Annotated in this window: 41 protein-coding genes and 1 pseudogene (1 of these 42 running past the window's edge); 27 read left to right on the forward strand and 15 right to left on the reverse strand. The window is 62.7% G+C overall.

Features of this window, described 5'->3' with window-relative positions:
• Nucleotides 1-109: 109 nt before the first annotated feature.
• The 4 genes from AWB74_RS20515 to AWB74_RS20530 form a co-directional block, all read right to left on the reverse strand.
• Nucleotides 110-1,429, reverse strand: a complete 1,320-nt coding sequence (locus AWB74_RS20515; RefSeq protein WP_061148579.1) for an NAD(P)/FAD-dependent oxidoreductase — start codon at nt 1,427-1,429, stop codon at nt 110-112.
• Between the two features lie 142 nt (nt 1,430-1,571).
• Nucleotides 1,572-4,619, reverse strand: coding sequence for a D-2-hydroxyglutarate dehydrogenase YdiJ (ydiJ, locus tag AWB74_RS20520; RefSeq protein WP_061148580.1), 3,048 nt, complete (start codon nt 4,617-4,619; stop codon nt 1,572-1,574).
• Nucleotides 4,620-4,667: 48 nt separating this feature from the next.
• Nucleotides 4,668-5,801: a branched-chain amino acid ABC transporter substrate-binding protein gene (locus AWB74_RS20525; RefSeq protein WP_061148581.1), complete on the reverse strand. Its 1,134-nt coding sequence runs from the start codon at nt 5,799-5,801 to the stop codon at nt 4,668-4,670.
• Nucleotides 5,802-6,033: 232 nt separating this feature from the next.
• Nucleotides 6,034-6,939 carry a LysR family transcriptional regulator gene (locus AWB74_RS20530; RefSeq protein ID WP_061148582.1) on the reverse strand — a complete coding sequence of 302 codons (906 nt, stop codon included), beginning with the start codon at nt 6,937-6,939 and terminating at the stop codon, nt 6,034-6,036.
• Nucleotides 6,940-7,084: 145 nt separating this feature from the next.
• On the opposite strand from AWB74_RS20530, the gene AWB74_RS20535 reads away from it, so the two are divergent.
• The 7 genes from AWB74_RS20535 (at nt 7,085) to AWB74_RS20565 (ending at nt 15,544) form a co-directional block, all read left to right on the forward strand.
• Entirely contained in the window at nt 7,085-8,473 is a 1,389-nt protein-coding gene (locus AWB74_RS20535; protein ID WP_061148583.1) for a M20 family metallopeptidase, read from the forward strand.
• A 28-nt stretch (nt 8,474-8,501) separates the two neighbouring features.
• Nucleotides 8,502-9,803, forward strand: coding sequence for an MFS transporter (locus tag AWB74_RS20540; RefSeq protein WP_061148584.1), 1,302 nt, complete (start codon nt 8,502-8,504; stop codon nt 9,801-9,803).
• A gap of 3 nt (nt 9,804-9,806) precedes the next feature.
• Nucleotides 9,807-10,940 (forward strand): aminotransferase class V-fold PLP-dependent enzyme, encoded by a 1,134-nt coding sequence (locus AWB74_RS20545; RefSeq protein ID WP_061148585.1) that lies wholly within the window; start codon nt 9,807-9,809, stop codon nt 10,938-10,940.
• A gap of 129 nt (nt 10,941-11,069) precedes the next feature.
• Nucleotides 11,070-12,185, forward strand: a complete 1,116-nt coding sequence (locus tag AWB74_RS20550) for a cupin domain-containing protein (protein WP_061148586.1) — start codon at nt 11,070-11,072, stop codon at nt 12,183-12,185.
• Between the two features lie 9 nt (nt 12,186-12,194).
• The gene (locus AWB74_RS20555; protein ID WP_061148587.1) at nt 12,195-12,917 is read left to right on the forward strand and encodes an SDR family NAD(P)-dependent oxidoreductase; all 723 of its coding nucleotides are present in this window, start codon (nt 12,195-12,197) and stop codon (nt 12,915-12,917) included.
• Between the two features lie 4 nt (nt 12,918-12,921).
• A complete protein-coding gene (locus AWB74_RS20560) occupies nt 12,922-14,157 on the forward strand; it encodes a dienelactone hydrolase family protein (RefSeq protein ID WP_061148588.1) in 1,236 nt (411 codons plus the stop codon).
• A gap of 205 nt (nt 14,158-14,362) precedes the next feature.
• Nucleotides 14,363-15,544 (forward strand): porin, encoded by a 1,182-nt coding sequence (locus tag AWB74_RS20565; RefSeq protein WP_061148668.1) that lies wholly within the window; start codon nt 14,363-14,365, stop codon nt 15,542-15,544.
• Between the two features lie 20 nt (nt 15,545-15,564).
• Here the strand turns inward: AWB74_RS20565 and AWB74_RS20570 are convergent, their stop codons facing one another.
• Nucleotides 15,565-16,299, reverse strand: a complete 735-nt coding sequence (locus tag AWB74_RS20570) for a GntR family transcriptional regulator (RefSeq protein ID WP_061148589.1) — start codon at nt 16,297-16,299, stop codon at nt 15,565-15,567.
• Nucleotides 16,300-16,437: 138 nt separating this feature from the next.
• On the opposite strand from AWB74_RS20570, the gene pcaB reads away from it, so the two are divergent.
• Genes pcaB through AWB74_RS20585 form a run of 3 tightly spaced genes read left to right on the forward strand, consistent with a single transcriptional unit; the run spans nt 16,438 to nt 20,700 of the window.
• Nucleotides 16,438-17,808, forward strand: coding sequence for a 3-carboxy-cis,cis-muconate cycloisomerase (gene pcaB, locus AWB74_RS20575; RefSeq protein ID WP_061148590.1), 1,371 nt, complete (start codon nt 16,438-16,440; stop codon nt 17,806-17,808).
• Between the two features lie 28 nt (nt 17,809-17,836).
• Entirely contained in the window at nt 17,837-19,252 is a 1,416-nt protein-coding gene (locus AWB74_RS20580) for a cation:dicarboxylate symporter family transporter (RefSeq protein WP_061148669.1), read from the forward strand.
• A gap of 50 nt (nt 19,253-19,302) precedes the next feature.
• Nucleotides 19,303-20,700 (forward strand): class II fumarate hydratase, encoded by a 1,398-nt coding sequence (locus AWB74_RS20585; RefSeq protein ID WP_061148591.1) that lies wholly within the window; start codon nt 19,303-19,305, stop codon nt 20,698-20,700.
• Between the two features lie 65 nt (nt 20,701-20,765).
• Here AWB74_RS20585 and AWB74_RS20590 read toward each other — a convergent pair whose 3' ends face one another.
• Both AWB74_RS20590 and AWB74_RS20595 read right to left on the reverse strand, forming a co-directional pair.
• Complete coding sequence (locus AWB74_RS20590; protein WP_061148592.1) at nt 20,766-22,973, reverse strand: TonB-dependent receptor; 2,208 nt, start codon at nt 22,971-22,973, stop codon at nt 20,766-20,768.
• A 259-nt stretch (nt 22,974-23,232) separates the two neighbouring features.
• Nucleotides 23,233-24,456 (reverse strand): PepSY-associated TM helix domain-containing protein, encoded by a 1,224-nt coding sequence (locus AWB74_RS20595; RefSeq protein WP_061148593.1) that lies wholly within the window; start codon nt 24,454-24,456, stop codon nt 23,233-23,235.
• Between the two features lie 308 nt (nt 24,457-24,764).
• Here AWB74_RS20595 and AWB74_RS20600 point away from each other — a divergent pair, with 308 nt between their 5' ends.
• Complete coding sequence (locus AWB74_RS20600) at nt 24,765-25,688, forward strand: sterol desaturase family protein (RefSeq protein ID WP_200822005.1); 924 nt, start codon at nt 24,765-24,767, stop codon at nt 25,686-25,688.
• Between the two features lie 51 nt (nt 25,689-25,739).
• Here AWB74_RS20600 and AWB74_RS20605 read toward each other — a convergent pair whose 3' ends face one another.
• Nucleotides 25,740-27,317: an MFS transporter gene (locus AWB74_RS20605; protein WP_061148671.1), complete on the reverse strand. Its 1,578-nt coding sequence runs from the start codon at nt 27,315-27,317 to the stop codon at nt 25,740-25,742.
• Nucleotides 27,318-27,471: 154 nt separating this feature from the next.
• Here AWB74_RS20605 and AWB74_RS20610 point away from each other — a divergent pair, with 154 nt between their 5' ends.
• From AWB74_RS20610 to AWB74_RS20620, 3 genes are all read left to right on the forward strand, one after another.
• Nucleotides 27,472-27,966: a hypothetical protein gene (locus AWB74_RS20610; protein WP_061148594.1), complete on the forward strand. Its 495-nt coding sequence runs from the start codon at nt 27,472-27,474 to the stop codon at nt 27,964-27,966.
• A 31-nt stretch (nt 27,967-27,997) separates the two neighbouring features.
• Nucleotides 27,998-28,624 (forward strand): superoxide dismutase, encoded by a 627-nt coding sequence (locus tag AWB74_RS20615; protein ID WP_061148595.1) that lies wholly within the window; start codon nt 27,998-28,000, stop codon nt 28,622-28,624.
• Between the two features lie 73 nt (nt 28,625-28,697).
• Entirely contained in the window at nt 28,698-29,405 is a 708-nt protein-coding gene (locus AWB74_RS20620) for a hypothetical protein (protein ID WP_061148596.1), read from the forward strand.
• A 70-nt stretch (nt 29,406-29,475) separates the two neighbouring features.
• Here AWB74_RS20620 and AWB74_RS20625 read toward each other — a convergent pair whose 3' ends face one another.
• On the reverse strand, nt 29,476-30,255 hold the full coding sequence (locus AWB74_RS20625) for an SDR family NAD(P)-dependent oxidoreductase (protein ID WP_061148672.1): 780 nt from the start codon (nt 30,253-30,255) through the stop codon (nt 29,476-29,478).
• A gap of 101 nt (nt 30,256-30,356) precedes the next feature.
• Between AWB74_RS20625 and gcvA the strand changes: the two genes are divergently transcribed.
• The gene (gene gcvA / locus AWB74_RS20630) at nt 30,357-31,277 is read left to right on the forward strand and encodes a transcriptional regulator GcvA (RefSeq protein WP_061148597.1); all 921 of its coding nucleotides are present in this window, start codon (nt 30,357-30,359) and stop codon (nt 31,275-31,277) included.
• A gap of 10 nt (nt 31,278-31,287) precedes the next feature.
• On the opposite strand, the gene AWB74_RS20635 is transcribed toward gcvA, so the two are convergent.
• Both AWB74_RS20635 and AWB74_RS20640 read right to left on the reverse strand, forming a co-directional pair.
• Entirely contained in the window at nt 31,288-32,466 is a 1,179-nt protein-coding gene (locus AWB74_RS20635; protein ID WP_061148598.1) for a porin, read from the reverse strand.
• A gap of 128 nt (nt 32,467-32,594) precedes the next feature.
• Entirely contained in the window at nt 32,595-33,104 is a 510-nt protein-coding gene (locus AWB74_RS20640; RefSeq protein ID WP_235024637.1) for a hypothetical protein, read from the reverse strand.
• Nucleotides 33,105-33,278: 174 nt separating this feature from the next.
• On the opposite strand from AWB74_RS20640, the gene AWB74_RS20645 reads away from it, so the two are divergent.
• The gene (locus AWB74_RS20645; RefSeq protein WP_061148599.1) at nt 33,279-35,675 is read left to right on the forward strand and encodes a phosphoketolase family protein; all 2,397 of its coding nucleotides are present in this window, start codon (nt 33,279-33,281) and stop codon (nt 35,673-35,675) included.
• Here AWB74_RS20645 and AWB74_RS20650 read toward each other — a convergent pair whose 3' ends face one another.
• Both AWB74_RS20650 and AWB74_RS20655 read right to left on the reverse strand, forming a co-directional pair.
• Nucleotides 35,676-37,979 (reverse strand): mechanosensitive ion channel family protein, encoded by a 2,304-nt coding sequence (locus AWB74_RS20650; protein ID WP_061148600.1) that lies wholly within the window; start codon nt 37,977-37,979, stop codon nt 35,676-35,678.
• A gap of 156 nt (nt 37,980-38,135) precedes the next feature.
• Nucleotides 38,136-38,759, reverse strand: coding sequence for a TetR/AcrR family transcriptional regulator (locus tag AWB74_RS20655; RefSeq protein WP_061148601.1), 624 nt, complete (start codon nt 38,757-38,759; stop codon nt 38,136-38,138).
• Between the two features lie 263 nt (nt 38,760-39,022).
• On the opposite strand from AWB74_RS20655, the gene AWB74_RS20660 reads away from it, so the two are divergent.
• The 7 genes from AWB74_RS20660 to AWB74_RS20690 all read left to right on the forward strand — a co-directional run bounded on the left by AWB74_RS20660 (nt 39,023) and on the right by AWB74_RS20690 (nt 54,568).
• Complete coding sequence (locus tag AWB74_RS20660) at nt 39,023-40,144, forward strand: efflux RND transporter periplasmic adaptor subunit (protein WP_061148674.1); 1,122 nt, start codon at nt 39,023-39,025, stop codon at nt 40,142-40,144.
• Nucleotides 40,141-43,281 (forward strand): efflux RND transporter permease subunit, encoded by a 3,141-nt coding sequence (locus tag AWB74_RS20665; protein WP_061148602.1) that lies wholly within the window; start codon nt 40,141-40,143, stop codon nt 43,279-43,281. Before AWB74_RS20660 ends, AWB74_RS20665 begins: the two co-directional genes overlap by 4 nt.
• Complete coding sequence (locus AWB74_RS20670; RefSeq protein WP_061148603.1) at nt 43,278-44,744, forward strand: efflux transporter outer membrane subunit; 1,467 nt, start codon at nt 43,278-43,280, stop codon at nt 44,742-44,744. The genes AWB74_RS20665 and AWB74_RS20670 overlap by 4 nt, the downstream gene beginning before the upstream one ends.
• A gap of 89 nt (nt 44,745-44,833) precedes the next feature.
• A complete protein-coding gene (locus AWB74_RS20675) occupies nt 44,834-46,393 on the forward strand; it encodes a methyl-accepting chemotaxis protein (RefSeq protein WP_061148604.1) in 1,560 nt (519 codons plus the stop codon).
• A gap of 169 nt (nt 46,394-46,562) precedes the next feature.
• Nucleotides 46,563-49,382: a type VI secretion system Vgr family protein gene (locus tag AWB74_RS20680; RefSeq protein ID WP_087039120.1), complete on the forward strand. Its 2,820-nt coding sequence runs from the start codon at nt 46,563-46,565 to the stop codon at nt 49,380-49,382.
• 33 nt (nt 49,383-49,415) lie between these two features.
• Nucleotides 49,416-54,296 (forward strand): RHS repeat-associated core domain-containing protein, encoded by a 4,881-nt coding sequence (locus AWB74_RS20685; protein ID WP_061148605.1) that lies wholly within the window; start codon nt 49,416-49,418, stop codon nt 54,294-54,296.
• On the forward strand, nt 54,293-54,568 hold the full coding sequence (locus AWB74_RS20690; protein WP_143749286.1) for an immunity 53 family protein: 276 nt from the start codon (nt 54,293-54,295) through the stop codon (nt 54,566-54,568). Before AWB74_RS20685 ends, AWB74_RS20690 begins: the two co-directional genes overlap by 4 nt.
• Nucleotides 54,569-54,601: 33 nt before the next feature.
• Here AWB74_RS20690 and AWB74_RS48615 read toward each other — a convergent pair whose 3' ends face one another.
• Nucleotides 54,602-54,775: a SymE family type I addiction module toxin gene (locus AWB74_RS48615; RefSeq protein WP_235024643.1), complete on the reverse strand. Its 174-nt coding sequence runs from the start codon at nt 54,773-54,775 to the stop codon at nt 54,602-54,604.
• A gap of 55 nt (nt 54,776-54,830) precedes the next feature.
• On the opposite strand from AWB74_RS48615, the pseudogene AWB74_RS48620 reads away from it, so the two are divergent.
• The 3 genes and pseudogenes from AWB74_RS48620 to AWB74_RS20715 form a co-directional block, all read left to right on the forward strand.
• Nucleotides 54,831-55,001: pseudogene (locus tag AWB74_RS48620) on the forward strand (RHS repeat-associated core domain-containing protein); the annotation flags it as partial.
• Nucleotides 55,002-55,304: 303 nt separating this feature from the next.
• Nucleotides 55,305-55,628 (forward strand): hypothetical protein, encoded by a 324-nt coding sequence (locus tag AWB74_RS20710; RefSeq protein WP_061148606.1) that lies wholly within the window; start codon nt 55,305-55,307, stop codon nt 55,626-55,628.
• Between the two features lie 111 nt (nt 55,629-55,739).
• Nucleotides 55,740-55,931 carry a PAAR domain-containing protein gene (locus AWB74_RS20715; RefSeq protein WP_407642453.1) on the forward strand — a complete coding sequence of 64 codons (192 nt, stop codon included), beginning with the start codon at nt 55,740-55,742 and terminating at the stop codon, nt 55,929-55,931.
• A gap of 90 nt (nt 55,932-56,021) precedes the next feature.
• Here AWB74_RS20715 and AWB74_RS20720 read toward each other — a convergent pair whose 3' ends face one another.
• The gene (locus AWB74_RS20720) at nt 56,022-57,326 is read right to left on the reverse strand and encodes a chloride channel protein (protein WP_061148676.1); all 1,305 of its coding nucleotides are present in this window, start codon (nt 57,324-57,326) and stop codon (nt 56,022-56,024) included.
• A gap of 205 nt (nt 57,327-57,531) precedes the next feature.
• Here AWB74_RS20720 and AWB74_RS20725 point away from each other — a divergent pair, with 205 nt between their 5' ends.
• A protein-coding gene (locus AWB74_RS20725) for an amidohydrolase family protein (RefSeq protein WP_235024638.1) crosses the window boundary here: on the forward strand, nt 57,532-57,671 show its start. Its footprint extends 1,393 nt past the window's final position; only the first 140 of its 1,533 coding nucleotides appear in the window; its start codon is at nt 57,532-57,534; the stop codon falls past the right edge of the window.

Consider the following 57,671-nt stretch of genomic DNA (forward strand, 5'->3'; position numbering starts at 1 on the left):
TTCGTGAGCTGCCTTCTATAACGTCCGCAGCTACGTGAGCGATGACCGCCGAGCTCTATTAATCAGCGTTTCCCTAGCTTAATCATGACGATCCTCGTGCGACGAATTATCAGCTCTCTTTGCCTGCACGGCACTGGCCCCACATCAGATTCAAATTCGCGCCAACAGACAGAAACGGTTGGGGCGGATTCAGATTGGGGCCCGGAGAGGACAGTAAGAACTCTATGAGTTCGTTGCGCTGACCGGCCAGCCAGTCCGCCAGCAACGTGCCTGTAATCGTGCCGCGTGTAATGCCTAAGCCCCCGCAACAGAGAGCCCCGTAAACATTGGGAGCCAACTGACCGAAATGCGCCCTGTGATTACGCGACAGACACATCGCTCCTCCCCATGTGTACTCCAGCTCGACGTTCGGCAACATGGGAAAGCGCCGGTCGAAGGACTCGCGATGACGGTGCGCGACTCGATTCAGGAAGCCTTCATTGCTACGGCCACCTGGATTGAAACTGAAGCTGTTGCGTATAAGAAGACGGTTGTCCGGCGTCCGCCGCAACGTGCTTCCAAACGGATCGGCAGGAATGATGCCCCAGGCAGGCATGCCTCCGAGCCTGGCTTGTTCTTCCTCGGTCAATACCCTTGTCATGCTGGCATAAGTGAATACGGGAAGTAGCCGCGCCTTCAGGAAACCGAAACTCGATGCGAAAGCGTTATTGGTCAGCAGCAGTTTGTCTGCAACGATCTCGCCATGCTCATGCTTCAACGTGATTCTGCTACCGTAATCTACCGAGGAAACCGGCGTATATTCGTGCAGCGTGACGTTTTCCGGCAGACTGTCCGCCAAGCCTTTGACCAACGATGCCGGCTGCAAAAGGATCGTACCTGGCGTGAATAGCCCTTTTTTATAGTAGGACGTGCCAATGCGCGCAGGAAGGTCCGCTTCGGAGATAACTTCACTCTCCTCGCCAAGGGTTTCCAGTCCTCGACGGTAAGCATTCAGAACGGCAATACCGCGCGGCTCGACGGCGGCCTGGTACTTGCCAACGGGACGCAAGTCGCAGTCGATGTTGTGCTCGGCAACCAGCTTCCTGATGATCTCCTGTGCTGCCTTGTTGAGCTTGAGGTTCATCTTCGCCGTGGCGAGATCCCCAATATAATCGGGCGCACCGATATCATGCGGCAAGTCGATCGCAAATCCAGAGTTTCTTCCGGATGAACCATAACCCACCTCCTGCGCTTCCAGAAGGATGACTTGCTCATCGGGATAGTGCAGCGCAATCCGCCGCGCTGCCGCCAGCCCTGTCAGGCCTGCGCCGACTACTACCCAGCGGGCCGATGTCTTTCCTGAATGCGGTGCTGTGACTTGCCGTTTCCGGCTCAGGTGGAACCAGCCACAGGCTTTGTCGTCAGCAGGTAAATGTTCTACGCGTCTCATATTGAACACCGAATTTATCGAAAGTATCGGTTCTCGGAAGCACGGCCGCCTATAAGGAATGAGGCATTTGCTGTGATGTTGCTGCCATTAAGGGTATGCCCTTAAAGCGTCACGCGCCGCAATGGCGCGGCTCGCCCGATCGTTATTGCGACGCCCGGACGTGATCGAGTAAAGCCTGTAATGGATGGCGCAGTTGCCGCGCCGACAAGCGCTTGACCTGACTGCGGCAGGAGTAGCCTGTCGCCAGGGCTTCGCCGTGATCGTCCGACGCGGCTATATAGGCCGCCCACGATTGAGCGTAGATCGTCCGGGACGTCTCGACATTTCGAGCCTCGTGACCATAGGTGCCGGACATGCCGCAGCATCCGGTGTCCTGAACCAGCAAGCGCAGGCCACGACGCGCGAAGAGTTGCGCCCATTGCCTGGAGCTGTCGGGAGCATTGGTTCGCTCGGTACAGTGCGGTAGAAACCGATAAGTCAAAGACGAGCCATCGCCACTGGCTTCCGGAAGGGCCTTCAACAGCCATTCCTGCGGCAACGCGACCTGTGGCGCTTCGGCAAGCCCTGGCACCTTCAAATATTCCTGTCGATACGTCAACGTCATGGCGGGATCGAGCCCGACGAGAGGAATGCCGGATCGTGCGAGTGCGCTTAGTTGAGTCGCGTTGCGAATCGCCGCCTTGGCAAAAGCCTCGAGAAAGCCCTGCACGTGCAGAGGCTTGCCGTTCGGATTGAGCGGTGCCAGCCATACCCGAAAGCCCAGGCGTGCCGCGAGCTCGATCAGTGTGGCCAGATGCTCCGTATCGAAGAAGCGGGTAAAGGTGTCCTGAACGATGATGACACTGCGTTCGCGCTGCGCCTGGCCCAACGCAGCCAGCGCTTGCGGCTCCGCTGGCCGGACCTGCCATTTCCGCAAAACAGCCGCCAGATCGTATCGACTCAAAAGCGGGCTGTCGACCATGCCGACGCGTCGCTCGAGCAATGAGCGAACCATTGCTGTACGCATCAAGCCGTTGTAAAACCCGGGCAGACGCGCCATCAACGGCATGGTGAATTCGAGCGAGCCAATCAGGTAGTCGCGCACCGGTCGCAGATAACGGCGGTGATACAGCTCGAGGAATCGTGAGCGGAACTCCGGAACGTTGACCTTGACCGGGCATTGTCCCGCACATGATTTGCAGGCGAGGCAACCGGCCATCGCATCGTAGACCTCGTGCGAGAAGTCGGATTCGCGGCGGTGCGCGGCCCGGCTGTTACGCCAACGGCCAGCGAGACTCGTCAGAAATGGCTGCCGCGTACGCGCTACTGCAACGACATCGACGCCCGCCTGACCTTGCAGGCGCAGCCATTCCCGCATGAGCGACGCGCGCCCTTTCGGCGAATGCACCCGCTCGCGCGTAGCCTTCCACGACGGACACATCGCGTCGTCGGGATCGAAGTTATAACAGGCACCATTGCCATTGCAGTGCATGGCCGTGCCATAGCTTTGCCAGACACGCTCATCGATCTGCCGATCAAATTCTCCGCGCGTGGGGACTTCGTCGATCTTCAGCAATCGCATCGTAGTGGCCGCCGGTGTGGCGATCTTGCCCGGATTGAACTGATTGCGCGGATCGAATGCCGCCTTCAACTGTTGAAGCGAACCATACAGCTCGCCAAAAAAGCGAGGCGCATATTCAGAGCGCACGCCTTTGCCGTGCTCTCCCCACAACAAGCCGCCATGACGCTGCGTGAGTTCCGCCACGCCATCTGAAATGGGCCGCACCAGAGCCGCCTGCCGCGGATCCTTCATGTCCAGCGCGGGACGCACGTGGAGCACTCCGGCATCGACATGGCCGAACATTCCATACTGCAAGTTATGCCCATCGAGCAGCGCGCGAAATTCCGCAATATACGCGGCGAGATTTTCCGGAGGAACGGCAGTGTCTTCGACAAAAGGCTGCGGGCGAGCCTCGCCCTGCACGTTGCCGAGCAAGCCCACTGCACGCTTGCGCATCGTATAGACGCGCGTGATGGCGTCCTCGCCCACGGCCAGCGTGTGTCCCAGCCGTTCTACGCTCGTGTCGGTCCGCAGATGATCGATGAATGCGTGGACTCGGGCATCGACTTCATGCGCGTCGTCGCCGCTGAACTCGATCAGGTTGATGCCGAGCGTCGGCCGCTCGTCCTCTTGCGGGAAGTACTCGGCCACGCTGGTCCAGACAAAGTCCTGCATGGCGAGAAGCAGCACCTTCGAGTCCACCGTCTCTATCGACAATGGCCGATGCGCCATCAGCGCTTGCGCGTCGCGAAGGGCATCCATGAAGCCGGCGTAGCGCACGTTGACCAGCACCGAATACTTCGGAATGGGCAATACATTGAGCCTTGCTTCCACGACGAAGCCGAGCGACCCTTCCGCCCCGCATAACACGCTGTTGAGATTGAAGCGTCCGTCGGGCTCGCGCAAATGCGGCAGGTCATAACCCGTCAGACAACGATTGAGCTTCGGAAACTTCGCTTCGATGAGTTCCGCTTTGTCCTCGCTGATGCGCTGCGCCGTGCGATAGACCTTACCGACACGATCCTGCCGTGCACACATACGCTCCAACTCATCGACTTCGAGTGCCTCGCTGTGCAGACTCTCGCCACCGAGCAAGACGAAATCCAGCGCGAGAACGTGGTCACGGGTTTTACCGTAGGTACAACTTCCCTGACCGCTGGCGTCGGTGTTGATCATGCCGCCGATGGTGGCCCGGTTCGAAGTCGATAGCTCGGGCGCAAAGAACAGTCCATGCGGCTCCAGGGCCGCGTTGAGCTGATCCTTGACGACGCCCGCCTGCACCCTGACCCACCGTTCTTCCGCATTGATCTCGAGAATCCGGTTCATGTTTCGCGAGAGATCCACGACCAGACCCGTGGTCAGCGACTGCCCGTTGGTGCCGGTGCCCCCGCCACGCGGCGCCACCACTATGTCGCGGTATGCCGGCTCGTCCAGTAGTCTTGCCAGAAGCCGAACATCGTCGGCATGCGCCGGATGGATCACCGCTTGCGGCAAACGCTGGTAAATCGAGTTGTCCGTTGCCAGTACGGTTCGGTTCGCATAGTCCGCGCTGATCTCTCCTTCAAAACCCTGTGATCGGATTGCAGCAAGAAATTCGCGATAACGGGGTTCGAGAGGATCTGCGGGACGGGGCAAAGGAGCAATCGACATAGCATGCAATGTGGATGAATCGTGGATGGAGTCGGCAGCGGACGCGCCCTATTCGCCGATCGTCGTCACCGGAACCCACTTGTTAGCCTTGACCTGATAGAGCGTCGAGGTGGGATTCTTGAGATCGCCGTTACTGTCGAATGAAATCTCTCCGGTAATACCCTTGTATTGCGTTGCGCGCAGCGAGGACATGAGCGTTTCCGGCTTCGATGAGTTCGCCTGCTTCATCGCGTTGATCGCGACCCAGGCGCAGTCGTATGCGAACGGCGAGTACGTCAGGGGCTCTGCGCCGAACCGCTTCTTGAACTTCTCGGCGAATGCACGGCCCTCGGGAAGCGATTCCACTGGACGGCCATACTCCCACGCCATCGCACCTTCCGCCGCCGTGCCCGCGATCTGAATGAAGATGGAATCCGCGATACCGCCGCTGCCGACGAACTGCGTTCGCATGCCGAGTTGCTTCATGCGCTTCGTGATGAGCGCGGCCTGATTGTCGCCGCCGCCATAGAAAAGCAGATCGGCATTCGCGCCCTTGATATTGGTGAGCTGAGCATTGAACTCGACGGCCTTGTCGTTCGTGAATTCGGACGCGACGATCTGGCCGCCCGCTGCCTGTACGGCCTTCTTGAACTCATCGACCGCTCCCTGGCCGAAAGCCGTTCGATCGTCCATGACCGCGATACGCTTCGCTTTGGTCACCGTCACCGCATATTTCCCTGCGTTGCCCGAATTCTGCGCATCGGTTGCGATGATGCGGAAGACGTTCTTTCCGCCCAGACGCGTGATGGCGGGATTGGTGGCTGCCGGATCGATCAGCGGGATGCCGGCTTTTGCGAATATGGGCGCCGCCGGCAGCGCCACGCCGGAGTTGTAGTAACCGACGACCGCGATGACGCCATCATCGACGAGCTTTTGAGCGACCTGCACGCCGATGCGCGGGTCCGACTGGTCATCGACCGAGGCCAGTTCGAAACGCGCCTCGCGTCCGCCGAGCTTGATGTGTTGTGCGTTCGCTTCGTCCAGCGCGAGCCTTACACCGTTTTCGAGATCCTTCCCGTTCGAGGCATTGATGCCAGTGAGCGGTGCGGACACGCCGATCTTGATGGTCTCTTGAGCGATCGCAGACTGCGAGCCCGCGGCAAGGGCAAAAACACAAAGGATTGATGGCAGGATCTTTTTCATGATTGGGCGATGGTTCAGTCGGGGAAATAACTTAGACATACTGATATTCACTATTCGAGCAGGATCGAAGCCTGCCTGCCATCACCCGATTCGCGACTGGGTGATCACCTTTTGGGTGTAGAGAGTATCGAATCCCGAAGCCGCTTCCGCATATAACGAATGGGGCAATTGGTGTGACGTTGCTGCCACTCAGGGTATGTCCTAGAGCGACCAGGAGTCAGTTGGCAGCCCGTCAAGCCTGCTTCAGGTCGCCGATGATCCACTCGAGACACGACGATGCAAGGTCGTCCAGGCTGCGTCCCGCAAGCGTCAGCACCTGAAGACGGCGCTGCGTAAGGAGCGGGTTATCGAACGGAATCGCCTTCATGCGGTCCACGCCCAGCCGCTTCGCGACGGACACATATCCCGACGGCATGATCGCCTCCGGCACCGCCAGCGCGAACCGGTACAGCGCCGCGACGTAACGGCTCGTCATCATCGGTACGATTTCGAGGTTCTCGACATTGCACGCGATGTCGAAGAGCTGGCGGTTGGTCGTGCCCTTGTCCTGCAGCACCACGGGATAGTCGGTCAGATCCTTAAGCGCGACCTTCGTTTTGCTAGCAAGCGGATGCGTCTCGTGCATCAGCGCCATGACCGGCGCGCGCTGCGTGTACTGCACGGTGACGCCGGGCTCCGGCCTGAAGCTGAACGCGAGCGCGAGCGACGCTTCGCCCGACAGCAGCAACTGGCTCGCCCGTTCCGACGACACGACTTCGAGCTGAATCACGATATCCGGATGCGCGCGGCAGAACGCGCCCAGCGACACGGGCAGAAAGTCGAACGCGAAGCCTTCGGTGCATGCGATGGTCAGCGTGCGCGCGCGCCGCCGCTCGTCGCCCTGAATTTCGTCGAAGACGGCTTGCGCGTCGGATAGCGTGCGTTGCGCGTGGCGCAGCAACAGACGCCCGGCATGCGAAAGCACCATGCCGCGCGCGTGGCGCTCGAAGAGCGGCACACCGATGTCGCCTTCGAGCTTGGCGATATGCCGGCTCAGTGCGGACACGGTCAGCCCGAGCTTTTCGGTCGCAGACGTCAGCGAACCGGCCTGAGCGACGACCGAGAAATAGTAAAGCGACGGCTCCAGCAGCTTGCGCATGGCGATCACGATGAGGTGGACGAGCGTAGACCCGAGTGTGACGCAAGGTTTGAGGAAAACGCAAATGTACCTTGTTTGATTGCGAATACACGGATGCTCGCGCAGCGCTAATCTGGTGTCACTCGCCTTAATTCTTCTCCACGACATGTCCCGACAAAGCGCTCTCGCTCTCGCCCAATCGCACTTCGACAGCGGCGAATTCCTCGCCACCTTGAGCCGGCGCGTCGCGCTCGCCACCGAAAGCCAGCGCGCCGACGCGGCGCCCGTGCTGCGCCGCTATCTCAGCGAAGAGATCGAAGCCGCGCTGTCATCGCTCGGATTCACCTGCGAGATAGTGGAAAACCCTGTGGCGGGCATGCCGCCGTTTCTCGTCGGCGAGCGTATCGAATCGTCGTCGCGTCCCACGGTGCTGCTGTACGGCCACGGCGACGTGATCGACGGCGACGCCGTCAACTGGACGCAGGAGCGTTCGCCCTGGCGCGTGAGCGTCGAAGGCGAGCGCTGGTACGGACGCGGCATCGCCGATAACAAGGCGCAGCATTCCATCAATCTCGCCGCGCTTGCGGCCGTATTCGCGGAGCGCGGAGAACTCGGCTTCAACGCGAAGATCGTCTTCGAGATGGGCGAGGAAGTCGGCTCGCCCGGACTCGATGCCGTCTGCGCGATGCTGCGCGAACGCCTCGCGGCGGATCTGCTGATCGCATCGGACGGGCCGCGTCAGCGCGCGACCTCGCCCACGGTGTTTCTCGGCTCGCGCGGCGCATTGCACTTCCGGCTGCGTATCGCCAATGCGTTCGGCGCGCGTCACTCGGGCAACTGGGGCGGCGTGCTCGCCAATCCCGCGACCGTGCTCGCCAATGCGATCGCGAGTCTGGTCGACGGTCACGGCCGCATTCGCATCAACGGCCTGCTGCCGCCGCCGATTCCGCCGCAGGTGCGCGAACGCGTCGCCGGTCTGGAAATCGGCATGGACCAAGGCGATCCGCCGTTGTCATCGAACTGGGGCGAGCCCGGTCTCACGTCCGCCGAGCGCGTCTTCGCATGGAACACGCTCGAAGTGCTCGCGATGCAGTCGGGCAACGTCGCCAACGCGGTGAGCGCGATCCCGGCCGCGGCGGAGGCCGTGTGCCAGTTGCGCTTCGTCGTCGGCACCGAATGGAAGCGCGCGAAGGCGCTCATCGAAGCGCATCTCGCGCGCGAAGGCTTCGAGGGCATCGACGTGACTATCGAGGCATCGGGCGGCGCAACGCGGCTCGATCCGAACGATCCGTGGGTCGCATTCATGGAGCGTTCGATCGAGGCATCGACGGGCAAGCGCGTGACCCTGCTGCCGAATCTCGGCGGCACGATTCCCAACGAATGCTTCGCCGACACGCTCGGCCTGCCGACGATCTGGATTCCGCACTCTTACCCCGGCTGCCGTCAGCATGCACCCGACGAACACGTGCTCGCGCCGGTCATGTGCGAGGCTTTGCAACTGATGACCGGCGTGTTCTGGGATCTCGGCGACGCCGACGCGCCGCACGCTCGCTAACCCCCTCCCTTGAATGGAACCCCACGACATGGATTCGACTGTCATCGAGGAAAGCCCGCCTCAGGCCGGCGCGAAACCCCTGCGGCGCCTGATCGTCGCGACGAGCATCGGCAATGCGCTCGAATGGTTCGACTTCGCCGCGTACGGTTTTTTCGCCGTCACGCTGTCGAAGCTGTTTTTTCCTGCGCACGACGAGACCGTTTCCCTGCTGATGACCTTCGGCACCTTCGGTCTTTCGTACGTGTTCCGCCCGCTCGGCGCGCTCATGCTCGGGCGCTATGCGGACCGTCGCGGGCGCAAGGCGGCGCTGCTCATGGCGCTCGGGCTGACGACCATCGGCACGCTCATCTGCGCGGTCATTCCGACGTATGCGCAGATCGGGCTCGCCGCGCCCATCGGCCTGATGACGGCGCGCATTCTCATCTCGTTCTCGACGGGCGGCGAATTCGGCAGCGGCACCGCACTGATGATCGAGCAGAAGAGCAAGCGCAAGGCGTTCCTCGCGAGCTGGCAGTTTTCGAGTCAGGGCATGAGCACCGTGCTCGCGTCGTGCGCGGGGCTCGTGCTCAGCACGCAGTTGTCGCCGGAGCAGATCGAATCATGGGGATGGCGCGCGCCCTTCATCTTCGGCCTGCTGGTCGCGCCAGTGGGACTGTATATCCGCAAGCATATCGACGATACGCTGCCCGCTCATACGCACGACAAGCACGACACCACGCGCAATGCGCCCGTGCGCGAACTGCTCGCGCACAGCAAAGGCCGCATTCCGCTGGCCGCGGGCATCATGGCCGTATCGACCGCGGCGAGCTATCTGATGATCCTCTACATGCCGACGTACGCGGTGAAGCAGTTGCATCTGCCGGCATCGACGGGCTTCGCCGCGACGGTCGTCACCGGCACGATCCTGATGCTCTTCACGCCGCTGATGGGCCATCTCGCCGATCACTACGGACGCAGCCGCATGATGGTCGTCTCCGCGCTCGTCACGCTGCTCACGATCTATCCGTGCTTCGCGTGGCTGCTGGCGAGTCCGTCCCTGACCGTGCTGATGGCGATCATGGTGCTCGCGGGCGCATTGAAGGCGATCTACTTCGGGCCGCTCGCCGCCGTGCTGTCGTCGCTCTTTCCGACCCACATCCGCAGCACGGGTCTCGGCTTCAGCTACAACATCGGCGTGATGGTCTTCGGCGGCTTCACGCCGTGGCTCGTCACCGCGATGATCGGCGCGACGCACGATCCGCTTTCTCCCGCGTTCTATCTGATGGCGTGCGCCGTGCTGAGCCTCGGCTGCATCGCGCTCTATCACTTCAAGCTCGTCAAGCACATCTGAGACATGACTACTCATCACGACGATTTCAGCGGCTGGCTGATGTATCACTCCGTCGGCGTGTATCCGGGACATCGTGAAGCGATGACCGACGCGCTCGCCCGCTTCGCATCGACATGGTGCGCGCCCGACGACACGCGCTGGGACGAAGCGCTCGCCGCGCGCGGCCGTCTGCTCACGGACTGGGCGACGATGATCGGCGCACGCGAAGCCGATGTCTTCGGCGCGCAAAACGTGACCGATGCCTTCGCGCGCTTTCTCGACGGTCTCGCCGACGACGTGCTGCGCGATCGCACCGTGCTCGTCGCCGCAGATTGCTTTCCGAGCCTGCATTTCCTGCTGTCGGGTCTCGCCGCACGCCGCGGCTTCACGCTGCGCACCGTGCCCGTGCGCGATGGCGAGGACTATGTGCGCGACGAGGACTTCATCGAGGCATGGACCGGAGATGTGGCGCTTGCGCTCGTCACGTGGATATCGTCGCTGACGTCGAAGCGCGTGAAGCTCTCCGTGATGTGCGAGCAGGCGCGCCGCCGCGGCAGCCTCGCCGCGCTCGACGTGACGCAAGGCATCGGCATTTTGCCGTTCGATCTGAACGACACGCCGTTCGACTTCGTGTGCGGTTCGACGCTCAAATGGCTGTGCGGCGCGCCGGGCACGGGCCTCGGCTATATCGCGCCGCATGTGCTCGCGCGCGGCGTCGAGCCTGCGGTGCGCGGCTGGTTCAGCCAGGAGAATCCGTTCAACTGGAACATCGATACATTCTCGTACGCATCCGATGCGCGCCGCTTCGACACGGGCACGCCTTCGGTATTGCCCTTCGTCGCATCGCAGCCGGGCATGTCGTGGATGCGCGCGCAACCGGCGGGCAGCGTGCGTGCGCACAATCTCGAGCTCTGCCACGAACTCATCGCGATGCTCGACGACAAGCGTTATCGCCTGCTCTCTCCCCGTGCCGATGACGAACGCGGCGCGAGCATCATGGCCGAAGCGCCTGCGCATCTCGATGCCGCGAGCATCGTCGTGCAACTGAAGGAAGCGGGCCTCTTCGTCGATTCGCGCAGCCGCACGTTGCGCTTTTCGCCAGGCGTCTGCACGACGCGCGCCGGACTCGCGAGGCTCGCGCAATGTCTGCCACGATGAAGCGCTCTCGCTCGGGTGTGTTGTCGAGCGCGCCGCGACGTATCGGCATCGCTTGTGTGCTGACGGGGCCGCCGTCTTGCGCGTCAATCACGCGCCGCCGCTGCCCTTTCATCACTTATGCGAGTTTCCATGAACACATCTTCCATGACGTCTGATGCGCCTATCGCAGGCGTGCAAGGCTTTATCGTGCCGATGCATTGCACCGATCTTCCCGCCACGATGCAGTTCTTCATCGCGCGGCTCGGCTTCCGGCTCGATGCGATCTTTCCCGCCGATGGCCCGCGCACAGCGATCCTTTCGCGCGACGGCTTTCGTTTGAAGCTCGGCCTCGATGTGCGCGATGGCATCGATACGCTGAGCGTGCTGTGCGACGATCCCGCGCAATTGCCAGGTGAAACTCGCGAGCTGATCGCACCGAATGGCGTCGTCGTGCGACTCATGCACGCGAATCCGCCGATGATCCTGCCGCCGACGCGCCAGCAACTCGTGCTCTCGCACGCAGGCGACGACGCACACTGGAGTATCGGACGCGCGGGCATGCGTTATCGCGATCTGCTGCCCGAGCGGCACGGCGGCGCGTTCATCGCATCGCATATCCGCATTCTCGAAGGCGGACCCGTGCCGGATTACGTGCACTTCCACAAGATCCGCTTTCAGACGATCTTCTGCCGCAAGGGCTGGGTGCGTCTCGCGTATGAAGGACAAGGCGAGCCGTTCATTCTCGAAGCGGGCGATTGCGTATTGCAGCCGCCCGAGATCCGGCATCGCGTGCTGGAAAGCTCGGCGGGCGCGGAAGTGATCGAGCTCGGCAGTCCCGCCGAACACATTACGATGGCCGATCACGAGATGACCTTGCCGAACGGTGTCTACGATCCCGAACATGATTTCAACGGCCAGCGCTTCGTGCGGCATGTCGCGAAAAGTGCATCGTGGAAGCCGTGGAAATCGCCGGGATTCGTCGTCGCGGATACGGGCATCGGCGCGGCCACCGATGGGCTCGCGGGCGTGCGCGTCGTGCGTCCGCAAGGCGATGGACAGGAAGCCTCGCGCATGCACGACACCGAGTTCTGCTTTTTCTTCGTGCTTGCGGGCAGTCTCGATGTCGCGCAGGGCGAGCAGCACTGGCGCCTCGCGGCCGACGACAGCATCGCGATTCCGGGCAAGCTGCCGTACACATTCACGCGATGCAGCGCCGATCTCGAACTGCTCGAAGTGACCTTGCCCGCCGATTTCTCACTCGCCTGAAGAACGCTCATGATCGATCGCAATACCGTCGCCTTCGTATCGGGCGCGAACCGCGGGCTGGGCGCGCAGTTCGTCGCGCGTCTGCTTGCGCGCGGCGCGGGCAAGGTCTATGCCGCGTCGCGCACCGGTCGTGTCGATATCGCCGATGAACGCGTGATTCCCGTCACGCTCGATATCACCGACGATGACAGCGCCGCGCATGCCGCGCGCCTCGCCTCCGATACCACGCTGCTCATCAACAACGCGGGCGTGAACCATCAGTCCGCGTTTCTCGCGCCGCACGCGCAGGACCATGCGCGCGCTGAGATGGACGTGAACTACTTCGGCACCTTGCGCATGGCCCGCGCGTTCGCGCCCGCGCTGATACGAACGCAGGGCGCAATGCTCAACGTGCTGTCGATACTCGCGCGCGTGAGCCTGCCCGCGATGGGCTCGCTGTGCGCATCGAAGGCGGCGGCGCTGCGTCTCACGGAAGCGCTGTGTGCGGAGTTCGCGCCGCATGGCGTGCGCGTGTTCGCCGCGCTTCCCGGTGCGATCGATACCGACATGAGCCGCGATTTCGCCGGGCCCAAGCTCGATGCCGCCGCAACCGCCGATGCCACGCTCGATGCGCTTGCCGGCGACTCCCATGAAATCTATATCGGCGCGATGGCGCAGCAACTCGCACAAGGACTCTCACTGCAGCGCGCGGAGACGCAGGCGCAACTTCTATTCTCATCAGGAGACGCATAACAACATGGGTTCCTATATCGACATAGACAGTCACGACGGCAAGCGCTTTCGCGCGTATCACGCCGCGCCCGCGCAAGGTTCGGGGCCGGGCATCGTGCTGCTTCAGGAGATTTTCGGCATCAACGGCTATATGCGCGCAATGGCCGATCGCTTCGCCGAGGAAGGCTATGTCGTGCTCGTGCCCGATCTCTTCTGGCGCATGAAGCCGGGCGTCGAACTGGGTTACGGCGAAGCGGATTTCAATGAGGCGCTTGGGCTTAACGAAGCACTCGATATCGACCTCGCGGTGGGCGATATCGGCGCTACGCTCGATGCGTTGCGCACGCTGCCGATGCAGGCGGGCAAGGTTGGCGCGATCGGCTATTGTCTCGGCGGCAAGCTCGCGGTGCTCGCCGCCGCGCGGCTCGATCTCGATTGCGCGGTGAGCTATTACGGCGTCGGGCTCGATGCGTATATCGGCGAAATTCCGTCGATCCGCTGCCCGATGCTCTTCCACTTCGCGGGTGACGATGCCTTCTGTCCGCCCGCGACGCGCGAACATTTGCTTGCCGCATTCACCGCCAATCCGAAGCTCGAAGCACACGTATATCCCGGATGCGATCACGCGTTCGCGACGCCCGAGCGCCCGCACTACGACAAGCCCGCCGCGACGATGGCCTACTCGCGCACGGTCTCACTGCTGCGCCGCACGCTCGGACCGATCCACGATCTCAACGCGCTGTGGGAGCGTCACTGCTACTACGAGTTCGCGACGCGCGACGTCGACGCCGTCATGCCGACGATGATCGCCGAGCCCTATGTGAACCATGTTCCGACGATGACCGGCGGTGTCGGCCACGATGAACTGAAGCGTTTCTATCGGCATCACTTCGTCAATGCGAATCCCGACGACACGCGCCTCATACCCGTTTCGCGGACGATCGGCGCTGACCGCATCGTCGATGAATTCGTGTTCTGCGCGACGCATGATCGCGAGATTGACTGGCTGCTGCCGGGGCTCGCGCCCACAGGAAAGTATTTCGAAGTGCCGATGCTCGCCGTCGTGTGCTTTCGCGGCGACAAGCTCTATAACGAGCATATCTACTGGGATCAGGCTTCGGTGCTCGTGCAGATAGGCGTGCTCGATCCGGCCGGCTTGCCCGTCGCCGGTATTCAGACCGCGAAGAAATTGATCGACGAAACGCTGCCGAGCAACACGCTGATGCGCAACTGGGCGACGAGCGCCGGCAAACCGATCTGAACTGCGCTCCGTGATTCATGCAGCGTGACGACCCTATTCGGGCGTCGCGCATTTTTTTTCGCGCGTGAAAGAGCGTTGCGAATCTCGCAAACCCTGCTTGATTGATTGCGAATACTCGATCGATGGCGAGCCGGTAATGTTGCATCAGGAGCCGCCGATGCGAGCGCTCCTCACGCGACGAATCCTCATATCCAATTATTTCGCCATGCAAACTAATATCAAAACCCTATCGGCGGCTGTTCTGCTCGCTGTCTGCGGCGCGGCTCACGCCGAAGTCAGCTCCGTCACGCTGTACGGGCTCATCGATTACGGCGTGAACTACCAGAGCAACAGCGGCGGCGGTCGCGTGATCGGCGGCGCGAGCGGCATCATGCAAGGCTCGCGCTGGGGCTTCAAGGGCGTCGAGGACCTGGGCGGCGGGCTATCGGCTATCTTTCAGCTGGAGAACGGTTTCGATCTCGGCAAAGGCACCGCGTTGCAGGGCGGCACGCTGTTCGGGCGGCAGGCGTATGTCGGCTTGTCGAGCAACACGTACGGCGCGCTCACGCTCGGGCGTCAATACGATTCGCTCGTGACCTTCGTCGAATCGCGCATGAATTCGGCGAATTACGGTGGCGGCACGACCGCGCATCCGGGCGATCTCGACAATCTCAACAACAGCAAGCGCGTGAACAACTCGGTGAAGTATGCGAGCCCGAACTTCGGCGGCTTCACCGTGGGCGGTGTGTATGGTTTCGGCGGACAGGCGGGCGATTTCACCCGCAACCAGATATGGTCTGTCGGCGCGGGTTACGACTACGGCAGCTTCTCGGCAGGCGCGGCGTACATGAACGTGCGCAACCCGAACCAGTCGTTTTTCACGAGCACGCCGACCAACGTCGCGGGCGCAAATCTCAACAACATGACCGCAAGCCCGGTCTATAGCGGCTATGCGTCGGCGCACTCGTATCAGGCGATAGCGGCAGCCGGACGCTATGCGCTCGGTCCGGCGACGTTCGGCCTCGTCTACAGCAACGTGCAGTTCAAGGATCTCGGCGATACGTCGTCCGGTTCCAATCCGCTCGGACTCACGGGCACGGCGAAATTCAATACCGGCGAATTCAATCTCACGTACTTCTGGACGCCTGCACTGGCGAGCGAATTCGTCTATAGCTATACGCACGGCTCCGGCGTGGGCACGATAGGCTCATCGAGCTATAACACGCTCTCGTTGTCGCTCGATTACTACCTTTCGAAGCGCACGGACGTCTATGTGATCGGCAGCACGCAGTTTGCGAGCGGGACCGATTCGACCGGGCGCGCGGCGCGCGCGACGCTCAACGCGCTGACAGCGTCATCGACAGATCGGCAGACCTTCGTTCAGTTGGGCATGCGTCACAAGTTCTGACGCTGGCTCGGTGAAAGGCCTCAAGGATTCGAGCGCTTGAGCCGCATCGCGACTGAGAATCTATCGGCGGGATGGATGCTGACCGACGTCTCGAAGCTCTTGCCCGCCGAGTCCAGATAACGCCGGACGATCTCGAGCGCCGCCGTTCCCTGTTCTACGCGCAAGCGCTTCGCCATCTCTTCCGACACCAGCACCGCGTGGATGCCCTGCTGGATCTCCGCGATGCTGTGCCCATATCGCTCCTCGATCAACGCGCTGATCAGCCTGTCGGGCTGCTCGCGCGCAATCTCCGCCACGTCGGCATAGTCGGGCGCGATGTACACATCCGTCCATCCGACCGGCGCGCGCCCTATTCCGCCCTCGACGCGCAGGCTCGAAATACGCAGAAACCGCGCCCCTTCGGCACATTGCAGCGTCCTCGCCAGATCGCGGTCCGCGACGACCACCTCCGTCGATTGCACGAGCCGCAAATGCTCGGAGCCGAATTGGGCGAGATCGTCGACGGAGGCGAGCGTCGGCCGAAATTCATTTCTCGGGCGCGACGACTCGACGCGCGTTCCCGCATTTTTTCGACGCGAAACCAGACCTAACTGCTGCAACTCATGCAGCGCCGCGCGCACGGTATGTCGGCTCGTGCGGTAGTGATCGCGCAACTCCAGCTCGGTTGGCAGGATCGTCCCGACGGGATAGCGCCCGGAAGCGATCGCTTCGGTGAGTTCGCGCGCGATGTCCGCGAAGTGAGGTCGGTTCGTCATCTCGTCTGTGGATGGGTTGTTTTTGTCGCTAGGGTAAATCATAGCTTGCCTCCTCATGTCCGGACATATTATTCTGCATATGTCCGGACTTATCTGAACAACTTCAGTTGCGTCCGCCACCCAATTCTCGAGGTCGCAATGTCAAATGTCGCCGTTCCGATGGCCAGCACCGTCGTCGATTCCATTCTGTTTCGCGACGCCTTCGGCACCGCCAAAATGCGCGCGCTGTTTTCCGATCACGCGCTGATCCAACGCTATATCGACGTCGAGGTTGCCCTGGCGAAAGCGGAAGCGCGCGTCGGTGTGATTCCCACCGATGCAGCCGAAGTGATCGCGCGTGAGTCGACGATCGAACGCATCGACTTCGATCACATGCGCGAAGAAACCGATATCGTCGGCTATCCGATCCTGCCGCTCGTGCATCAACTGGTCGAGATGTGCGGGGATGCGGGCCGCTACGTCCATTGGGGCGCGACGACGCAGGACATCATGGACACGGCGGTCGCGCTGCAAGTGCGCGACGCATTCGATTCGATCGATGGCGATATCCGCGAACTGCGCGCGATTCTCGCGGATCTGGCGAAGAAGCATCGCGATACGCCGATGGCCGGCCGTACGCACTTGCAGCAAGCCTTGCCGGTGACGTTCGGCTACAAGGTCGCGATCTGGCTCGCGATGTTCGATCGTCATCAGGAACGCCTCGCGCAGATGCGCGAACGTGTGGCCGTCGTCGAATTCGCGGGCGCAGCGGGCACGCTTGCATCGCTGGGCGACAAGGGCTTCGCGGTGCAGAAGGCGCTCGCCGAAGAACTGAAGCTCGGCGTGCCCGCAACGACATGGCACGTCGCCCGCGACGGCTTCGCCGAAGCTGTGAACCTGCTCGCGCTGATCACGGGCTCGCTCGGCAAGATCGCGCTCGACATCATGATCATGGCATCCACCGAGTTCGCGGAGGTCTACGAGCCATTCGTGAAAGGACGCGGCGCGAGCAGCACCATGCCGCAGAAGCGCAATCCCATTTCCAGCGAACTGATGCTCGCGGCGGCGAAGGCCGTGCGTCAGCACGCGGGCCTGATGATCGACGCGATGGTTCAGGACTTCGAGCGCGCCACCGGCCCGTGGCATGCCGAGTGGATCGCAATTCCCGAGAGCTTCATCCTCACCGCGGGCGCGCTGCATCAGGCGAAGTTCGCGCTCGGCGGCCTCATCGTCGATGAAGCGCGCATGAAGCATAACCTCGGCATCAGCAAGGGTTTGATCGTCGCGGAAGCGGTGATGATGAGCATGGCGCCCTACACCGGACGTCAGCAGGCGCATGACATCGTGTACGACGCATGCCGCACGGTGAACGAGCACGGCGGCACGCTCGCGGAAGCGCTCGCTGCCCTGCCGGAAGTCACGCAGCACTTCGACCGCTCCGCCATCGACCGCATGACCGATCCCGCGAACTATCTCGGTCTCGCACCGCAGATGGTGGACCGGGCCATCGCGCTGTCGAGCGAAATCTGAACATACGGGAATCATGGAGGAGCATGCGATGCATAACGAACACGCATCACACGACGATGCAACCGTCGCAGTGACCAAGAAGCTGCCGTGGTACCGCAAGCTCGGCATGCAGGTGCTGCTGGCGCTCGTCATCGGCATCGTGGTCGGCTTGTTGTTCCCGAAGTTCGGCGCGCAACTCAAGGTGCTCGGCGATATCTTTCTCGCGCTCATCAAGGCAGGCGTCGCGCCGCTCGTGTTTCTCACGATCGTGCATGGCATCGCGTCGGCGGGCGATGTGAAGAGCGCGGGGCGCGTCGGCTGGCGCTCGATCGTCTACTTCGAAGTCGTCTCGACGATCGCGCTCGCATTCGGCCTGCTCGCGGGCAATCTGCTGCAGACGGGCAAAGCGATGACGTCGGTGACGGTCGGCGCCGTGCCCGCGATGGCGACCAAAGCCGCACCGCAGGGCTTCACCGAGTTCGTCATGCATATCGTGCCGGACAACTTCATCGGGGCGTTTGCTAAGGGTGAGCTGCTGCAAGTCGTCGTGCTCGCGGTGATGGTCGGCATCGGCATTCTCGCGATTCCGGAGGGCCGCCGCGTGCGCATCAACGAAGGGCTCGATCTCATCTCCGAGGTGCTGTTTTCGTTCATCAATCTCGTGATGAAACTCGCGCCCCTCGGCACGCTCGGCGCGATCGCCTTCTCGGTGGGAAGCAACGGCACGGCCGTGCTGATCGCGCTCGCGCAGCTCGTGTTGAGCTTCTATGCGGTGATCGTGCTGTTCATCGTCGTGGTGATGGGCGTGATCGCGAAGCTCGCAGGTTTCAGCCTGTGGCGCTTTCTGCGCTATATCAAGGACGAAATCTTCATCGTGCTCGGCACGGCTTCATCCGAAAGCGCCCTGCCGCGCCTTCTGATCAAGCTCGAACGGCTCGGCTGCGCGAAGCAGACCGTTGGTCTCGTGTTGCCGACCGGCTATGCGTTCAATCTCGACGGTACGTCGATCTTCATGTCGATGGGCGTGATGTTCATCGCTCATGCGTATGGCGTGCCCATCACGCTGGATCATCAGATCGGCATATTGTTGCTGATGCTGCTGACGTCGAAGGGCGCTGCTACGGTATCGGGCGGCTCGTTCGTCGTATTTGCGGCAACGGTGACGTCGACCGGCATTCTCCCCGTCGAAGGCCTTGCGTTGATCTTCGGCGTGTACCGCTTCATGTCGATGGCGATCGCCACTTGCAATACCATTGGCAATAGCCTCGCGACGGTCGTGATCGCCAAGTGGTCGCGCACCTTCGATGAGACCATCGCGGAGCGGCATCTTTATCCCGAGCGCTACCCCGACACCGCACGGGCCGACGAGAACCTCGCCGACGGCAATCTGCTGCCTGAAGATATGAACGATGCCAATCCGCATCCGCACGGCATTCCGCTCAAAGGCGCCCAAAACACGCCTTGATTCGAATGTCAGGTCGCACTCCAATCAATCTTTGAGGCGGGTTACGCGCTATGAGCACACCATCGCGAATCGAGCATGACGCATTCGGTCCCGTCGAGATTCCGTCGGATCGATACTGGGGCGCACAGACGCAGCGCGCGCTCGGTCTCTTCGAAATCGGTGAAGAGCGCTTCCCGACTGTCCTGATACGCGCATTCGGCTTGCAGAAGCTCGCCGCCGCACGCGCCAACGCGCAGTGCGGCGAGCTGGCGCCGGAGCTTGCCACGGCGATCGAGAAGGCCGCGATCGAGCTGCACGAGGGACGATGGGACGACCACTTTCCTCTGACGATCTGGCAGACGGGGTCCGGTACGCAGACCAACATGAACGCCAACGAGGTCATTGCGAACCGCGCGAACGAGTTGCTCGGACAGCCGCTCGGGACGAAGACGCCGGTGCATCCCAACGATCACGTCAACCGGTCGCAATCGTCAAACGACAGCTTTCCCACGGTGATGCACGTGGCAGCCGCAATCGAGGTGAACGGACGTTTGCGGCCGGCGCTCGATGAACTCCGCGCAGCGCTTGCGGAGCGCAGCCAAGCCTTCGCCGATATCGTGAAAGTCGCCCGCACGCATCTGATGGACGCCGTGCCGATGACGATGGGGCAAACGTTCGGCACCTTCGAGCGTCAACTGTCGAATGCGCTGGCCCGCATCGACGATGCGTTGCCCCGGCTCCTGATCCTGCCTCAAGGCGGCACCGCTGCCGGCACGGGACTGAACGCTCCGAAAGGCTTCGACGCATTCTTCTGTGCGACGCTCGCGGAGGCTAGCGGCTTATCGTTCGTCCCAAGCCCCCATAAGTTCGAAGGCATGGCGGCACACGACGCCCTGGTGGAACTGTCGGGCGCATTGAACACGATCGCGACCTCGCTGCTGAAAATCGCGAACGACATACGGCTGCTTGCGTCCGGTCCTCGCTGCGGGCTCGGCGAATTGCTGATTCCCGAAGACGGACTGACTTCTTCGATCATGCCGGGCAAACGCAACCCGACGATTGCCGAAGTTCTCGTGCAGGCGTGTTTCCAGGTCATCGGCAATCACCAGACAATCACCATCGCCAACGCATCCGGCAACTTCGAGCTGAACGTCGCGAAACCCGTGCTCGTCTACAACCTGCTGCAGTCGTTGCGCGTTCTCGCCGATTCCGCCAGCGTCTTTGCGAAGCGCTGTGTCTGCGGCATCGATGTGGATCGCGAACAACTCGCGACGAACGTCGATCGCTCACTGCTCGCTATCACCGCCCTCAATCCGATACTCGGCTACGACCGCGTCGCGCAGATCACGGCAAAGGCGTTGCGCGATCGTGTCACGCCACGCGCGGCAGCGATTGCGCTCGGGTTTCTCGACGGCGATGAATACGACCGGCTGGTCGACCCCGCCGTACTCGCCGCGGGTAAAACCTGAAAGCAAAAACGCCGCGCGCTCCTGTGAACGCGCGGCGCTTGTTTTGTGCCAGTGGCGAGGACCGCTCAGAAATCCGTCGTCATCGACAACAGCAGCGTGCGCGGCGCGCCCTGCGTCAGATAACCGCCGATCGTCGACGACCAGTACGACTTGTTCGCCACGTTCAGCACGCTCGCGCGGAACGTCGTCGGCTTGCCGAACAGCACGGTCGCATAGCGCGCGCCGAGGTCGAAGCGGTCCCATGCGGGAATCGCGAGCGTGTTGGTCACGTTCAGATACTGCGAGCCCGTGTGGATCCAGCGCGCGGTCAGCGTGAGGCCGGTGAGCACCGGCACGTCGTATTCTGCGTTGACGTTGAACATCATCGTCGGCACGCCGATGGGCTTGTTGCCGTCGGTCGCGCCGCTGCCGGTGTCTTCCTGCGTCGCGTGCAGGTAGGTCGCACCCGCGATCAGGCGTACGCCCTTCATCGGCTCGCCGTAAATCGACGCCTCCAGCCCGCGATGCTTCTGCGTCCCGTCCGCGACGAAGACGTTCGCACTGTTCACGAACGTGAGCGGCCGCTCGATCTGGAACGCCGCGAACGACGCGCCGTACTGGCCGTTGTCGTACTTCGCGCCGACTTCCCATTGCTTCGACTTCGCCGGCGGCAGTTGATCGCCGAAGTTCACCGCGGTATTGGGCGCGGCATCGCCGATCGTCAGCGCTTCGCTGCGGTTCGCGAACAGCGCGACGTTTTGCGTCGGCCGGACGACGAGACCGAACACCGGCGTCGTGATCGAATCGTTGTAGTTGCGCGTCTGTGCGCCGGTGTACGCGTAAGTGTTCGACAGCAACTCCTGATGGCGCGCGCCAATGGTGAACAGCACGCGGTCGTTCAGGAAGCCGAGCGTGTCGGACACGGCGATGCTGCGCATCAGATTCAATGCCGTCGTCTGCGGGTCGGCCAGATTGCCGCCCGTCAGGATCGTCGGCGGATACGGCACTTGCGGCGTGTCGTAGAGGCTCGTCGGGAACGAACTGCTGAACGTGAACGCCGACATCGAATCGACCCGCACGATCGATGCGCCTGCCGTCACGAAATGCGACACCGGCCCGGTGTTGAAGTGGCCGCGCACGCCCGCTTCCGCCGACGTGCCGTCTTCCTTGTGCGGCACGCCCAGGCGCGTCGCGGTGGTCGAGCCGTTCGCCTGAATGCTCGGCGACGAGTATTCGCCCTGCTCGTCGGTATGACGTATGCCGCCCGTCACGTAGGCCGTCCAGCCGGGCAGGAAATCGTACTCGGCGCGCAGGATGCCGACCGTGTCCTCGATCGAGCTGAAGCTCCACGTCTGCGCGTAGTTGTACGTGGCCGCCGGCGGACCGGGGATGAAGTTCGCGAAGTCGTTGACGGTCGGGCGGCCGCCGTTGATGCGCTGGCGCTGATACAGGAAATCGCCGTAGAGACGCAGCTTGTCGCCGCGCCAGTCGAGCGAAACGGCCGTCGTGTTGTCGCGGCGGTGTTCGCCGTCGATGCTCGTTTCGCCGTCGTGATTCGCCTGATTCACGCGGATGCCGAACTGCCCTTCGCTGCCGAAGCGCCGGCCGATATCGATATGCGCGCCGATCTCGCCCGATGCCGTGCCGTCGAGCGTCACGCGCGTGAGCGGCTTGTCGTCGGCGCGCTTCAGTTGCAGGTTGATGCCGCCGCCCACCGCCGAGCCATTCGGCGACGCGCCGTTCAGGAACGCATTCGCGCCCTTGAACACGTCGACGCGCGCGAGCGCATCCGTCGCGACGAGCTGGCGCGGCGTGATGCCGTACAGCCCGTTCAGCGAAATATCGTCACCTTGCAGCTCGAAGCCGCGAATCACGTACGTTTCCGAGAAATTGCCGAAACCATACGCAGTACGAACGGACGGATCGTTGGCCAGCACATCGGCGATGGTGCGCGCCTGCTGATCTTCGATCAGCTTCGACGTGTAGGTCGTCATGCTGAACGGCACGTCGAGCATGTTCTGCTGGCCGAGCACGCCGAAATCCGCGCCGCGGGCGACCTGCCCGCCCGCGAACGTCGGCGCGAGATCACCGGGAAGCGGTTCCTTCGATGCCTGAACCTTGACGGCCGGCAACGCGCTGTCCTGCGGCGCGGTGGCGTTGCTATCGGCGGTGTCGGCCGATTGCGCGTGCGCCGACAGGGAAAAGACCATCGCGACAGCGGCGACGATGACGGCGCGATGAGACAGCGCCCGGACAGGCGCAGCCTGCGGGAAAGACGAACGTAAAGCGGACATGGATGCGGAAACTACGATGTTGGTCGATCTTCCGTCCCGGGGCGCGAATGGAATCCGGGCGGCATTGTTCTGAGTCGCGTCACCGTGCGCAAGGAGCGACGTGGTGACGGGCAAGACTGAGTTATGCGCGGATTATAGGTGAATAAGAGTCGTTATCATTCAAGAATCGAAAGAATTTGCACGAACGCAACATCCCACCCGCGTCGGGCGTTCTTGTCGAGCTTTATTCGAGCATGGGCGCGGCTTTCGACTGATTCGCTCAGGATGTGAGCGAGCCTCCGCAGGCCGCGCGGGCGCTCGCAGCCGCCGCAGAATGACGACGCGCCGCGCGCTTTCTGAACCAGATGATGAGACCGGTGGCGCTCAATACCGCGACGGCGATGCCCACCGCGCTCACGAGAATCCGCCCGCCCAGGCCGACGATGCGCCCCGAATGCAGCGGAAATTGCGCCTGCATGAAGATGTCGCCGGCCGAGCCGCGGCCTGGAATGTTCGAGCCCGCGAGCGCGCCCGTCTGGCCGTTGTAGTAGAGCCAGGCGTTGCCGAGACCCATGTCGCCGTGATCGTTGCCGGGCGCGAAGAAGCCGACGCCGTAGGCCTTGAACATCGGCGCGTAGTAGAGCGCGCCCATCGGCTCGGTGAGCTTTTGGCGCTGCGCGTCGCGGGCGGCGGCGGCGAGAATCTGTTCGCGCGTGGCGAGCGGCTTGCCCGGCGGGCCGGCGCGGACGAGTTCCGGGTTGTCGAGGAACGACGGCGAGAGCTTCGAGAACATCGACACGACCGGGCGCATCACGGGCTCGGCGAGATTCATCGAGATCGATGTGAGCGCCATCACGAGCAAGAGACCCCAGATCCACACGCCGCCCGAGCGATGCAGGTCGAACGTGAGCGCGTAGCCGCCGCGCCTGACGCGGAACGCGAACGACTTGCGCCACGCCTTCACGCTCGGAAACGACAGGATCAGCGCGATGCCGCTATCGAGGAACCACATGATTCCGACGATGCCGATCAGCCATGTGCCGACATCGAAGCCGCCGACGATCGGCAGATGCAGCGTGTAATGCAGCTTGTAGAGGAACGGCATGAGGTCGATGCGCGCGAGTGAGAACGCGCCCCACATGCGTTGTGCCTGAACCTGCCCCGTCGCCGGATCGACGGCGATCTGGTTGTACGGCACGTCATAGGGCGCATTCGTCGCCGGATTCGCGCGCGGCATGATCATCATCTGCGCGGTATGCCCCGGCTCGAAGCCGAGCGGCATATACGTCACTTCGACGCGCGGATCGGCGGCCTCGACGCGGCGCGCGAGTTCGAGCGGCGGCAGCGGGGGGCCGTCAGTGCGCGCGTGAAAGAACGCCGGATTGAGGATCTCGTCGATCTCGTGATCCCACGCGATGATCGCGCCAGTGAGACCCGAGACGAACAGAAAGAGCGCGGTCGCGACGCCGAGCCATCGATGCAGGCGAACCAGCACCGGCCTCATGCCCGCAAATTTCCGAAGCAGCCGCCGTGCGCAAACGTAATCATCGTTTCGATGTTATGTAAATAGGAATTGTTCGCATTTTATCGATGTTGATCGCGTTATACAAGGTTTTCGTAAGGCGCTTACCCTTCGCGCGAAACAGACGCCGCCGACACACTTCGACATAACTCGCCCGAAACGCCCGTCCCTTGTGCGACAAGGCTTTGCGGGCGGGCCATGACATTCCATGAAATAGTTTGTGCGTGGTTTTTAACCAGGCCGATCGCCACAATGGGTTCATTCGCAACCACCCACCAAGGCGAACAAACATGGAACTGGAACTGCTCGGAAAAATCTCGCTGTACGCGATGGGCATCGTCCTCACCGCGTCGATGATCGAAGCCGTCGTCCTGCACTTCAAGCACAAGGGCACCGACAAGGCCTTCGACTGGCATGAGACCTGGATCTCGCTCGTCGATCTCGTCGGCCGCAAGCTGCTCACGTTCGTGCCGATCTCGCTCGCGACGCCGGTCTTCAACTTCGCGTGGGAGCATCGCATCCACACGGTCACGTCCAACACCGCGCTCACGATCTTTCTGCTCTTCATCGGACAGGAGTTCTGCTACTACTGGTATCACCGCGCGTCGCACACGATCCGCTTCTTCTGGGCGAATCACGCGGTCCATCATTCGCCGAACCAGCTGACGCTCTCGTCCGCGTACCGGCTCGGCTGGCTGACCAAGATCGCGGGCTCGGCCATCTTCTTCACCCCGCTCGTGTGGTTCGGCGTGAAGCCGGACGTGGTGCTCGCAGTCGTGTCGATCAACCTGCTCTATCAGTTCTGGCTGCATGCGACGTGGATTCCGAAGCTCGGCTGGCTCGAATATGTGTTCAACACGCCGTCGGCGCACCGTGTACACCATGCTTCGAACGCGACGTATCTGGATGCGAACTTCGGCGGCGTGCTGATCATCTTCGACCGCCTGTTCGGCACCTACGTGGAAGAGCGCGCCGAGGAGCCCTGCGTCTACGGTCTCACGACGCCTGTCACCTCGCATAACCCGATCGTCGTCGAGATGGAGCACTGGGTCAGCCTCGTGAAGGACATGTTCAACGCGAAGAGCGTGTCGGATGCAGTCGGCTTCCTGCTGCGCCCTCCGGGCTGGCTGCCGAACGGCGAAGGCAAGACGACCGAAGAGCTGCAAAAGCGCGCGACGCAGGCCATCGAACAACCGGTGCACGCCGGACATTAAGAAGAGCTTCTCAGCGGTGCCTTGAATCCCGATGGCGACATCGGGATTTTTTTATTTGTTGCGACGGATCGTGGCCGCCGCAACGCCCGCCGCGGCGAACGCGCACGCGGCGGACAACAGCGCGACGGCGCGCAGTGCATCGGCGATCGAATCGGCCTGCGCGCGGGCGAGCGGCGTCGCGGGCGCGGACGGGTTTGCATCGGCATCGAGCACATGCATGCCCTGACGCGGCAGATGCAAGCGGTCGAGCCGCGCCGACAAGGCCGCATCGTGCGACCAGACGAACACGATGCCGAGCACGGCGATCGCGAGCAGGCTCGCCACGCGCGCGACCGCGTTGTTGATCCCCGATGCGACGCCCGTGCGCTCGCCCGGCACCGAAGCCATCACGGTCGTCGTCAGCGGCGCGACGGTGATCGTCAGACCGAGCCCGAGCACGACGAGCGCAGGCAGGAAACCCGCCCAATAGCTGCCCGCGACGAACGGCAGCGCGAGCATCGCGAAGCCGATGCCTGCGACGCACGGCCCCGCGATCAGCAGCGTGCGCGCGCCGAAGCGCCCCGTCAGCCCGCCCGTGAAGCGCGACAGCAGGCCGATGATGAGCGGCATCGGCAAAACCGCCGCGCCTGCTTCGGTCGCGTTGTAACCGTACGCGCGAATCAGCGTGAACGGCAGAAAAAACAGCGCGCCGCCGAGCCCGAAATAAAGCAGCAGCGTGACGAGATTGGCGCCGCTGAAATCGCGCGAACGGAAGATGTCGAGCGGGACCATTGGATCGCGCGATGTCGCTTCGATCGCGACGAACGCTGCGAGCAGCACGATGCCCGCGCCGATCATGCCGAGTACGAGCAGATCGGCGAAGCCGCGCGACGGCGCTTCCGTGAGGCCGAACGTGAGCGCCGCCAATCCCGCCGCGGCGGTCGCGGCGCCGGGCCAGTCGAGCGTCTGCGGGGCGTCGGCGTTGTGGCTGTCGGGCACCGATGCGAGCGCCAGCAGGATCGTCGCGGCGGCGAGCGGCAGATTGAGGAAGAAGATCGCGCGCCACGACCAGGCGTCGACGAGCCAGCCGCCCGCCGCCGGCCCGATCGACGACGTGATCGCGCCCACGCCCGCCCATGTGCCGATGGCGCGTCCGCGCGCTTCGCCCTCGAACACCGCGCCGATGATCGCGAGACTGCCCGGCACGAGCAGCGCCGCGCCGATGCCCTGCAACGCGCGCGCCGCGATGAGCCAGCTCATGCCGGGCGCCGCGCCGCACGCCGCCGACGCGACCGTGAAAATGGCGATGCCCGCGATGAACACCTTGCGCCGGCCGAGCTTGTCGCCCATCGAGCCGCCGACGAGAACGAGCGCGCCGAGAAACAGCAGATAGGCGTCGACGACCCATTGCATCGCCGCGATGCTCGCGCCGAGCTCGCGCTGTATCGACGGCAACGCGACATTCACGACGGAGCCGTCGATCATCGCCATGCTCGAGCCGAGGATCGTCGCCGCCAGCGCGAGGCGCTTGCACCGGCACGGACGATCGGTCGCGACGGGCTGCGCGCGGATGACGAGCTCATCGCAAGGGCTCGCCTGCGACGCAACGGCGTGCGCCCGCGTCTGGCTTTCGAGAGGTCGGCTGGCCAAAGTCGCTTCCTTGTTCTTGCGGTGGAAAGCCAAGTAGAACATGCCCACGCAACCAGCGTGGTTGGCAAGCTCAAATGATAATGGTTATCATTAACCAACCCGAGTACGCAGGCCTCCGGTCGACGCAAAGGGCGATGGAACAGGAGCCCTCGCCATGCATCATCGACAGATTGCAGACCTTGCCCCGGATGCGCCGGTCGCGGAAAGCCCGAGCCTGCCGCTATGGGAAACCGCGATGCGGCAAGCCGTAACGGCCGAGCGCGACCGGCAGACCGCGCTGGCACGGGCCGGTTACGAGCGGGCGCTATCGATCGCGCGATGTCTGATCGACGCGCCGCCCGCGGGCCGCACGGACGATTGCCTCGCGGCGCTCGTCGTCTCGTATCACAACTACGCCGATCTGCGCGTCGCCGACGGCGATCCGAACGCGGCCGCCCCGCTGCTGTGCCGCGCGCACGAAACGCTGATCGCGCTGTCTCTCGACGCCGGGCGGCCCATGCCGCTCCGGCGGGCCGCCTTGCATCACAGCCGCGAAACCTATGTCGCGCTGATTCGTCACCTCGCGCGGCACGGGCCGCATCCGCTCATCACGCGAGCCATCGCCGACGCCGACGCCGCGCTTCACGGCACGAGCGCGGCGCGCCACTGAACTCATCCATCGATCCGAAAGGAGATTTCCGATGACTTACGTCCTGCCTCCCCTGCCCTATGCCTACGACGCGCTCGAGCCGCACATCGACGCCCGCACGATGGAGATTCATCACACGAAGCATCATCAGACTTATGTGAACAATCTGAATGCGGCGCTGGAGAAGTCGCCGCATCGGGATGCATCCGTCGAGACGCTGATTGCGCGGATCGACGCGCTGCCCGAAGCGATCCGCCAGCCCGTGCGCAACAACGGCGGCGGGCACGCGAACCATAGTCTTTTCTGGACGATCATGTCGCCCGATGGCGGCGGCGCGCCCAGCGGCGATATCGCCGAGGCCATCGACAAGGACCTCGGCGGCTTCGACGCCTTCAAAGACGCGTTCACGAAAGCCGCGCTGACGCGCTTCGGCAGCGGCTGGGCGTGGCTCAATGTCGACGCGTCGGGCAAGCTCGCGATCGAAAGCACCGGCAATCAGGACAGTCCGCTGATGACGGGCATCGCCTCGGGCAACACGCCGATTCTGGGGCTCGATGTGTGGGAGCACGCGTATTACCTGAAGTACGAGAACCGGCGGCCGGAGTACATCGCGGCGTTTTATAACGTGATCGACTGGGAGGAAGTTGCGCGGCGGTATGCGGTGGCGCGGGGAAACTAGACGATCTCTGCTGTCACGCGCATTTGCGTCACGCGAGTTAAGCTAACCCTTCCGCTCGCATCGGGATGACGCCATGAGTCGAACAGATGGGGTTGCGCAGAGTCTTTGGCTCGCCGATGCGCGCGAAGAAATCGCCGCGGCGCTGCGAACGTCCGACGAAGCCTGGCTTCGCGACATGAGCATGCGCTGGGGATGCCGTCTCGCGATGCTAGTCGCCGATTTCGGCGTGCGCGTGATGCTTCACGAAGAAGGCATCGTCATGAAGGCCGATCCGCCGGCCGACGCGAGCAACCCGCTCATCGACTGCGACGACGGCCTGCCCGATTCGCTCGCGCGCGCCGCCTGGATCAAGCTGTCGAAGTTCGAAGAGCACGCGATCGCCGTTCTCGAGGCGAGCGCGCTCATTCAGGGCGACGCGCAATGCGACGCGTGCCGCGAAACCATCCTCGCGTGGCGTCAGATGCTCATCGCCGCGAACGAATGGCCGAGAGAAGAAGCGGACCCGTACATCAGCCACGCATGCCGGCCGATATTGAAGCAATTCATGAACGTCGCGTCGTGCGCGACGGACGGGCATCAGTTCGAACTCGCACGCGCAGGCGATTACGAAGAAGCGTGGCGCGAGTTCGAGAACTTCTGCGCGAACGAACATGCGGACCCCGTGACCGGATGGGGCCGCAAGTATCGGCATCGGCCGCGCGCGGACATCGAAACGATCACGATGCGCCCGCCGCTGCACCGCGCATACCGTGTCGATACAGGCACGCAATCGGCCGCATGACGATTTGCTTCGCCATACTTATTTTTATTCGCACAATCTGAACTTCTGCACCTGCGTCATAAGCGACCCGTCACGCGTGACGGCCGGCCATCACGCCGCCGTCGACGGGAAGCACCGTGCCCGTGATCCACGCGGCACTGGGCGATGCCAGGAACAGAATTGCTTCGGCGACGTCAGCGGGCTGGCCGTTGCGTCCGAGCGGATGAAACGCGTTGAACGCGGGCAACGTCGCTTTCACCTGATCGTCGGTCATGAAGGTGTTGTAGACAGGCGTCTCCACGACCGCGGGCGCGACCGTATTGATGCGGATGTTCGACGCCGCCAGTTCGATGGCCAAGTTGCGCGTGAGCGCGTGCACACCCGCATTCGCCGCCGAATAAGCGGCTGAAGGCGTCGCGCCTATCGCCTGCAGCGCCCATAGCGAGCCCGTCTGCACGATCGCGCCTGAGCCGCGCTGCTGCATCGCGCGAGCGGCAGCCTGCGCCATGAAGAACTTGCCTTTGAGAATGGTGTCGAGGAACCAGTCGTACTCCGACTCGTTCACGTCGAGGAACGCCTTCGGCCGGAACACGCCCGCGTTGTTGATCAGGATATCGACGCCGCCGAAGGCTTCCGTCGCCAGCGCGACGAGCGCCGATGCGGTCGCGGGCATTGCAATATCGCCCGCGTGATGACGCACCTGCGCGCCGGTCGGATCGATGTCCGCGGCGGCTTGCCGGAGCTTGCCTTCATCGCGTCCGCCGATCACGACATTCGCGCCCGCCTCGACGAGCCGCGCGGCGACTTCTTTGCCGATGCCCGATCCGCCACCGGTGACGATGGCGACTTTGGAAGAAAAACTATGGCTCATGGTGATGCCTCGAATCCGGATCAAAGCGCAGATTTTCGGCAGATTCGAAGGCATTCACAAATGAGATATTCTGTCCATCATTGATAGAAAATCTTTGCGACATGAAACAGCCCGTTTATCTCAACGCGATGCGCGCCTTCGAAGCGAGCGCGCGCCATCAAAGCTTTTCCGCCGCAGCCGATGAACTCAACGTAACGCCAGCGGCGGTCGGTCAACTGGTGCGCGGCCTCGAAGAATGGCTCGGCACGTCCCTCTTCGTTCGTGCGGCGCAAGGCCGCGCGCGGCTCGTGCCGACCGAGGCTGCCGAGCGTGCGCTGCCGGATATCCGCGCGGGCTTCGATCGTCTCGCGCTCGGCCTCGAATGCCTGAAGGAAGCATCGTCGAACGGCGTGCTGACGGTAACGGTCAGCCCCGCTTTCGCGGCCAAATGGCTGTTGCCGCGTATCGAACGTTTTCAGGCCGCGTGCCCCGACACCGACGTGCGCCTCGACACGAGCCTCAAGCTGCTCGATTTTCTCGCTCAAGGCATCGATATCGGCGTGCGCTATGGCGCGGGGACGTGGCCGGGGCTGATCGCCGACAAGCTGATGGACGAAGAGATCTATCCCGTCTGCTCGCCGCAGCTAGCGAAGCGTGCGAAATGGCGCGAGCCGCGCGAACTCGCACGCGAGACGCTGATTCACGATCTTTCCGTCGACAGTCAGGCGGGCTTCGCGTCGTGGAGCGCGTGGCTTGTAAATGCGGGCGTGCAGAAGGCGGCAGTCAGTCGCGGCATGAAGATCAACAATTCTGCCGCCGTGCTGCAGGCCGCGATCGATGGACATGGCATCGCGCTCGCGCGCAGCGTGATGGCGCGCGACGATCTAGCCGCAGGTCGATTGATCCGGCTCTTTCCGGAGATTTTGTTCGCGTCTCCGCTTGCTTATTACGTGGTGTATCGGCCCGATCGCGCGAGCCTGCCACGGCTCGCCGCGTTTCGCGACTGGCTCCTGCGCGAGGCTCGAAAGTCCGCGAAGCAATGAAGCGCGACGCTCAGAAGCGATGCCGCAATCCGACCGTCGCCTCGACCTGATTACTCGTGGACGACGGCGCGGTGACGCCGTTGATCCACGCGACGCCCAACGGCGAACCGCTGCTCGCACTCACGCCCTGCCACACGCCTTGAACATAGACATCGGTGCGCCGCGTGAAGCTGTAGCCGGCCATCGCGCTGACCTGGTTCCAGTGCGGATTGCCGCCGCCCGAAAGCGCGCTCGCGCGCGTGTAGGTATAGGCGGCGGAGAGCTCGACCGCAGGCGTCAGCGCATAACGCAGATTGCCCTCGAAGTTCTGGAAGTGCGTGCTGGCTCCGGTCTGGAACAACTGCGTGAGATTCGTCTGCGTATAAACGAAGCCCGCCACGGCCGGGCCGAATGCATAGTTCACGCCAGCGCCCCACGTCTGTTGACGGCTCGACAGCACGCCCAGAGGAACCGCGTTCGATGTCAGCACGCCTTGCAGCGATGAGCCGCTCGTATCGGTGACGGCGCCGTTCGCGTTGACCTGCGCGGGCGTTTGCGCGTCGCTGTTGAGTTGCAGGAATGCCGCGCCGAAGTTCAGCGGGCCCCACATATACGACATGCCGAGGCTATACGCGCGATTGTTGGAAAAACCGCCGGCCTGATTCGAAAAACCGTACATCGCGCCGAGCTTGAATCCCGCGAAATCCGGGCTTTGATACTTCACCGCGTTATTGATCTGGAACGAATCGTTGAGATTGTCGATATCGAACGGATGCGCGAAATGCGTGCCGCCATATTCGGTGCCGGTCAGCGAGAGCGGCCCGACGAAGTCGACCATATCGTCGGTTTGACGGCCGAACGTGAGCACGCCGTAGTCGCGGCTCGACAAGCCCACATAAGCCTGCCGGTTGAAGATGCGATTGCTCGACGTGTTCTGCCCGTTGTTCAGGTTGAAGCCGTTCTCCAGGTTGAAGATGGCCTTCAGTCCGGCGCCGAGATCTTCCGCGCCGCGCAAGCCCCAGCGGCTGTATTGCACGGGCCCGCTCTTCAGCTCCCAGTTGCTGTGTCCGGCACCCGTCGTGTTGATCTGATTGTTCGTGTAAGTAACGCCCGCGTCGATCAGTCCATAGAGCGTCACGCTGCTTTGCGCATGCGCCGCGCCGGCCAGCGCGAGCATCGTCGTCGCACCGGATATAAGCAACTTGTTCATTTGCCTGGGCTCCATCGATGTCATGAATTGACGCAGCGCGCTTTATCCACTTTATGCGACTGCATCGCCAACCGGCAACTAAAAAAATCACTGCGTGGCTATGAGAAAACAGCAGCGATATGAATCGCTCAAAAGTCGCGTCGCACGGAGAAAGTCATCCCTTTCTCGTGCTCGTGATTCACGCCGAGCTGTGGATTCGCATGGAAGTGCCATTCGTCTTCTGCGCTCGCGATACCGTCCCGCGGCTTTACCGGCGCCGGCACGGAAGTCGGCGATGGCGGCTGCGGTTGAAGCCGGGCGACCTGGCCCAGATCGGGATGAATGCTGTTGTCATACTTCGATAGCGTGACCGCGTCCAGCACGTCCATGCCTCTGAAAAGATAGCGCAGGCGCTGCGGCCTGACCGGGTGCGCGGCCGCGGTCGAGACAATGGCGGGATAAGGAAAGAACAGTACATTCGCCGCAACTCGCGAAATGGGAATCACGCGAGTGTGTTCACTGGCTGATGCGAAGCTGCCGACGAGAAAAGCCACGATGCCGGCAAACCAATATCTTCGGATATTGCGTGTCATCGAATGCCTGAAAGACGCTACTGTCGAGAAAACCTCAGCGTTATTAAAGCATTTTAATTCATTCAACGATGGATTTCCTGGCAATGAAGTGATCGATCGTGCAGGGAATCGCAACGGCCTCGCGCAACGCCCTTCAAAGCGGTTTCACAAGTGCTCGCGCAAGCACTATCTTGAAGAGCGCAATCCGCGCATGACATTCCCCAAGTTCCGATAACCCTTCGCCGCAAAGGAGACGTTTCGATGAGCAAGCATTCCCGAAATGGTGCATCGCATTCCGCCGCTCTCGAAGGCGATGAACTTCGCCTCGTCGATGCCTGGTGGCGCGCGTGCAACTATCTATCGGCGGGCATGATCTTTCTCGCCGACAATCCGCTCCTGCGCGAGCCGCTTAAAGCGGACCACGTCAAGCGGCGTCTCCTCGGCCATTGGGGCGCGAGTCCCGCACTGTCGTTCGTATGGGCGCATCTGAATCGTGTGATCAGACGTGAGGACCTCGATGTGATCTTCATGGCCGGCCCCGGTCACGGCGCGCCCGGCGTGCTCGGCCCGGCGTATCTCGAAGGCACGTATTCCGAGGTTTATCCGGACAAAAGCCAAGATGCCGAGGGCATGCAGAAGTTCTTCAAGCAGTTTTCCTTTCCCGGTCATATCGGCTCGCACGTGACGCCTGAAACGCCGGGGTCCATCCATGAAGGCGGCGAGCTCGGCTATAGCCTCTCGCATGCTTATGGCGCCGCGCTGGATAACCCTGAGCTCATCGTCGCGTGTGTCGTCGGCGACGGCGAAGCGGAAACCGGTCCGCTCGCGACGGCATGGCATTCGAACAAGTTCATCAATCCCGCGCGCGACGGCGCCGTGTTGCCGGTCCTGAACCTGAACGGCTACAAGATCGCCAATCCGACGATCCTCGCGCGCATCAGCCATCAGGAACTCGAAGCCTTGTTCGTCGGCTATGGTTATCGGCCGTATTTCGTCGAAGGCTCCGATCATGCGGAGATGCACGGGAAGATGGCGGAAACGCTCGATGCCGCCATCGCCGATATTCACGCGATCTGGAAGAAGGCACGCAACGGCCGTGACACGGAACGGCCGCGCTGGCCAATGATCGTGCTGCGCACGCCCAAGGGCTGGACCGGTCCGAAGGAAATCAACGGCCATAAGGCGGAAGGCTCGTGGCGCGCGCATCAGGTGCCGTTCTCAGATGTGCATAGCAATCCGGCGAATCTCGCCGTGCTCGAGCGCTGGATGCAGAGCTACAAGCCCGAAGAGCTTTTCGACGAAACCGGCCGGCTGCGTGCCGAAATCAGGGCGACCGCGCCCGGCGGCGCGCGGCGCATGAGCGCGAATCCGCACGCGAACGGCGGCATGCTGCGCAAGGAACTGAAGATGCCCGACTTCCGCGACTACGCCGTCGATGTGAGTCAGGCCGGCAAGATCCTGCATGAAAACACGCGTCCGCTGGGCGCTTTTTTGCGCGACATCATGCGCTGCAACATGGAGACGTTCCGCGTGTTCGGCCCGGACGAAACGGCATCGAACCGGCTTCAGGCCATCTATGAAGTCAGCAAGAAAGTCTGGATGGCGGATTTTCTGCCCGAAGACGAGGACGGCGGCGAACTCTCGCGAGACGGCCGCGTGATGGAGATGCTCTCCGAGCATACCTTGCTCGGCTGGCTCGAAGGCTATCTGCTGACGGGACGCCACGGCTTCTTCCATACCTACGAAGCCTTCGCGCATGTGATCGACTCGATGTTCAATCAGCATGCGAAATGGCTCGATATCTGCAAGAACCATGTGCCGTGGCGCGCGTCGGTGTCGTCGGAAACGATTCTGCTTTCATCCACCGTATGGCGGCAGGATCATAACGGCTTCTCGCATCAGGACCCCGGCTTCATCGATCTCGTCACGAACAAGAGCCCGTCCGTCACGCGCGTCTATCTGCCGCCGGATGCCAACACGTTGCTCGTCGTGGCCGATCAGTGCATGCGCTCGACCGACTGCATCAATATCATCGTCGCGGACAAGCAGAAGCATTTGCAGTTCGCGACCATCGACGAAGCGATCGTGCATTGCGCGAAAGGCATCGGCGTATGGCGGCGCGCCAGCACCGACGAAGGCGAAGAGCCCGATGTCGTGCTCGCTTCATGCGGCGATGTCGCGACGCAGGAAGCGCTCGCCGCCGCCGCGATTCTGCGCGAACGCCTGCCCGAGTTGAAGCTGCGCTTCGTGAACGTGGTCGATCTCTTCAGGATGCAGCCCGACACCGAGCATCCGCACGGATCGAGCGCGCGCGAATTCGACAGCCTCTTCACGCTCGACAAGCCCGTGATCTTCAACTTTCACGGCTATCCGTGGCTGATCCACAAGCTCGCTTATCGCTTCCACAATCATGAAAATCTGCACGTGCGTGGTTACAAGGAGAAAGGCAACATCAACACGCCGCTCGAACTCGCGATACTCAATCAGGCGGATCGTTTCAATCTCGTGATCGACGTGCTCGATCGCGTGCCGCGTTTGCAAAGCCGGGCCACGCATTTGCGGGAAGACATGCGAAACGCGATCATCCGTCATCTGGAATACGCGCATACGCACGGCACCGACAAGCCCGAGATCGCCGAATGGGTCTGGCCGTTTTGATCAGGGGGATTCTTTGAGCACGCGGAGCTCCGGCTGCGCCGGGGCATCCGCTGCATGACGGTTCTCCGTCTGGCCGCGCCCGCTCGGCGCGGCATGGAGCTGCATTTGCGGCAGCAGCATTTCGAAGCCCGCTTCGTCCATCTTCAGCTTGAGTCGCGCATTGAACGCGCGCGCCACGCTCCATTGCTGCAACGGCCGCGTCTTGATCTGCCCTTTCACCACGACGCAGTTCGTCTCGAAGCGTTCGAGCCCGAAGATCTCGACAGGCCCGAGTATTTCATTGCGATAGCGATAGTCCGCCATCAGCTCCGCGCCCGCTTCCACGATCATGCGGCTGATGTCGTCCATCTTCGCGCTGAACGGCACCCGGATTTCGAATACGGCATTCGCGAAATCGCGCGACAGGTTCTTCACGATCTTGATCTGCGAGAACGGAATGGTGTGCACCGCGCCCTGACCGTCGCGCAAGCGAACCGTGCGAATCGTGAGGTCCATCACGGTGCCGGCGTGGCCGTCGATATCGATCCAGTCGCCGACCGAAATCGTCTCCTCGACGATGATGAATAGCCCCGTGATGAGATCGGTGACGAGCGACTTCGCCCCAAAGCCGACCGCGAGACCGATCACGCCGGCACCGGCGAGCAGCGGCGTCAGATTGATGCCGAGCGTCGCGCAGGCGACGATGGCCGCGAGCGTCGCGACCGTCACGAAGATGCCGTTGCGCACGATCGGCAACATCGTGCGGGCGCGCACGCCGGGACTGAGCGCCTTGCTGCGCGAGCTGTTCGGCCCGAGCGCTTCGAGAACGATGCTGTCGATGAGTATCCAGATGAACCACGCGCCGAACACCGTCGCGACCACGGCGATGAGCGTATGCCTGAAGCCGGGCGTCAACGCGCTGTGCCTGATGAGCCGCGCGATCGGCCCGCTCCATAGCTCCAGCTCGAAGCGCAGATACGCGAGCCAGATCAGCAGTACGACCAGCGTGCAGCCGAAGCGCAGAAGCCGCGTGAGATGCGGCGCGCGCCGCTGCGCACGCGTATCGCGGCGGCGGGTGAGATGCATCATCAGCGCGGACGCGAACAGCGTCAAAACGAGCAGCGCCGCGCTGAGCAGCGAAGGCCGCAGCACGTCGCCTTCCGCGCCGCGCCCGTCGATGATCGCCACGATCGCCGCCGCCGCGATCAGCAGCATCGGGATATGCCATAGCGAAGCGAGAATATCGAGCGCTTCGGTCGCGAACTGATGATCGCGCCGGCGCGCATACGGCCGGTTGCGGATCAGATGCGTGACGGGCCGCCGGTAGACGAGCGCGAAACAGCCGCTCAGCACGGCCGCCGTCAGCGTGGCGAAGGTCGATACGACGCCCGCGAGATTCGGTCCGAGCTGACGCGTGACATCGGCGTTGGCGGTCGCATCGCCGAGCGCGCCGCATGCGCCGATCGCAAAGAGCGGCCAGAACGTGCGCGCGAGCAACTGCTGCACGGCGACACGTCGATGCGCGGTGCTGAAGATCGAAAACACGATCATGCAGATCGCGGAAAAGATCGAACCCGCCACGATCGCGTAAGCGATGACGAGGCCCAGCGTACGGCCAAGCGCTTCGGGCATGCCGCGAACGAAGAGCAATACCGCGATGAACGCGACGACCCACGGCCCGGTCTGCCGCAACGCGAAGTACAGCAGTTCCATCGATGTCGGATTCGGTGCGAGCGAGACCTCGCGGCCATAGCGCGCGAAGAGGTGTCGCTGGAGGCGGATCAGCAGGAACGCGCACAGGCCCCAGCCCGCGAGCGTCGCGCTCATGCCTGCAACGATCCGCCCGATCGATTCGCCTTTCGCATCGGCGCCGATCGCCCGCAACTCGCCCGCGGCGGCGCTGGAACGCGCGCTCCAGAAGCGCAGCGGCGTGACGCCATCGCTGAAATTCGTTTCGACCGACGCAATGCCCGATGCGATCGCGCCGAGCAGGTCGCCCGCGACCGGTGCGGGCGTGGGCGGCGCGGTCTTCTGCATCGCGTCGCGCAGCATCTTCAGTTGCGCGACGAACGCGGTGCGTTGCGCATCGTTGTCGAAGGTGGCGATCAGCGTGTTCAGCGAGCGCACCATTTCGGCCTGACTCGCGGGCGTGGGCGCAGAAGCCGTCTGCGGCGCCGAGGCCGCCCAGTTCGAAATGATGCCCTGCATCGACGCGGGCAGCGGCGCCGCCGACGCGCCTCCGGTGAAGACGGCGAGCGCAATCATCCACGCGCGAACGTAAGTCAGGACATGCCCCACGTCGATGCGCCGCGTGAATGCGCTCATGGAGATTCCCTCCAGGGATGTCATTCCCGTTTCGCGAGAAACGCGAACGAATTCGGGGTGCTGCAAGCGGCTTCTCCGGCTCTCGCGCAAAGATTAGCCTATCGAATTCATGCGCGCCATTCGGCCGTTGTCAACTCGCGAGCCGATGAAGCCGCTCTACTCCGCGCCGCCGCTCAATACCACACGCCGGAAGAACTGCCCGAGCACGTCTTCGGCGAACTGCGCGGGCACCGATTGCGGGTCGGACGAATAGAAGAACTGGACGCCGTCGCACAACGCGATCAGGCCGAGCGCCATCTGTTCGGCGGGCATCGTGAGCGGCGTGCCCACGCGCTCGGAAAATGCGCGGATGTAATCGGTCGTGGTCTGACGCAGCTCGCGCATCAGCGCATTGAAGCTCGCGCGGAACGTGGCGTCGCGGCTCGCGTGCAGCTTCGCTTCGACCCACAGCAGAAAGCACGCGTTGTTCTGATAGCACTCGCTGTAGTACTGCAACACGCGCGCTTCCATGTCCGCGCGCGACGCTTCGCCATCTTCGAAGAGCGTCGAAAGCCGCGCCATGATCGTTTCGTGATCGCGCTTGAGCACTTCGAGCAAAAGCTCGGCCTTGCTCGAAAAGTTCGAATAGAACGCGCCGCGCGTATAGCCCGCGTCGGCGGCGACATCTTCGACGCTCGACGCGCCGAATCCCTTTTTGGTGAACACCGCCTGCGCAGCATCGAGCAGGCGCTGACGCGTCTGATCACGGCTTTGCTCGCGGGTGAGACGGACTGGTTTCATTCCCAAAGTGTAGCACCGCGCGGCTTACAAATCCGGCTTTGCATTCAGATACAAGTGTGTATTAGAATTCACTTCGTATTCACGTCCGGGTCGTCGAAACCCTTGCCGGACGGGGTCTTCAGGTCCACTCGCCGACCTCCCCCCGCGCAGGCTCGTTTCTCGAAATTGCCCGCCGGAGCATCTTTTCCGTTGCTTCGCCCATGAGCGGCGCGCCTCGTTTCGAAGGCGTGCCGCACCATGCCCTTGCGGGCGCCGAGGTTCCTGTGAAGCTCTTCCATTCATCCGCGTCGGTCGTGGCGCGCGCGGCATGTCTTGCGATCCTCTGTGCAGCGCTTTTCGCCTGCAAGCGGCATGAGGCGCCCGCGCCCGCGCCGCGTCCGGTCGTCGCCGTGGCGGCGCAGGCCGATGGCCACGCGAGCACGTCGAGCCTGCCCGGTCAGATTCAGTCGCGTTATTCGACGCCGCTCTCGTTTCGCATCAACGGCAAGATTCTCGAGCGGCGCGTGCGGCTCGGCGATAGCGTGAAGGCGGGCCAAGTGGTCGCGCGTCTCGATCCCGCCGATGTCGAAAAAAACAACGCCAGCGCCCGCGCGCAGCTCGATGCCGCCGAGCATCAGCTCGTGTATGCGAAGCAGCAGCTCGATCGCGATCGCGCGCAGGCCGCCGAAAACCTCATCGCGCCCGCGCAGCTCGAACAGACGCAGAACGCTTACGCGTCCGCGCTCGCGCAGCGCAATCAGGCACAGCAGCAGGCTGGATTGTCGTCGGATCAACTGCGCTACGCGACGCTGTCCGCCGATCACGCGGGCGTCATCACCGCCGAGCAGGCCGATACGGGCCAGAACGTCACCGCAGGGCAAGCCGTCTACACGCTCGCGTGGAGCGGCGATATCGACGTGATCTGCGACGTGCCCGAAACCGCGCTGCCCGCGTTCGCCGTCGGCAAGGAAGCGAACGTGAAGCTCGCCGGTCTGCCGGGCAAAACATTCAAGGCGCGCGTGCGCGAGCTCTCGCCCGCCGCCGACGCGCAAAGCCGCACCTGGCGCGCGAAGCTCACGCTCGAAGCGCCGGCGCCCGACGTGCGCCTGGGCATGACGGCGGATATCGCGTTCGCATCGTCGGATGCAGAGAAAGGCGCGTTCACGGTTCCATCGACTGCGCTCTTCCACGACAACGGCCATCCCGCCGTGTGGATCGTGAAGCAACCCGGCGATGCGCTCGAACTGCGGCGCGTCGATGTCGCACGCTATGGCGAGCGCACCGTGACGATCGCGCGCGGCATCGCGGCGGGCGATCGGATCGTGTGGCAAGGCGTGCATACGGTGTCCGCGGGCGAGAAGGTGCGCGTCGTCGCGCCCTTGCATCCCGAGGACTTCGCGTCATGAGCGATAGCAGCGAGACCCGCGAAACCCGCGACGACGACGACGCGCATCGCCACGAAGAAGGCCGCTTCAATCTTTCGGCGTGGGCGCTGCGGCATCGCGCGCTCGTCGTGTTTCTCATCGCGATGTCGACGATCTTCGGCATCCTCTCGTACACGCGGCTCGCGCAATCGGAAGATCCGCCCTTCACGTTCCGCGTGATGGTCATCCGCACCTTCTGGCCTGGCGCGACCGCGCGTCAGGTGCAGGAGGAAGTGACCGACCGCATCGCGCGCAAGCTGCAGGAAACGCCGTACACGGATTTCATGCGCAGCTATTCGCGCCCCGGCGAGTCGCTGCTGTTCTTTCAGATGAAGGACTCCGCGCCCGCGAAGGACGTGCCCGAGGAGTGGTATCAGATCCGCAAGAAAGTCGGCGATATTGCAGCCACCTTGCCGCCCGGCGTGCAAGGCCCGTTCTTCAACGACGAGTTCGGCGACGTCTACACCAACATCTATGCGCTCGAAGGCGACGGCTTCTCGCCCGCGCAACTGCACGATTACGCCGATTCGCTGCGCACCGTTCTTCTGCGCGTGCCGGGCGTCGGCAAGGTGGATTATTTCGGCGATCAGGAAGAGCGCATCTACGTCGAGATCGCGAATACGACATTGACACGCCTGAACATATCGCCGCAGCAGATCGCGCAGGCCATCGACGGACAGAACGCCGTCTCGCCGGCAGGCGTGCTGACGACGCCCAACGACCGCGTGTTCGTGCGCCCGAGCGGGCAGTTCAAAAGCGTGGACGCGCTCGCCGATACGCTCATCAACGTGAACGGACGCTCGTTCCGTCTCGGCGACATCGCGACGATCAAGCGCGGTTACATCGATCCGACCGCCACGCAGATGCGCTCGGCGGGCACGCCCGTGCTCGGCATCGGCGTCACGATGCAGCCGGGCGAAGACGTCGTGCGTCTGGGCAAAGCGCTCGACGAGCAAATGACGAAGCTGCGCGCGCAGTTGCCCGCGGGCCTGAAGCTGACCGAAGTGGCGAGCATGCCGCACGCGGTCTCGCATTCCGTCGATGATTTCCTCGAAGCGGTCGCCGAAGCCGTCGTGATCGTGCTGATCGTGAGTCTCGTGTCGCTCGGCGTACGCACGGGCATGGTGGTCGTGATCTCGATTCCGATCGTGCTCGCGGTCACCGCGCTCTTCATGTACCTGTTCGATATCGGCCTGCATAAAGTCTCGCTCGGCACGCTGATTCTCGCGCTGGGCCTGCTCGTCGACGATGCGATCATCGCCGTCGAAATGATGGCCGTGAAGCTGGAGCAAGGCTGGAACCGCACACGCGCCGCCGCGTTCGCCTACACGAGCACCGCGTTCCCGATGCTCACCGGCACGCTCGTCACCGTCGCGGGCTTTTTGCCGATCGCGCTCGCCAAGTCGAGCACCGGCGAATACACGCGCTCGATCTTCGAAGTATCGGCAATCGCATTGATCGCGTCGTGGCTCGCGGCCGTCGTGCTGATTCCGCTGCTCGGCTACAAGCTGCTTCCCGAACGCAAGAAAGAAGCGCATCTGCCGGACGATCACGAGCACGATATCTACGACACGAAGTTCTATGGACGTTTGCGTCGATGGGTCGGCTGGTGCGTGAAGCAGCGCTTCGTCGTGCTCGCGATCACGGTCATCCTGTTCGTCATCGCGATGGCCGGTTTCTCGCTCGTGCCGCAGCAGTTCTTCCCGAGTTCGGACCGGCCCGAGCTGCTCATCGACGTGCGCCTGCAGGAAGGCGCATCGTTCGATGCGACCTTGCGCGAAGCGAAGCGCCTCGAAGAAGCGCTCAAAGGCCGCGATGAAATCGATCACGTGGTGAGCTTCGTCGGCACTGGTGCGCCGCGCTTTTATCTGCCGCTCGATCAGCAACTGCCGACGCCGAACTTCGCGCAGTTCGTCGTCACCGCGAAGTCGGTCGAAGCGCGCGAAGCGCTCGCGCGCTGGCTCGAACCGATGTTGCGCGAACGCTTTCCCGCCGTGCGCACGCGGCTATCAAGGCTGGAGAACGGGCCGCCCGTCGGCTATCCGGTGCAGTTCCGCGTGAGCGGCGACGAGATCGGCACGGTGCGTCACATCGCCGAACAGGTGGCGGCCGACATGCGCGCGGACTCGCGCACGGCCAACGTGCAGTTCGACTGGGACGAGCCATCGGAGCGCTCGGTGCGCTTCGAGATTGATCAGCAGAAGGCGCGCGATGCGGGCGTCACGTCGCAGGACGTAGCGAGCTTTCTCGCGATGACGCTCTCCGGCACGACGGTCACGCAGTATCGCGAGCGCGACAAGCTCATCAGCGTCGATCTGCGTGCGCCGCGCGCCGAACGCGTCGATCCCGCGCGCCTCGCCACGCTCGCGATGCCGACGCCGCACGGCCCCGTGCCGTTGAGTGCGCTCGGACGCGTCGTCGATACGCTCGAATACGGCGTGATCTGGGAACGCGACCGTCAGCCGACCATCACCGTGCAATCCGATGTGAAAGGCGACGCGCAAGGCATCGACGTGACGCATGCGATCGACAAGAAGCTCGACGAGATTCGCCGCGCGCTGCCGGTGGGCTATCGCGTGGAAGTGGGCGGACCGGTCGAGGAAAGCGGCAAGGGCCAGGCGTCGATCAACGCGCAGATTCCGGTGATGGTGATCGTCGTGCTGACGCTTTTGATGATCCAGTTGCAGAGCTTCTCGCGCGTCATGATGGTCGTGCTCACGGCGCCGCTCGGACTGATCGGCGTCGTGATAACGCTGCTCGCGTTCGGCAAGCCGTTCGGCTTCGTCGCGATGCTCGGCGTGATCGCGATGTTCGGCATCATCATGCGCAACTCGGTGATTCTCGTCGATCAGATCGAGCAGGACATCGCGTCGGGGCAGAAGCGTTTCGATGCGATCATCGGCGCAACGGTGCGGCGCTTCAGGCCGATCACATTGACGGCCGCCGCCGCCGTGCTCGCGCTCATTCCGCTTCTGCGCAGCAACTTCTTCGGCCCGATGGCGACCGCGCTGATGGGCGGCATCACGAGCGCGACCGTGCTCACCCTCTTCTATCTGCCCGCGCTGTATGCCGCGTGGTTCCGTGTGAAGCTCGACGAGCGCGAAGGAGCACAGTCATGAATCGCAGGCTATTGATGACATTCGCGTGCATGACGCTCGGTGCATGCGCGCTCGGTCCCGATGGCAAGCCGCCCGCGATGCCGCAGCCCGCGCATTACGGCGTAACGCCGCAAACAGAAGCGAGCGTCACGGCCGAAGGCGCGGCGCAGCGTTTCGACGTGGGCGCGAAACCCGTGCCCGAATGGTGGAAGCTGTATCGGTCGGATGCGCTGAATGCGCTCGTCGATGAAGGCCTGCGCGCCAGTCCCAATCTCGCCGCCGCCGACAAGAGCCTCGTCGCCGCACGCGAGCAATTGCGCGCGCAAGTCGGTTCGTCGCTGCTGCCATCGATCGATGCGGGCGGGCAGGCGACGCGGCAGCGCGGTCTCGGCATTCCTGAGGCCGGACCGCCGACCGTGGTCTACAACCTTTTCGTCGGGCAGATTCAGGCGAATTACACGTTCGATCTTTTCGGCGCGGCGCGTTACGCGAATGCATCGCTGGCGGCACAGGTCGATCAACAAGCCTTTCAACTCGATGCCGCGCGGCGCGCGCTCGCGGCGAACATCGTCACGGGCGCGATCGGCGCGGCGGCTTTGCATGCGCAAATCGACGTGACGGAGCGGCTCGTCGCTTTGGCCAACGACGACGCGCACGATGCCGAACGACGTTACGCGCTCGGCTCGGCATCGCGCACCGAGATGCTCGGCGCACAGCAGAACGCGGCGGCGCTGGCGTCGCAATTGCCGGGCTTGCGCGCGCAATGGCTCGCGACGCGTCATGCGGTGGCCGTTCTGCTCGGCCGCACGCCCGACCGGGCACCCGACGATCTCGATCTCGCGAGCCTCACCGTGCCGTCCGATGTGCCGGTCGTGCTGCCCTCCGAGTTGTTGCAGACGCGCCCCGACATTCAGGCCGCCGATGCGGCGTTGAAAGCGGCCGCCGCGCAGGTCGGCGTCGCGACGGCGCAGTTGTATCCGAGTCTGTCGCTATCGGCATCGATGGGCAAAGGCGGCTTCAACTGGCCCACCGCGCTGTCGGGCGCGGGCGCGTTGTGGAGCGTGGGCGCGTCGCTGTCGCAGCCGATCTTTCATGGCGGCGCATTGCTCGCGCAACGGCGCGCGGCCATCGCGACTTACGAAGCCTCCGTCGAGCAATACAGGCAGACCGTGCTCGCGGCGTTTCAGAACGTCGCGAACACGCTGGCTTCGCTCGAAACCGACAGCGAGGCGCTCGCCTTCGCCGATAGCGCGAGCCGCGCGGCACGCGATGCATCGGCGGATGCGGCGGCGCGGGTGCGGCTCGGCGCGATTCCTCCGCGCGCCGCGCGCGGCAGCGAGCAGCAGTATCTCAACGCGCGGCTGTCGACGATCCGTGCGAGCAGCGCGCGCATGAGCGACACCGCCGCGCTCTTCCAGGCGATGGGCTCGCCCGTCGTATCCGCCGCGCATCTGTCAAAAAGCGGCGAAAGCACCATAAAGTAAGGCGAAGGCCGTCCGTAAACAGCATGAAAGCAATGGATTTCCCATTGGCGGAAACCCCTGTCTGATTCTGTCTACGGAGAATTACAACGATGAAGGTCGTCACCAAACTGAGTCTGGGCTTCGGCATCGTGCTGTCGATGTTGTTCGCGGTGCTCGCCTTCGGGCTCGTCAGCATGTCGCAGATCCAGGCGCGCTTCGACGAGGTCGTCGGGGTCAACAATGCGGAAGCGAAACTCGCTCACACGCTGAGTCTTTCGGTGAGCGACCGCATGATCGCGCTGCGCAATATCGCGTTGCTGACGGACACGGCTGCGGTTGAGGCGGAGAAAGCGCGCGTGCGGGAACAGGCGCAAACCTACGCGCAGGCTTACGACGCGCTCGGTGCACGCTTCAAGGAAAATCCGGATACGTCGACAAACGAACGTTCGGTCTACGAAAGATTGCGCGCGAGCGATACCGCCGCTGCGCCGGTCATAGAGAAAGCGATCTCGCTTGCCGAAGCGCGCGAGCAGCAGGCGGCGGTGCGCGTGCTGACCGACGAATTGCGGCCCGTGCAGCGCGACTGGATGAAGGCGACGCATGACATGGTCGCGTTGCAGGACGAACAGAACGACATCGCCAACCGCGACGCCGACGCCGCCTACGCGCGCGCCAAGGCCATCATGATCGCGCTCGGCGTGGCCGCTGTGCTGAGCGGCATCGTCGCGGCGCTCGTCATCACGCGCGGTCTCACGCGCGCGCTCGGCGGCGAGCCGGGCGAAGCGATGGCGCTCGCCGCGCGCATCGCGCAAGGCAATCTGCGCGAGCCGGTTGCCATCGAAGGACGCCATCCCGGCAGCCTGATGGTCTCGCTCGAAACGATGCGCGCGCACCTCAACACGATCGTGCTCGGCATTCAGTCGTCGAGCGTGGCGATCGCGGAAGCGGCTGGCGAGATTGCGCAAGGCACCGTCGATTTGTCGAAGCGCACCGAATCGCAGGCGGCCTCGCTCGAAGAAACGGCGGCGAGCATGGAAGAGCTCGCGAGCACCGTCGCGAAGAACGCCGATAACGCGGCGGGAGGCACGCATGCCGCGACCCGCGCGTGCGGCGACGCGACCCAGGGCGGCGAAACGGTCAGCGATGTGGTCGCGACCATGCGCGGCATCGCGCAGGCTTCATCGCACATGGCGGACATCATCGGCGTGATCGAAGGCATCGCGTTTCAGACGAACATTCTGGCGCTCAACGCCGCGGTGGAAGCCGCACGTGCGGGCGATCAGGGACGCGGCTTCGCGGTCGTCGCGGGCGAAGTGCGCGCGCTCGCGCAGCGCAGCGCCGTGGCCGCGAAGGAGATCAAGACGCTCATCGACGATTCGACCGCGCGCGTGTCGAACGGCTCGGCGCTCGTCGAGCAGGCGGGCGGCACGATCGACGGGCTCGTTGCGTCCGTCAATCGCGTGACGGCCATCATGAGCGAAGTGGCGGCGGCATCCGGTGAGCAGCGCATGGGCATCGATCAGGTCAACGTCGCCGTCGCGCAGATGGACGAAGTCACGCAGCAGAATGCGGCGCTCGTCGAAGAGGCGTCGGCCGCCGCGCAATCGCTGGCGGAGCAGGCTGAGGCGTTGCGGGAGGCGGTGGCGGTGTTTGAGGTGGAGCGTATGTGATGGAGAGAGGCGCGTCGCCATTGATACGCGCTTGACAGAGAGGCGCGAGCATTTCGGACAAGTCGCCTTGTGCCCACCACCATGCTTCTTTACAACCATTAGTCAGTGTCAATCCACGGTCGATCGTCAGGCATACGCCTGACATCCACCGATTTCGCACGGACTCTCAATGGAAGCACAAGCCAAGCGTTCCAGCGCCCTCGCGCGCTGGGTCACCGGTCGGCAGTCCTACTTTCTGAAGGTGCATGGCGCACCTGATACGGATGGCCTGTCGATCTTCTCAGTCCACGCTGTCGAAAAGCTCGGCGAGCCGTACCGCATCACGCTCGAACTGACGGCCAAGGCCGAACTCAAGCGCGCCGACTATCTCGGCAAGTTCGCTAAATTCACCATCGAGCCGCCCTTCGGTGGCGGCGACATTCGCACCTTCGACGGCTGCATCATGCGCTTCACGCGCACCAGGAAGACGCGCGACTTCTGCGCCTTTAAGGTCGTGGTCGAATCGACTCTCGCGCGGCTGAATCTGACGAAGGCCACGCGCATTTATCAGAACTCGTCCGCGCCAGACATCATTGTCGCGATCCTGAAGCGCCACAAATTCCTGTCGCATCAGTACACACTCAAACTGCGCAAGCCGTTTCCGAAGCTCGCGTTTCACATGCAATACCAGATGACCGATTGGGCGTTCATCCATCTGGTCATGCGGCAGGGGGGCATTTTCTGCTACGCACGCACGAGCGAATTCGGCGACGTGGTGACCTTCGCGGATGATGTGGATGGGTACGTGTACCGCAAGACCGTCATCGTCCCGTATCGGGAAATCTCGGGCCTCGATACGGGTACGGAGTCGGTGTATGAACTCGAAGCGCACAGCGAGTCGATACCAGCCTCGACGCGCGTCGCGGACTATAACCCCGCTTCGGCATGGGAGCGCTTCTCAGCCGACACTAATCTCGCACGCGACGACAAGACGACCTACGGCGAGAGTTACACCTATGGCACGCACCACCTGAACGCAACCGAAGCGCAATGGGAAGCGCGCTTAAGGCACGAGGAAGCGCTATCGCAGCAGATTCGATTCGAAGGCAAGAGTACGAATCACGATTTCTTCGCGGGCCTCGTCGTGCGGCTGGATGAAAAGCTTCCCGACGCGCCGCACGGTCTGCTGATGACGGAAGTCATCCATCAAGCGACGCGCGAGAAAGGCTACTTCAACGAGTTCAAGGCGATCCCGTGCGAGCGGCCCTATCGCATTCCGCTCGATGAAACGAACTGGCCCAAAATCGCCGGTACGCTTTCAGCACGTATTACGACGCGCCACGAGACGGACTACGCGCAGCCTGACGAAAACGGCCTCTACACTGCACGCTTCGACTTCGATTTCGACACTTGGCCCGATGGCGGCGAAAGCGTACCGATGCGACTGGCGAAGCCCTATGCAGGCGCAATGCAGACGGGCTTTCATTTCCCGCCGCTCCGAGACACGGAAGTCGCCGTAGCCTTTGTCGGCGGCGATCCGCGATGCCCGTATATCGCCCATATGCACCACCACAGTCAGGCGAAAGACCTGATTTATGGGCTGGACGGCTGGAACACGCGCGCGTCGATTCGCACGCCGAGCAACAACAAGCTGCGGCTCGAAGATGCGCGCGGCAAGGAAGGCGTCAAGCTCTCGACCGACTACGGCGGCAAAACCCAGCTCAATATGGGCTATCTGGTCGATTCCAAGCGCCAGAAAAGGGGCGAAGGCTTTGAATTGCGCTCCGATGAACGAGGATCGCTGCGTGCAGGCAAAGGTCTATTCCTGAGTGCGGATGCGCAACCGCGCGCGGGTGGTCAGGCGCTCGATATGTCGGCGGCGATGACGCAATTGCAGACCGCGCAATCGCGCGCGAAGAGCCTAGCCGAAGCGGTGACCAAAGCCAAAGCGGTCGTCGCCAATTGCGAAGCGCAACAGTCATGGCTTGAGACGCAGATCAAGGATTTGCAGCAGGCGGTGCTACTCGCGTCGGCCCCGCATGGCGTCGCATTGACCAGCGGCGAGCACATGCAGTTTGCGGCGGGCGGGCACTTGTTCACGACAGCGGGCGGCAACGCGGACACGGCAGTCGGTGGCAACTATACCGTCGCGGCGGGCAACGCGGTGTCGCTCTTCGCCAACGCGCAGGGCATCAAAGCCATCGCGGCCGAAGGCAAGATCGACGTGCAGGCGCAAGGCGACGCGCTCAACCTCGCCGCGCTCAAGGGCGTGACCGTATCGAGCACCGACGACGCGATCACGCTCACCGCCAAGACGGAACTGATGCTCTATTGCGGCGGCTCGTACGTCAAGCTGACCAATACGGGGGTCGAGATCGGCAGTCCGTTCGACATCATGCTCAAGGGGCCGATGCGCATCGGCAACTCGGCGACCAAACAGAACGCGCTGCCGCTCATGCCCAAGCAGGAACCCACCGGCATGCAGCTTTGGCACGCGTATCCGAACGGCGAGCCGGTCAAGAACGCGGGCTATCGGGTGGACTTCTCGGACGGCACATGGCGCATGGGCAAGCTCGACGAGAACGGGCGCGGGATGCTGGCAAACGTGCCGCGCGGCGGCGGCGCGGTGAAGTTCTTCGAAGACGGCTATCCGATCAAAAGCGACCAACGCAAATGGGCGGAGCCGAAGAACGCGCCGAACGCATCGAGCGCAGTCAGCAATACCGAACTCGCGCCGCCGAGCCTGACGGGTCCGGCGATGGCGACGGCTTCGCAAGTAGCGGCTCAGGCCGCACCAGAGACGCTACAGGCGGTCGTCTCGCAAGCGCCCGCCCTCGCGAGCGCGGCGGCCACGGGCGGCGCGCAGGCGGTCGCACAGACGGCGCTTTCCTCGATAGGCCAGCAACTCGGCCAGAGCGCGCAGCGCGCTGTCGCCCAAACCGCGCCGCCGCTTGGCTCGATGGGGCAGTCGCTCACGCCGAGTCTCGCGAAGTCTCTGACCTCAAAGTAACCCGAATCCGAAACCACAAGAACCAACAAGAACATGGCAACAACGGAAACACAAGCGAAACCCGCGCCGCGTCAGATACCCGCAGGCATCAAGCAGAACGCCGAAGCACGACGGCTTATCAGCTACGAAATCACGCCGAAGAACCCCACGCCCAAGACCACGCCGAAGTTGGCGCAGGCGGGCGTCGAATCGGTCGAGAATCACAGTCACGAGATATTCGTGCAGTGTCTTTATATGCTGCCCGTCGTAGGCAATGCGATGTCGCTGTACGACGTCGGCACGGATATTTATCGCATTACCAGCAAGCCGGGCGAAGCCAAGAGCCTCATCGCATGGGGCATTCTCGCGATCGACGCCATCGGCGTGATACCGGCAGCGGGCAACGCGAGCCGTCCGGCGCGCGCGGTCGTCAAGGAGGTGTTGCTCGCGTTTGCCAAGGGCCAGACGGTCTCCGTGCTGGTTGATCTCTTCTGGGCGACGGCGGGCGGCGATGTCATCGCGTTCATGGAGCAACTCGATGACAAGCTCAAGGGTTGGCGCGAAGACATCGATCGCGGCGTGTACGAGGCGTCGCGCAAAGTGCGCAGCTTTGTCGAAAGCCCTGTCGATGCGGCCACGCAAATGGGCCTCATCAGGAAGAACGATGGCTTTCTGGCGTGGGTGCCGTCGAGCGAAGAGGTCGCGCTCTACGGCATCGACAAGCTGCTGGAAGTGTCGGGGCAGCGTCAGACCATCCTCAAATGGCTCGACGAGTTCGACCGCAACCGCAGCGACATGCTGAAACAAGCGTTCGGCGATGCGGCCACCGCTGGCTCGCTGATCTTCATGGCCGCGCAGATCGTCGCGGAAATCAAGCTGCGCCGCGCGCGCGGCATTCCTTCGCATACGGCGCACGCCGCGCCCGGCACGGCGCACGAGCCACACGTCAAACCCGGCACGCACAACGAGACTACGCAGAAAGGCGCGAACGCAAGCGACTTGCCCGCCAAGAAGGGTTGCGGCTGTCCGGCCACGACGAGCAAGAAGCCTATCAACTACGCGATGGGCGACGAACATCTCGACCAGACCGACTTCGCGCTCGATGGCATCGTGCCGATCGTCTGGACGCGCAGCTATCGTTCTAGTCTTGCCGCCTACGACAATAGTCCGCTCGGCGCGCGCTGGTCGAGTCCGTATCACCTGTCGCTCGAGGAGAAGGATGGCACGCTGACGTTCTTCGACCCGGATAACCGCGCCGTGCCCTTGCCGAAGGTCGAAGTCGGCGATGCGGTCGAGGTTCCGACTGAGCAATTCACCGTCAGCCGCCCAGATCGACGCACGGTTCGACTCGCCTATTCCGATGGCTTGCGCGAGACGTATGAACTGACGAGCGACCGCTATCGTCTTATGTCCCGGATCGGGCGCGACGGTCTCGGCCTGACGTTCGGCTACAACGAGGCAGGCGAACTCGTCACCATCAGCGATGGCGCAGAGAACAATCTGCGCCTCGACTACGAGAACGGGCGCGTCGCCGCGATCTATCGCACGGGAATTGCCGGCCTGAAGAGCGAAGCACTTGCGCGCTACGCCTATAGCCGTGAGGGCGACCTGATCGAGCATCAGGACGTGCTCGGCCACAGGCGCACCTACGCCTACAAACAACACCTGCTCACGCGCTACACCGATTTCAACGGCAATGCCGCGAATCTCGAATGGGCTTGGCCCGGCAAGCACTCGGGTGTACCCGCGCCCGCCGATGCGCGTTGTGTTCGCACATGGCTCGGCGACGAGGCTGGCAAGGAATACGTCGCGAATGAGCGTCCCGACGTGCGCGAGGACACACGCTTCGAGTATCACCGCGAACACTGGTACACGAGGGTCACCGACGCGGACGGTCACGCGACCATTCATCGCTACGACTATCACAACCGCATCATCCTCGTCGAACACCCTGACGGCACCAGCGACGCATTCAACTGGAACGAGAACAACCAGCTCGTCAGCACGAAGAACGCGCTCGGGCAGGTTCAGCGCTTTGAATACGACGCACAAGGGCGCGTGACGGCGGTCACCGATGCGCTGTCGATGACCACGCGCACCGAGTACAACGCCGATGGCTTGCCGGTCAAAGTCACCAACGCCAACGGCGATGTCACGACAACCAATTACGACGCGTTCGGCCGTCCGCTCGCCGTCACCGATCCGGTAGGCCGCACCACGCAATATTCATGGAACAGCAACGGACGGCTAATTTCGCTCACCGATCCGAAAGGCGGCGTCAAGCGCTTCAGCTATGACAATGCCGGTCGGCTCATGGAGGCGCAGGACTGTTCGGGCTACACGACACGCTTTACGCATGACGAGCGCGGCTATCTCTCTCGCGTGACTGATGCCGAAGGCAACGAGACGGCCTATCGACGCGACGCACGCGGCCAGATTCAGACGATCCGGCGTGCCGATGGCATCGAGGAACAGTTCACGTGGGACGGCAACGGCAATCTGAAGACCTATCGAGATGGCGCGGGTCAGGTCACGGAGTACAGCTATACGCCGCTGAATCAGCTCAGTTACCGCCATGTGGTAGACCGCCGTGCCATGCACGTCCACGAAGCATGGGATTTCACCATCGGTTATACGTATGACAAGCAGGGGCGGCTCGTCAAACTCAGCAATGAGAACCGCGATACCACGACGTTCCGCTACGACTCGCTCGGGCAGTTGATCGAGGAAACGGGCTTCGATGGGCGCATGATCGGCTACGAATGGGACGACGCCGGACGGCTCGTTGCTTCGCATGAAGGCGACGTTGAGACGCGCTACGAGCGCGATCCGCTCGGACGGCTGACGAAACGCGAGGTCAAAGGCCACGGCGCGGAACGCTTTTACTACGATGCGCGCGGGCGGCTCGTCACCGCACAGAGTTCGGGCAGCAACGTTCGCTTGCACTATGACGACGCCGACAATCTGATCGCCGAAGAACAATCGATTCGTCCGGGCAGCGGCGGCCAATATCTGACCGTCACGCGCCACGAATATGACGCGCTCGGCAATCGCATCAAGACGACGCTGCCGAACACGCGCACCATCGACTGGCTGCGCTACGGCTCGGGTCACGTTCACGGCTTAATGCTCGATGGCAAACCGCTGCTGGATTTCGAGCGGGATAAGCTGCATCGCGAAATTGGCCGCACGCATCGCAGCTTCACGCAGACGCGCGAATACGATCGCGTCGGGCGGCTGGCGCAAATGTCGATTCGACACGCGAGCGCGGCCAATCTCGCCGATGAACTCGCGGGCCGCACGTTCCAGTACAGCGCGGCGGGACATCTGACGCGTATCGAAGATCGCACCCGAGGCGCGACCGACTATACGTATGACCCCGTGGGGCGGTTGCTCAAGTCGGTCACGCGCGATCTGACGGAAGTGTTCGCCTATGATCCGGCTGGCAATCGCATCGACCCTGAGAAGGTGCCGCCGCGGCCGGTCACGGAAACGCCTGAGGAAGAAGCCGCACGAGACGCCGCCGAACGCGCCGAAGACGAAGCATGGAAGCGTGCGCATCCGGGTGAAAACGTGCCGAGGCGGCGAACGAACCGGACGTGGGACGACAATATCAAGATTAGCGCGTGGCGCAATGCGTTACCCAAGTGCATTGGCAACGTATTGAAGGAACTTGACCGCGTTCGTTACGAATACGACACGCGCGGCAATCTAATCCGCAAGACCGAGCGCGGCGTGCCGTGGCAGTACGAATACGATGCGTCGAATCGGCTGACACAGGTGCGCCGTTATCCCGCGGCGCGTCCGTCGTGGGAGACAGGCTACAGCGCGCGGGAAGCGGACAGCAAGCCGAATCCGGATCTTGTCGTGCTGTTTGATTACGATGCCTTCGGGCGGCGCGTGTCCAAGCGCGTGCAACCGGCCAGCGGTCCCACAGAAGTGTCACTCTTCACATGGGATGGCGACGTGCTGCTCATGGAAGAGCGTTTCGAAGAATTGCCGCACGAGTACGGACGCGAGCGCCAGTCTGCTAATCGCGGGTTCCAGATCGTGCGCGAAGACCCGAGCGACGAATATTCGTTGCCGGTGGCGCAGCGGATGCACACGCTCGACGGCGGCCATCAGTGGTTACGCGCGTCGCTGTATCTGCATGAGCCGCGAACGTTCGTGCCGCTGGCGCGGCTCGACGAAACACTTATCGAACCGGCATTTCTCGCGACCGGAACCGATGGTCAGTTCGTGCAGGTTCCGGCGAAGTCAAAGCACGCTACGCTGTTCTACCAGAACGACCATCTCGGCACGCCACAGGAGTTGCTCGACGATTCGGGCAAGGTGGTGTGGTTAGCGCGATACAAGGCATGGGGCGGGTTCAAGAGTGCGCCATATGGCAAGCCCGACCCGAATGAGGCGGATAACGCCATCCGCTTTCAAGGTCAATTTTTCGATGCCGAAACGGGACTGACATACAACCGGCATCGTTACTATGATCCGAAGAGCGGGCGATTCATTAGCAAGGACCCGATTGGGCTTGCGGGTGGACTCAACGCGTACGCTTACGCACCGAACCCGATAGGCTGGATCGATCCGTTTGGATTGGCTCGTTGCAGTTGCGTTCCAAAATGCACTGACAACACAGTCCCGGGTTCGAAAGATGAGACCCAGATGGCTCAAGAGTTGTCCAACCAGATCGGTCAAAATTCGGTTATCTTCTCTACGCCGACAACGCAAGGGCATATCGATTTGCAGGGCGCTTCGCACTTTGATAAGGTGACAGGTGTCGATATTCCGACGCCGCATGTGCAAACCAGAAAAATTAATGTTGGACCGAACGGAATGGTAACCACGTCCAAAAAGACGGAAGTTACGAAAGCCGCAACCAAACAGGATGTTCGAGTAGCTCGTGAACTTGCAAGACGTCAGGGGTTGTGCCGATGATGAACTTAATTGATGAGTTGCAAAACTGGTATGCAAGCCAATGTGACGATGTCTGGGAACACTCATTCGGAGTACAGATTGCCAACATTGATAATCCAGGATGGAAGGTTAAAATAACTGGAGCAACCGCTAGAAAATTGACGAGCGTGAGTTCTGAGCGCAGCGAAAACGATTGGATTACGGTTCAAGCAACGGGGACGGAATTCAATGGATACGGTGGTCCTTGTAATTTACAAGAACTGCTTACGTTAGCGGTTGATTGGCTCCGATAGACAAGAAGGGCCGTATGCACGGCCCTTCTTGTTTTACTCGTCGGTAATGGTCAGTCGCCCATGTTCAACGTTGATCTTGACACGCTGCCCTGCCTGGAATCCGGCCTGTTCGAACCATCGCCCGGCGAGCTTGAGCGCCGAAAAAACACGGCGGCTCGGATTGCTGCCAGTATGGTTTGGTTGAGCGACTGTCGCGCTGTGACTTATGAATGGTCACGAAACGTTCCGTAATGTGTGGACGTGCTTTGAGATTGGCGTCAGCCAGGGACAATACTTCGATGGCGAGACGGGCTGCATTATAACCGGCATCGCTACTATGATTCGCAGTCCGGGCGGTTCATATCGCGCGATCCGATCGGGCTCGCGGGTGGACTCAACGCGTATCAATATGCGCCCAATCCGTTTAGCTGGATCGATCCGCTAGGGCTTGATCGTATATACAAGGATGCGCCCTATCATGGAACTTCGGACAACGGGATTAAGAGCAGAGCACCGACCAACGGACAAACTGCGCTTGATAATTCGGTGCAAGTAAAGGACACATCTCCAAGACGAGTAGGCGTTGACAATCAAAATAACGAGATTGTCGTTATGGACAAGACGCGAACACATGGCAACGGCGACGAAGAGTTTCACGGCCACGTCCGTTGTTGGTGCGACCTACATAACGATCAGCAAGCTGCCCCGAAGCGAGCTGGAATTGTGACTAGTAAAGGGAAGTTCAAAGGTAACTGACATGACGAATCAATACTCAAAGGAAGAGCTCGAAACGCGGCTCAAGTCCGACGATAGCGACGAAGCTATCGATGCGCTCATGTACTCATGCTTCAACGTGAACGATCCTGAGTGGATTCAGGACAAATGCGTCCAAGTCATCAGGACTTCGAACAATGACGACCTGAAGGGCCTGGGCATTACATGCCTTGGTCATGTAGCGAGAATTCATGCCAAGATCGACAAAGAAAAGATAGTTCCGGTTTTGACGGAGCTTCTTGAAGACGTATCTCTTTCGGGAAGAGCGCAGCATGCGCTTGACGATATAGAAACGTTTGTCAAATGAGCTCGTGGATTGCTCAACGCGGTACATAAATACTGGATGACTATGACCTCAATTGCCTGCGTAGGCGACACCACCACCCATGGCGGCCGCATTCTCACCGGCTCCGATACGATGGACATACTCGGAAAACAGGTCGCCCGCGTCGGTGACCTCGTATCGTGTCCCGAACATGGCCCGAACGTCATCATCCAGGGCTCTGACATGCTGACAGACACGAATGGCCAACACGTAGCGCTGCACGGACACATGACGGCGTGTGGGTCTCGATTGCTGGCCTTCGGCGATCATGGCTCGATCGATTGAGCGAGTCCGGCGTGCGGGCTCTTCTGATTCGGTGGGCTGCAGATCAGCCCGCTCATCAACACATCAGCAAGTCGATCGGAAGGTCACCCCTCAATCCGACAACCCACCCAACCCCTTCTCCCCCCCAACCGCCACCGCCACAACGACCTTCGACCTCCCCTCCGCCAGCGCCCGATAAGTCACCATCGCGCCTGCAATTGAAAGCCCTAGCGGAATCATGAACGCCTGCTCGACACGCGTGAATTCGAGCGCGAGCACGAGCGCCGTCAGCGGCATCTGCATCGCCGCCGCGAGGAAGGCCGCCGCGCCGATCACCGCGAACGCGCCAAGCGGCGTGCCCGGCCAAAACGCATTGCATGCGCTGCCGAGCATCACGCCGAGCAGCGCGCCGTTCGTCAGGCTCGGCGTGAGCAGCCCGCCCTGCGCGCCCGCACGCAGCGAACTCACTTCGATGGCCACCTTCAGCACAAGCAGCACGCCAGCGAGCGCGAAGCCGAGATGGTCTTCGAACGAGAGACCGGCGGCGCTCTTGCCGTTGCCGGCGAGTTGCGGATACCAGATCACGAGCACGCCGATCACCGTGAAGTTGAGAATCGACAGGAGCGGCAGCGCATTGCCGTGCGCCGCGTTGTCGCGCGCCGCCTTTGTCAGCACGACGAACAGTCGCGCGGCCGCACCGAAGACCGGGCTCATGACGATCGCCCAGACGACGAGCTGCGCATCGAGCGAATACACCGGCAGACGATATGTCAGTTCGTCGCCGAGTCCGATCCACGCGACGATCGCCCCGATCGCCGATGTCGCCAGCGCCGCCGTGACGATCGGCCATTCGAATGTGCCGAGCAGCACTTCGAGCACGAAGACCGCGCCGCCGAGCGGCACGTTGTAGACGGCGGCGAGCCCCGCGCCCGCGCCGCAGGCGACCATGATGCGCGCCTGCGCCGGCGTGAGATTCGCATAGTGCGATAGCCAGCCCGCCCACAGCGCGCCGACCTCGCGCGGCGCGACTTCGCGGCCGAGCGGCGAGCCCATCGCGACCGTGACGATCTGCAGAACCGTATGCGCGATCGTGGTCAGCACGGGCATGCGCGGATCGTCGGACTTGAGCGCCTTGGCGATGCTCACGAGCGGCTTGCCGAAGCGATAGATGCACCACCAGCCGACGCCCGCGAACACGCCGCACAGCGTCAGCACGATGAAGCGGCGCAGCGGCGCAGCGCCGCTGATGCCCTGAAGAAAGCTCTCGCTGCCGGGCAGCGCGTCGAGGCTGTAGCCGAACGCGACATGCTGGATCGCGTGCAGCAGAAGCGCGAGCGACATGCCGCCCAGGCCCGCGCCGATGCCGACGAGCACGGTGACGATGACGAGCTTCGTGGCTTGAGTCGACGAGAGCATCGCGTTCATCCTGGAGGTAAGGACGCAGCGTAGCGCGGCTGCCATGCGCGCTTCTTCGCGGGATGCGCCGAATTTCGAATATACACGGCTTTGTTTCTTGGCCCGGACATCGCGCGCATCTTCCGATCGGCCTTGGGAAATGCAGGATCTCCCACTATGATCAGACCCAAACGGCGACGAACCGAACGTCCATCAGGGAGGCAGCGTGAGTCTCGTGATCTCCGGCCGCATCGTGCCGCTTGCGCGGAACGCTGAGAAGAGCACGTTCCAGGGCAAGGTGTGGATCGGCGACGACGGACACATCGAGCGGGTCACGCGCGGCAACGCAGCCGGTCCGCGCAGCGG

This window comes from Caballeronia arvi (assembly GCF_001544695.2).
GTDB classification, from domain to species: Bacteria; Pseudomonadota; Gammaproteobacteria; order Burkholderiales; family Burkholderiaceae; genus Caballeronia; species Caballeronia arvi.

Excerpts from the sequence above, each read along its gene's own strand:
- pcaB (WP_061148590.1), top strand. The coding sequence starts at position 16,438 with ATGTCAAATGTCGCCGTTCCGATGGCCAGCACCGTCGTCGATTCCATT.
- ydiJ (WP_061148580.1), bottom strand. The coding sequence starts at position 4,619 with ATGTCGATTGCTCCTTTGCCCCGTCCCGCAGATCCTCTCGAACCCCGT.
- AWB74_RS20675 (WP_061148604.1), top strand. The coding sequence starts at position 44,834 with ATGAAGGTCGTCACCAAACTGAGTCTGGGCTTCGGCATCGTGCTGTCG.
- AWB74_RS20545 (WP_061148585.1), top strand. The coding sequence starts at position 9,807 with ATGACTACTCATCACGACGATTTCAGCGGCTGGCTGATGTATCACTCC.
- AWB74_RS20635 (WP_061148598.1), bottom strand. The coding sequence starts at position 32,466 with ATGAACAAGTTGCTTATATCCGGTGCGACGACGATGCTCGCGCTGGCC.
- AWB74_RS20530 (WP_061148582.1), bottom strand. The coding sequence starts at position 6,939 with ATGCGCAAGCTGCTGGAGCCGTCGCTTTACTATTTCTCGGTCGTCGCT.
- AWB74_RS20525 (WP_061148581.1), bottom strand. The coding sequence starts at position 5,801 with ATGAAAAAGATCCTGCCATCAATCCTTTGTGTTTTTGCCCTTGCCGCG.
- gcvA (WP_061148597.1), top strand. The coding sequence starts at position 30,357 with ATGAAACAGCCCGTTTATCTCAACGCGATGCGCGCCTTCGAAGCGAGC.
- AWB74_RS20515 (WP_061148579.1), bottom strand. The coding sequence starts at position 1,429 with ATGAGACGCGTAGAACATTTACCTGCTGACGACAAAGCCTGTGGCTGG.
- AWB74_RS20585 (WP_061148591.1), top strand. The coding sequence starts at position 19,303 with ATGAGCACACCATCGCGAATCGAGCATGACGCATTCGGTCCCGTCGAG.
- AWB74_RS20610 (WP_061148594.1), top strand. The coding sequence starts at position 27,472 with ATGCATCATCGACAGATTGCAGACCTTGCCCCGGATGCGCCGGTCGCG.
- AWB74_RS20565 (WP_061148668.1), top strand. The coding sequence starts at position 14,363 with ATGCAAACTAATATCAAAACCCTATCGGCGGCTGTTCTGCTCGCTGTC.
- AWB74_RS20720 (WP_061148676.1), bottom strand. The coding sequence starts at position 57,326 with ATGCTCTCGTCGACTCAAGCCACGAAGCTCGTCATCGTCACCGTGCTC.
- AWB74_RS20670 (WP_061148603.1), top strand. The coding sequence starts at position 43,278 with ATGAATCGCAGGCTATTGATGACATTCGCGTGCATGACGCTCGGTGCA.
- AWB74_RS20650 (WP_061148600.1), bottom strand. The coding sequence starts at position 37,979 with ATGAGCGCATTCACGCGGCGCATCGACGTGGGGCATGTCCTGACTTAC.
- AWB74_RS20560 (WP_061148588.1), top strand. The coding sequence starts at position 12,922 with ATGGGTTCCTATATCGACATAGACAGTCACGACGGCAAGCGCTTTCGC.
- AWB74_RS20550 (WP_061148586.1), top strand. The coding sequence starts at position 11,070 with ATGAACACATCTTCCATGACGTCTGATGCGCCTATCGCAGGCGTGCAA.
- AWB74_RS20615 (WP_061148595.1), top strand. The coding sequence starts at position 27,998 with ATGACTTACGTCCTGCCTCCCCTGCCCTATGCCTACGACGCGCTCGAG.
- AWB74_RS20620 (WP_061148596.1), top strand. The coding sequence starts at position 28,698 with ATGAGTCGAACAGATGGGGTTGCGCAGAGTCTTTGGCTCGCCGATGCG.
- AWB74_RS20625 (WP_061148672.1), bottom strand. The coding sequence starts at position 30,255 with ATGAGCCATAGTTTTTCTTCCAAAGTCGCCATCGTCACCGGTGGCGGA.
- AWB74_RS20590 (WP_061148592.1), bottom strand. The coding sequence starts at position 22,973 with ATGTCCGCTTTACGTTCGTCTTTCCCGCAGGCTGCGCCTGTCCGGGCG.
- AWB74_RS20580 (WP_061148669.1), top strand. The coding sequence starts at position 17,837 with ATGCATAACGAACACGCATCACACGACGATGCAACCGTCGCAGTGACC.
- AWB74_RS20665 (WP_061148602.1), top strand. The coding sequence starts at position 40,141 with ATGAGCGATAGCAGCGAGACCCGCGAAACCCGCGACGACGACGACGCG.
- AWB74_RS20680 (WP_087039120.1), top strand. The coding sequence starts at position 46,563 with ATGGAAGCACAAGCCAAGCGTTCCAGCGCCCTCGCGCGCTGGGTCACC.
- AWB74_RS20600 (WP_200822005.1), top strand. The coding sequence starts at position 24,765 with ATGGAACTGGAACTGCTCGGAAAAATCTCGCTGTACGCGATGGGCATC.
- AWB74_RS20535 (WP_061148583.1), top strand. The coding sequence starts at position 7,085 with ATGTCCCGACAAAGCGCTCTCGCTCTCGCCCAATCGCACTTCGACAGC.
- AWB74_RS20595 (WP_061148593.1), bottom strand. The coding sequence starts at position 24,456 with ATGAGGCCGGTGCTGGTTCGCCTGCATCGATGGCTCGGCGTCGCGACC.
- AWB74_RS20690 (WP_143749286.1), top strand. The coding sequence starts at position 54,293 with ATGATGAACTTAATTGATGAGTTGCAAAACTGGTATGCAAGCCAATGT.
- AWB74_RS20555 (WP_061148587.1), top strand. The coding sequence starts at position 12,195 with ATGATCGATCGCAATACCGTCGCCTTCGTATCGGGCGCGAACCGCGGG.
- AWB74_RS20715 (WP_407642453.1), top strand. The coding sequence starts at position 55,740 with ATGGACATACTCGGAAAACAGGTCGCCCGCGTCGGTGACCTCGTATCG.
- AWB74_RS20655 (WP_061148601.1), bottom strand. The coding sequence starts at position 38,759 with ATGAAACCAGTCCGTCTCACCCGCGAGCAAAGCCGTGATCAGACGCGT.
- AWB74_RS20685 (WP_061148605.1), top strand. The coding sequence starts at position 49,416 with ATGGCAACAACGGAAACACAAGCGAAACCCGCGCCGCGTCAGATACCC.
- AWB74_RS20710 (WP_061148606.1), top strand. The coding sequence starts at position 55,305 with ATGACGAATCAATACTCAAAGGAAGAGCTCGAAACGCGGCTCAAGTCC.
- AWB74_RS20570 (WP_061148589.1), bottom strand. The coding sequence starts at position 16,299 with ATGACGAACCGACCTCACTTCGCGGACATCGCGCGCGAACTCACCGAA.
- AWB74_RS20540 (WP_061148584.1), top strand. The coding sequence starts at position 8,502 with ATGGATTCGACTGTCATCGAGGAAAGCCCGCCTCAGGCCGGCGCGAAA.
- AWB74_RS20645 (WP_061148599.1), top strand. The coding sequence starts at position 33,279 with ATGAGCAAGCATTCCCGAAATGGTGCATCGCATTCCGCCGCTCTCGAA.